Source organism: Nostoc sp. DedSLP03 (assembly GCF_034530815.1).
Lineage (GTDB): Bacteria > Cyanobacteriota > Cyanobacteriia > Cyanobacteriales > Nostocaceae > Nostoc.
This window is the reverse complement of sequence record NZ_JAVRCK010000067.1, coordinates 1-50101: the sequence shown is the minus strand read 5'-3', so window position 1 is coordinate 50101 and position 50101 is coordinate 1. Positions and strand designations below refer to the sequence as shown.

The following is a 50101-nucleotide window of genomic DNA, read 5'->3' as shown; positions in this document are numbered from 1 at the left end:
TGGGCTGCTGATTTTATCACCCAGTCAGTTTAAAAGATGTTGGTAATGACAAGCCCTTGAAAGAGGGGGTTAGGGGGGTATTAGATACTTTGGGTAACAAATATGGGTAACTTTTTTGAGACTTAACGAGAAAAGTCAGTTACCGAATGTTTTACCAGCCAGCAATGTAAGCCCACCATTAACAGCGCCAATGGCAGCATCAACATTGGGATGATTTCTAAAGTTGTCCAACTTGCAACCCAACCGGCTCCAGTGGGTACGATCGCTGCGCCCAAACTGGCGGCACTAGTGGCAATGCTAACAGCCGCAGGAACATGGGGATCTGGTAATCGTTGAGGAATTAACCAAATGGTTGCAGGAAAGATGGCTGCCAACCCAAAGCCAATCAACGGTAAGCTAATCCATTGATCTGGCAATTGCCACCAAGCCAGCAATCCAATGATTACAAGACTGAGCGACATACTGATTGTGCGCACCGCCCCAAGCGATCGCAAGAAATAACCTAAGATGAAACGTCCTAATGTTAATCCCACCCAGTAAGCACTAACGCTGTAACCAGCAATCAGCGTGGGGGTGTGACGAGCGACAGACTGCACAGTGTATGCCCAGTTACCAATGCAGGCTTCAGTGCCAACATAAACCAGCAAAAGCAGCCCAGTTAGCAGTACTATCGGAGTTTGCAACGCTCTGCCTAGATTTTCTAAGGCAGTTGTCTTTGATGGCAATATCCGTACTGTCATTGGTTTGTAGTTGAAGATGATAACACCCAGCACGCTCACAATTAATAAGCTGACAATCCCGGCTAATACCCCATAAACTTGTCGCCAGTTCATGCCAACTGCTAACAAAGTAGTAGCGATCGCCGGGCCTGAAAGAGCGCCAATACCATAGAAAGCATGGAGCAAACCAATCAAACTGGCACTGCGGGAATCTTGCACAATGTAGGTGTTAATACCTGCATCAATCAACCCAATGCCCAATCCCAACGCCGAGCCAGCTGCAACCATGAGAAACCAAGATGGCGAGATGGCATAAATTATCAGTGCCATCGTCAGCGCACCCGCAGCAATCAACAGCATTCGCGCTAACCCCAAGCGACTACTCACAAGACTGCTGGTGAATGCTGCCAGAATGTAGCCGCTAATTTGACTGAGAAACAGCAGGGTGACGGTTGCGGGAGTCAGGTTATAGGTAGACAGAATCGAGGGCAGAAGAACTCCTAATCCTGCTTCAGCAATGCCAATGGCAATAAAGGCATAGAAAGCGATCGCCGAACCTATCCACAGAGGCGGTAAGGTGCGTTGATAGTCTGTCATTGGCTGGAATGCTCCTGGATCGGAAAATTTGACTGCTGAGATTTACTCTAATTACAAGAAACTTATGGTTGTGCAAACTATGAATAGTTAAAAAGATTTTTATAATTACTAAATAGCATTATTAGTAATTATCTCGAAATCTCATCACTATGTTGCTAAAAAGTTTGCAATGATTTCTCTCAAACCCTTGTAAAAACTGGATTGCAAATTTTCCGAAAAGTTTATTTATCCTTAATCTTTGAATACTTGAGTTGCTAAAAACGCTAATGCTGCTGTACCAGCGATCGCACCCCACTGAAGAAGCGGATTTTTTTCTAGCCAGTCGGAAATGCTAGGTATAACTAAGTTACTAAAATCACCCTTAACTCTGTCATCTTCAGGAACAGATTGGTAAAAATTATTTGGTGCATCTTCAGATTTCGCCTCAGAAGAACGTAGTAAATCGAAGCCGACGAGCAGTAACAGTGAATCTACTAATGATGGTGAGACGCGCTGTACCACATCTAATATTTTAGCTACATCCCCAACTAAGTAGTCACGAGTTGGATGTTCGGCTACGTAGAGAATAGCATCAGCTACAAGTTTAGGATCGTAGTAAGGTGGTATCCCGGAAGGCTTTACACCTAATTTCGTCAGACCATTATTCCAAAAGGGAGTATTAATCACCGCTGGTTTCACACTCGTGACGCTAATCGGCCATTTTTCATGTTGCAACTCCAGGCGCATGGCTTCGATAAAGCCCTCAACTCCGTGCTTGGCTGCCGAGTAAGCACTTTGGTAAGGGAGCGATCGCCTACCTTCCATTGAAGAGACATGGATCAGCGCCCCCCGTCCCTCACGCTTCAAATGGGGTAGGGCTGCCATTGCACCATACACTTGTCCCATGAGATCGACATCAATGACATGCTTAAACTCTTCTGGTGTTATGTTGTCGAAAGTGGCAAAGATGCCGATTGCAGAGACATGTACCCATGTATCGAGTCGCCCGTACACTTCTACAGCTTTATCTGCGATCGCTTTAACTTGGTCAAATACTTCTACATCAGCTACGTAAAAAGTTGCTTCACCGCCAAAGCCGCGAATCTCCTCCACTAAAGACTTTAGCTTCAACTCACTCCGAGCCGAGACTACGACTTTTGCGCCGCGTCTAGCAAACTCAAGAGCTGTGACACGTCCGATCCCACTGGAGGCTCCGACGACAGAAACGACTTGCTGATTGATTGGCTTTAATTGCATGAGTGTTACGTTTTAAAATAAATTAGGAATTGGGAATTGGCTTCGAGAATGTTAGAGACTTTAGCTTCAATAGGTAATTCAGCCGCTTTGTTACTATCAGTTGTTATTAACAATATTTCTTAATAACTCTCATAGTACATATATATGTTAATTATTATTACGGTTGCATTTCTCTGTCTATTGGGGAATCTGAAAGCGCCACAGGTAGTAGATGTAAGCATTTTCTAGACTTTTAAGACTTTCGACTAATAAACATCAAGAACTTGGTCAACAAATCTCACAAAATTTCATCTGTCGCCTTTTACTTACTTCAGAGGATGTTTGAAAAGTCTGTAGTAGTGTATCGAATATTTGTTTACCCCACCCTAATCCTCACCTTGTAAAGGGGCTACGGTGTACACACAAGTGTTGGTGCAGTGTATCTATCCCGCCTCGGAATTTATTCCGAGTCTCATAACGAAAGTCCTCTAAAAGAGGACTTTCGCTTATCAGCCTGGAACTTTAGTTCTGGGCGGGATATTTGCTCAGTGTGAGACTTTCACTTGAACAGAAATATTGGGTGGGTAGGATTTTTAGAGATGTATGTACACCGTAGCCAATGCATCGGGGGGATTAAGGGGGGTGAAAATGCGATTAAACACAGCCAAACAGTTTTCAAACAACCTCTCAGACTCAACTTTCAAATGACACAATCTCCTGATGCTATTTACTTTTTTTACAAATAGTTTTTTAGTCTACTTTACTCCTCAAGATAGATGCGAAAGCAGAGTTAATTAAACCTCCCGCTTCCTTGAATTTCTGGCTTTTTTAGAAAATAGTTGTTCATCTTAATAAACCAATAATCATGAAGGTATAAAAGTGAAACGAAGCAATCCCAAAATCTCCAACTAAGAAAGAGATTGCTTGTTTGCGACACGCTACGCGAATGTCGTTCCTCCTTTCTACGAGACGCTGCGCGAACGCAATGATAGTTATTCTCTCAGTGCAAAAGAAAAACTGGGATGCACTTAGGTAGACTGAAGTTGTGTTAAGTAATTAGAGGTTAAACTATGGTTTGGAAAATAACTCCCGAAGAATTGTTGGAGCGGTACGCTGACGGGGAACGTAACTTTGCTGGAATTGAATTGGTTTATTCTGGCTGGCCTTCCTCCAGTTCCAAGTATAGTAGTCCAGGGATTGATCTTGACGGTGTGGTTTTGCGAGATATCAACTTGCGAGGAGCTTACTTCCCTTATGTCTACCTGACTGGAGTCGATCTGACTGGAGCCGATTTGGGAGGAATTTTCATGCGTGGTTGTAATTTGGTTGAAGGGATAATTCGTGATGCCAATTTGCGTGCTGCTAATTTGAAGCAAAGTGGCTTCTTCGATGCTGATTTGCGGGGAACTGACTTGGATTACATGAACGCCTGTGGTGCTGGATTTCGTGGAGTTCAAATCGGTTCTTTCGAGCGTGCTATTCTCGCTTATACTGACTTTGAAGGTGCCCATATCAGTAGCAATTTGATCTGTCGAGGTCAGAATTTGATTTGGCACACCACTATGCCCGATGGAAATGTTGTTGAAGGTCCACAGTGGGGGAATGGTCGTGATGCCAGATAAGGATAATTCTTCATCTGTTGCAGTCATTAGAGAAGCCGATAGGGTATCAAGAGTATTAAGTTTTGCTTTGATATTCCCAACTTTGCAAGCTATATGAAAATGTATCTCACAACTTAACAATAAAACTGTCTCGCAGATGAAAGTCAGCTTCCTCACTTCTATGAGTTAACGCCCAGTAAGTCACCTCACCATCTTTGTGTTTAATAACGGTAGTAATACTAATTTCGATGGCTTGGTTTGCCGAGACGATTTGATCCAAATCGACATCTAACGCAAGTACCAAAGCATCGGTTTGATTCTGAACACTAAACGGTAGCTTTTCAAAAGCAGTTTCCTCTTGCATCCCTTGACGATATCCATCAAAGCGATAGACATTCCAGTGTCCGGCGGGGGAGAGGTTAAATTCCCAATATCGTGCAGAATTTTTAATGCCAAGAAAAAACTCGAAGCAGGTATCTTCCCAAAGTTTATGCTTGCGTGATGGTGCATTTGATGTTGGAGCAATTGCAATTTCTTTTAAGTCACCTCCAAGGTTGTAGCTGATGGTAAGTTGATTAACATTTCGGGAGATATTGCCTGTAATTTTCAAATGAGGAAAAGACTCGCTGGAAGAAAAGGATTGCAAGGAAAAAGTCTGCTCGTTCATTTCATATCTTCGATAATTTTGCGAATCTGCGTTTCTTGAGATTCAATACTTTCAGTCAGCTTAAACTGGACGATCGCTCTTGCTAAGTTATGTTCTGGGTGCTTAACTTTGAAGTAGACATTCCCGGCTAAATAATCAGCAAAAAATCTCAGTCCTAGTTCAAAAGTAATTAGACGAATGGCATCATAGATGTATGCATAATCATTTTCGGTCAGAAATGCCTTAGCCACAGCAAGATAACCTTGGAGGATTTCTTGACACAAATCGGTATCGAAATAAATACTTTCCCAATTCTCGGTTTCTTCGCCAGCCGGATTGCAACCCGATCGCAGGCAATCACCAATATCGTAATGTACCAGACCGGGTTTCACGGTGTCCAGGTCGATGACGCTGACGGCTTGCTGGGTAACAATGTCAAACATCACGTTATTGATTTTGGGATCGCCGTGCATCAGACGCAGAGGTAGCTTGCCTTCAGCTTTGGCATTTTCTAAGATATGTGCAAAGGCTTGGCGATCGCTAACAAACTGTAAGCAATAATTAACTTCTGAAGATTGAGGCGCACTAGTTTTTGGCAAAACTTCCTCGTAATGCTGGAGATAAAACGGTGTAATATGGAAGCCTTCAAGGGTGTCAGCAAGTTTTTCTGCTGGCAAATCGCTGATTAGATTGTGAAACATCCCCAAGGCATAACCGATTTCTTTGGCGTGGGAGCGATCGCCCATACTATCAAAGGACTGGGAGCCTGGAATAAAGCTGATTGCCCGCCAAAATGAGCCATCTGCATCTTTCCAGTGGTCTTGAGCGTTTTTGGTCAATAGTACGCGTGGCACTTCCCAGCGACGATTCAGGGGTGTATCCTGCAACCTTTTTTGAACGTGTTCAGTTAAGGTACGCATATTCTGCATAATCAGTTGTGGCTGACGAAACACCTGTGTGTTAATGCGTTGCAGGACAAAATATTGTTCCTTTGAGGAATCGAGAGTTGCTAAAAAAGTGTCATTTATATTACCACTACCAAATGCTTTAACGCTTGTAACCTTTCCCTGTTGGGCGAATTGGTTAGCGATCGCCACTAGATTTCGGGTATCCTGTGTATTGAATTGTTCTATCATCTGTTTCATCTCTACTACTCCTCACGTACATTGCACGAAAGCAATAGGGGATATCGTAGCGCAAGTATCAAGATAATTTGTAATTCGTAATTCGTAATTCGTAATTCGTAATTGATTAACGAGATGTCAATTATGAGTTTTTAAAAGTACTACAGCAATTCTGAATCTATCCGTGAAAAACCAGATCCCCAACTTTTTAAAAAAGTCGGGAATCTGCGGGTTGCAATTTCTGTCAACCCCGTGCTAATTCAACAATTAGGAAATCTCATCGCTATCAACCCACTCATCATAAGATGAGTCATAACCAACGTAGTGAAGATAGTATTGTTGACCTTGGATTTGCTGAATCGTTGCGGAATACCAAGCCTCTTGGTCATCATCCCAACATTTTACCTTTTGACCTACTGCATATCCATTTTCATCAGTGGAGCGAAGATCGCGAGTCCGAATGTCATCTTCGCCTACCCATTCGTCATAAGATGAACCGTAACCAAGGTAATGAATAAAGAACTGATCATCTTGGATTTTCTCAATGGTTCCCTGATACCAATCCTCTTCATCATCATCCCAGACTTCCACAGTTTTGCTGACTTCATACTGATTCCGATCTGATTTATCTGATTTAACGGCAGATGAAACATCTTGAATCGGCTTTTGTTCTTCTTGTTTGATTTCCTCTTTTACTAGAGTATATGCTTGCAAAATCAAACTGCGAGCGACAGTTTGAATTCCTGTATGCTCGTAGTAATTGGTAGTTTGATCTAAGAATGCTGCAACTAAATCTAAATTATCATCAGCAATCTGAATGAAATTACCCAAATTACTAGAAATTGATTGCGGAGTTATGCCTGTCTTGGATACTAAATTATTCATCCAGCCTTGCACGGAGTTAAAACCTTGACTGATAAAACCAACTTTATCAGAAGGATTGCTGCCTGGAAGAAAGTTATTAACGGCTAAGAAAACTGGGTTTTGAGTTATTGCACTAGCATCAGTACCACTAATAACTCCGTGAATTTTGCTGAGAAAGTCGGGGCCCAAGGGCAGAATTCCATCTAGACAAACTAAAGCTACCATCCGCATTAGGGATGCATTTTGATAGTTGTTAGTTAGGGAATTAGCAAATTCTTGGGGATTAGGTTGAGGAATACCATTTAGTTTGCAAAAGGCGATGATTTCGACGGCGATTTTTAGTACTAAGTCAATTGATTGAGTGACATCGGCTTTGGGAGTAATTTTGCCTAAAAAAGAGAGAAAGCCGATTTTTTCACTAGCTTTATTCGCTAAAGCCGCCGCCGCCATCGCTGTGTCTGCCTTATCAATTGTTTGATAAAGTTTGATGGCAAACTGGTAGCCTTGTTGAGGATCTATGTATAAACTAGCAGCGCGATCGCGGATTTTCTGAATTACCTTAGCATCAGTTTCTCCTGTAATGGCGCGGATATTATTGTCAAACCCCGTCAAATTGCTCCATTCACCTGGAGCTACATAATCAAGAGCCTTTAAAACTTTGACAGTAATATTGTCAGTCGGTAACTCGTCAACCAACTGAATAATTGATTTATCCATCAGCCGATCCTCAAAACTCCAGATATCGTTACAATACGGTTCAGAGCAGCCCACATTTAGCGCTGGGCAATTACTGAAGCGTATTTATAGAGTTCCCCAACCCAACCAAAAAATAACGATGTTAGTAACAGAGGTTACAGGGAAGTTGGTAGTCGCTACAGGGAAGTTGGTAGTCGCTACAGGGAAGACGGTAGTCACTACAGGGAAGACGGTAGTCACTACAGGGAAGACGGTAGTCACTACAGGGAAGACGGTAGTCACTACAGGGAAGGCGGTAGTCACTACAGGGAAGTCGGTAGTCGCTACAGGGAAGACGGTAGTCGCTACAGGGAAGGCGGTAGTCGCTACAGGGAAGCCGGAAGTCACTACAGGGAAGAATATTTTGATTTTTGCTCAGTAATATGTGGTTATTTAACAGAGCATTAAAAATACCCCACCCTAATCCTCCCCCCTTCGACAAGCTCAGGGCATCGTTTGCAAAGAAGAGGGAACTAGATTTCCGGCTTACCCCCAATGCATCGGGGGGATTGAGGGGGGTAATTTCACTTGTGTCTACACCGTAACTTTGCCAAGAGGAGGGAATTGTATTCCTAGTTTCTCCCCTTTGCAACAAGAGATTAGGGAACTCCAAAAAATAAATTATCCAATTTGTCTACTCAACTAAACTTCTTTCTTCCTTGTCCCCCTTGTCCCCCTTGTCTTCCTTGTCCCTCTGCTATGGAATATTTTTTTACTTGGAAGTCCCTTAAGGGGGGTAATTTGGAATTACCAAAAATCAAGATGTTATGACAGAGCTTTATAACAAAACCTCGGAGAAAGAAAAAAGACGATCGCTCCGTAATAATATGCCATCTGCTGAAAAGATTGTGTGGGAAAGGTTGAAAAATCGGCAAATTGATGGTTGCAAATTTCGTAGACAGTACAGTATTGATGTATTTGTTGTGGATTTTTATTGTCCTGAATTAAAACTTGCTATAGAAATTGATGGTGATAGCCATTTTCAAGAAGGAGCGCAGGTTTATGATTATGAACGACAATGTTTTCTTGAATCTAAAGGCACTTATTTTTTGAGGTTTACAAATCAACAGGTTTATCAAGAATTAGAAGGTGCGATCGCAATGATTGCACAAACGGTTTGTCAATTGCGGAAGATTACCCCACCCTAACCCTCCCCCCTTCGACAAGCTCAGGGCATCGCTTGCCAAGGGGAGGGAACTTTATTTTCCGGTTTCCCCCCTTTACAAGGGGGGATTAAGGGGGGTAATTATTCTATTAAAATCACAGCCAACCACTTTTAAAACATCCTCTAAGCATCACTATTTTCTAACCAACATTACCCGCAGCTAACACTTGTTCGACTGTAAGCGCAACTTCTGGGAAAATTGCAGACACAATTTGCTGACTTTCGTTATATGCATAATAGCGATCGCTTTCCTCCAATCTACTCACAGTCTATAAACTGTAGCATTTGGCTAATCTCTGTTCACTTGCAAGGTGAGTAATTTATACTGAATAGGCCTTAACAATATAGCAAACGCTTAAGTAATCTATGATCGCACTGGAAGGGTATAAAGTCCTGACAGAACTGCACGCAAGCCCTAATTCTCAGGTTTATCGAGGATATCGAGAGTTAGATCGACAACCAGTAGTACTGAAAGTTCTGTGGCAAGAATACCCATCCCCAGAAGCGATCGCTCGGTTTAAACTTGAATACGATCTCACGCGCCGCGCTCAAGCGCCGGGAATTATCCAAGCTTATGACTTGAAAAAGTATGAAAATACCTTAGTCTTAGTTTTAGAGGATTTTGGGGGACAACCTCTGCGTGAGTTACTCAATCAATCACCTCTACCGCTAGAGAATTTTTTGCAATTGGCTATACAAGTAGCGGCAGCTTTAGAAGAAATTCATCAGCAACAAATTATTCATAAAGACATTAATCCTGCGAATATTCTTCTCAATCCCACGACTCAACAAACGAAAATAATTGACTTTGGTATTGCTACTTTGCTGTCGCGGGAAAATCCCACGTTGCGAAATCTGAATGTTTTAGAAGGGACTCTCGCTTATATTTCTCCCGAACAAACAGGACGAATGAATCGCTCGATTGATTATCGCACCGATTTTTACTCTTTGGGAGTGACTTTCTACGAACTATTAACCCAGCATTTACCTTTTATTAGTGACGATCCTGTAGAACTGGTTCACAGCCATATTGCCAAACAACCGATTCCGCCCGATCGCATTAATCCCCGAATTCCGCCAGCGCTTTCGCAAATTGTGATGAAGTTACTGGAAAAAACCGCCGAAGCGCGTTATCAAAGTGCTTTTGGATTGCAGGCAGATTTAGAGCAATGCCTGGAGATGTTGCACGCTACAGGGCAAATTTCCTTATTTGAATTAGGACAGCAAGATTGCTCCGGTAGATTTCAAATTCCTCAAAAACTCTACGGACGCGAGGCGGAAGTGGCAAACTTGTTGGCAGCTTTTGAGCGAGCTAGTCACGGTGAAAGCGAAGTGATGCTGATTGCAGGTTATTCTGGAATTGGCAAATCAGCCTTGGTTCAAGAAATTTATAAACCGATTACCCAACAACGGGGATATTTTATTTCTGGGAAATTTGACCAGTTCCAACGCAACATTCCCTACAGTTCTTTAATTCAAGCCTTTCAAGCTTTAATTCGCCAACTATTAACTACAAGTGAAGCCGAAATTGCTATTTGGCGCCAAAAATTATTAAATGCTCTTGGTGTGAATGGCCAAGTGATTATTGAAGTGATTGCAGAGGTGGAACTGATTATTGGTCAGCAGCCACCTGTTGTAGAACTATCACCCAAGGAAGCGCAAACTCGGTTTAATTTAGTCTTGCAAAACTTCATTAAGGTCTTTACCCAAAAGGAACATCCTTTAGTGATGTTCTTGGACGATTTGCAATGGGCGGATAGTGCATCACTCCAGTTGATTCAGTTGTTAATTAGTCAAGCAGACAGTCGATATCTGTTGCTGATTGGTGCTTATCGCGATAATGAAGTAAATAAAAGCCATCCCCTGCGGACAACGATCGCATCCTTAGAACAAGCAGGAGTGGCTATTCAGGAACTCACCTTAACGCCCTTAGCATTGCCCGAAATTCAACAACTCCTCAGCGATACCCTCAACAATGCCGATTCAGCAGAAATTACTCCTCTAGCAGAACTGCTGCAACAGAAGACTAATGGCAATCCCTTCTTCATGAATGAATTTTTGAAGTCGCTGTATGCAGAAGAATTACTCCAGTTTAATTTCACTCAGCGACAATGGCAGTGGCAACTGGCGAAAATCCAGGCGGCCCAGATTACCGATAACGTAGTTGAGTTGATGGCGCTGAAAATTCAAAAGCTGCCAGCCGCTACCCAGGAAGCTTTAAAATTAGCAGCTTGTATTGGCAATTCCTTTGATTTGCATACCTTAGCGATCGCTAGCTCAAAATCCCTTGCAGAAGTCGCCGCCCAACTCTGGGAAGCCGTGCAAACCGGACTAATTTTACCCCAAGGCAATGACTACCAACTCTTGCAAGTTGCCGACCTAGAAGTAACAGCGTTGACAAATTTGGATGTAGTCTACAAATTCCTGCACGATCGCGTCCAGCAAGCAGCCTATTCACTGATTTCTACTGACCAAAAACAGGCAGTACACTTGCAGATTGGGCAACTATTATTACAAGGCATTACTCCCCAAAAGCAAGAAGAAAGAATTTTTGACATTGTTAACCAACTGAATTTCGGCATCAACCTGATTACAGACCCTCAACAGCGACAAAAACTAGCTCAGTTAAATTTAACAGCAGGTAACAAAGCCAAAGCCTCAGCAGCCTATCAGCCAGCCTTAGATTATCTGACAATGGGGATTAACAGCTTAGCAGCTAGTTGTTGGCGACAGCAGTATCAGCTAGCTTTGGCATTGCACACCGCCGCCGCCGAAGCTGCTTATCTGGATGGGAACTTTGAGCGCATGGATGCACTCACAGATGAAGTGCTGCAAAAGACTCGCCGCACAGTCGATCGAGTGCAGGTTTATGCCATCCAAATCCAAGCTGCGATCGCCCGCGATCGACTCTTAGCTGCTTCTCAACTTGGTCTGCAAGTTCTGCAACTGTTGGGCATTCCCTTAGCTAGCAACCCCGGTCAACCGCAAATTATGCTGGGATTGCTAAAAACTAAACTTGCTTTGGCAGGTAAGCCGGTACACACCTTAGTTGACTTACCAAAACTCACCCATCCCAGAAAATTAGCGGCAATTCGCATCCTGGCAAGTATTGCCTCGGCGACCTATCTAGCAGCCCCGAATGTTTTTCCTTTGACGGTCTTTAAACAGGTGGAAATATCAGCAAAATCCGGCAATGCGGCGGAATCAGCTTTTGCCTACGCTACCTATGGTTTGATTCTCTGTGGCGTTGTTGGGGATTTGCAAGGGGGATATAAATTTGGTGAATTAGCATTGAAAGTACTAGACCGCTTCAATGCCAAGCACCTGCAAGCGAGAACTTTATTTGTAGTTAATTCCTTTGTCCGCCACTGGCAAGAACCACTCCAAAATACTATTCCTTCACTGCAAGCAGGATTTCAAGTTGGGCGCGATACGGGTGATACCGAATACGCTGCATTTTGTGCCAATACATCCTCTATGCATTGCTATTTTACTGGTCAAAATCTGGCTGAATTAGATGAATGTTTAGCTATTTACGCAGATGCAATTCTGCTGTTTAAGAAAAAACCGATATTTGTTCTCATTCAACTTTATCGCCAAGTAGTTGCTAATTTACAGGGCAAAAATGCTAATCCCTGTCAGTTGATGGGGGAATTTTATGATGCAACGGCGATGTTAGCCCAGCATATCGAGAGTAACTATCGCACAGCTATTTTTTATAGCTATACTAATCAATTAACGCTGAATTATTGGTTTGAAGATTATCCTACAGCCGTCCAGAAAGCTGATTTAGCAATTCCTTATTTAGATGCAGTTGTGGCTTTATATATTGTCGGATGGTTCCACTTTTATGACTCATTAGGACGGCTAGCTTTAGCTGCTGTTGTCAGTGCGGCGGAACGTCAAAAGTTACTTCAGCGAGTGGCTGCAAACCGGAAAAAATTGCAAGTCTGGGCAAAATTTTCTCCTGTCAACTATAGCCATAAATTAGCGCTGGTAGAAGCAGAATGGCATCGGGTGCATGGAGAATCTAGTCAGGCGATCGCTTGTTATGATCGCGCCATTGCCTTAGCCCAAGAAAACCAATATTTGAATGAAGCGGCTCTCGCCAATGAATTAACTGCCAAATTCTACCTCGCTCAGAACAAATCCAAGATTGCCCAAGTTTATCTGCAAGAAGCCCGTTATCTTTATTTGCAGTGGGGAGCGATCGCTAAGGTAAAAGATTTAGAAGCCAAGTATCCCCAAATCTTAACGCGCATTCTCGAAAAAGCTGTTAACTCAACTTTATCAACTATTAGTCCTAACTCAACCGGTCTCACAAGTACCAGCCGCTCAGAATCATTGGATTTGGTGACAGTCATCAAAGCTTCTCAAACCCTTTCCGAAGAAATTCAGCTAGATAAACTTTTATCTAATTTAATGCAGATTTTAATGGAAAACGCCGGGGCGCAACGGGGATTTTTGCTGTTGTCAACCAAAGGCAAGTTTCTGATTGAAGCTCAGGGAACCGTTGGTGAGAATACGATTCAGGTGTTGGAATCACTCAGTATTGAAGATAGCCAAATCTCGACTGCGATCGTTAACTATGTGATTCGCACTAAAACTAATGTAGTCCTAAACGATGCCATCAACGAAGCAGTGGGAATTGGGGAATTTATTAAAGACCCTTACATTCACCAATACCAACCGCGATCGATTTTGTGTACTCCTTTGATTAACCAAGGAAAGTTAGCAGGAATTGTCTATTTAGAAAATAACTTGACAACCGGAGCATTTACCCCAGATCGCTTGGAATTGCTCAATCTGCTTTCAGCACAAGCAGCTATTTCCATTGAAAATGCCCGTTTGTATACCGATTTAGCCGCACTCAATAAAGCTTATGAGCGCTTTGTCCCGCGTCAATTTCTGCAATTCCTCAACAAGCAAAGCATTATAGATGTGCAATTAGGCGATCAGGTGCAGCGGGAAATGTCAGTCTTATTTACCGACATTCGCGCCTTCACCACCCTTTCAGAAAGCATGACTCCCGCCGAGAATTTCCGATTTATCAACTCCTATCTCAGTCGTATGGAGCCGATCATTCTGGAAAACAATGGCTTTATCGACAAATATATTGGTGATGCGATCATGGCCTTGTTTGCCGGAGATGCCGATGATGCCGTACAGGCGGGAATTGTCATGTTGCAGACATTAACAACCTACAACGAAAAACGCCAAACCAAGGGCTACTCACCAATTCAAATTGGCATTGGGATTAATACTGGTTCGCTAATTTTGGGGACAGTCGGCGGGTTAAATCGCATGGATAGCACAGTGATTAGTGATGCGGTTAATCTAGCAGCGCGAATCGAAGGATTGACCAAAACATTCAACGCTCCACTTTTAATTACCGACCAAACTTTTGAGCGCTTACAAAATCGCGATCGCTATGGTATTCGTGTAGTAGGTCAGGTAAAGGTGAAGGGTAAGACGAATGCTGTAACTGTTCATGAAGTATTTGCAGCCGATCCCGCAAAAGTTAGTGCAGGTAAAACAGCGACTTTAGAGTTATTTGCCTCAGCATTAGCGTGTTACGAACAACAACAATTTGCAACAGCAGCCGAGTATTTTCAAGATTGTTTGCAGCAAAACCCGTGGGATCAAATCGCGCAGATGTATCTTGAGCGCTGTCAGCCAGGAAAAGAAATAGCATCAATTTCTACCGAGGCAGTTAAATTTTAAAGCTGGGGCACACAAGAACCAATACGCTTGGGTTAAGCAAATTTATCTGTTAAGGCAGGCTGTTCTTGAGCAGGGGAGGCAGGGGGAGAGAAAAAAGGGGAAAGATATTGAATACATCCTTTACCCCTTCCCGTTTCCCCTTTTCCCTAAGATTGCATTAGGCTACAGTGACTTCTAGCGTATAAGAACCAGGATTAAAATAGCCAGAACTGAAAGTTCCGCCATTTTGAGGGAAGTAATCATAATCACTTACTGCAATGGAGTAAGTACCTGCCCCCAGTGAAGCGGTGATTGATTGAGAAGTACTGGAAGTCTGTAAGTTCCCAGCACTATTAAATAGACCGAGAACTGGATAGTTATCCCTGTAATTCGGCGTGTTGATAGTCACAGTTCCTGGGTTGGCTAAAGAAAATGTGAAAAAGTCGAAATCAGGCTTGTTCCCTGGAAGCGTTGCCAGTTGAGCAGAGGTATTAACTTCTGAACCTGATGTTAAAGTACCTAGCTTCTCAGCAGTAGCTAGTGTGTTGTTTGTCCCTTGTCCAGCATCTTCTTTCTCATAGAACAGGAAGTCGTCACTATCAAGCCTCAGAGGCGATGCTTGCACAACACCAACGAGTTCATCTAGCTCTCCTGAGTTGTCCAGAAATACGTTTGTATTGGCTCCCACAGTCTGCAAGCGATAATCTGCCAGTGTTCCTTTGAGCTGGATTGTATCTTCGTTGGAGTTAAAGCCACTGATGGTAGCGTAGTCTGTCAAACCACTACTTCCAGTGTTGTTATCGTCATAGAAGACATTAGTAGCATCTCCAAGTAAGAACCGATCTTGCCCAGGCCCTCCAGTTAGGATATCAACCTCCCCTAATCCAGGAGAAGGAGAATCAGAACCGTTAGTATCAACGCCTATGAAGACATCATTTCCAGGGCCTCCAAGGAGAGTGTCATTGCCGACCCCGCCACGGAGGGTGTCATTGCCTTCTCCTCCATCGATTTGGTCATTACCAGCCCCGCCAAACAAGCTGTCATTCCCATTTTCGCCCAAAACGATGTCATTACCTTCCTGACCATCAAGAAAGTCATCGCCATCTCCACCAAGCAAGTTGTCATTGCCGCCTCTGCCAAGGAGGGTATCACTACTGCCTCCTCCAATCAGGGAGTCGCTAAAACTAGAACCAAAGACTTGTTGGATATTGAACAGAACATCATTCCCATCTCCCCCACTGGCAGTTCCAGCGCCAAGGTCAACGGTGACTCCGGCAGTGGCATTTAAATAATCAGCAGCATTAATGCCAGTCCCACCAAAGAGTTGGTCATCCCCGCCTCCACCTTGGAGTTGGTCATCGCCATCCCCACCAAGCAAGGCGTCATTGCCGCTGCCGCCTAGCAGGGTATCATTGCCTTCTCTACTAATGAGGTTGTCATTCCCGTCCTCACCATTAAGAAAGTCATCGCCAGCCCCACCCAGCAGGATGTCAATGCCGCTACCGCCAAGCAGGGAGTCATTGCCGTACCCGCCATTGATAAAGTCGTCATTAGCCCCGCCAAGGAGGGTGTCATTGCCGTTATCGCCAAAGAGGCGGTCATTACCAGCCTCACCATTGACAAAGTCATTCCCGTCCCCACCACTGATGAAGAAGTCATTGCCAGCTCCGCCAAGGATAGTGTCATTGAACCTAGAACCAACGAATCTTTCAATCTCCAACAGGACATCATTCCTGCCCTGCCCTGTAGCGGTTCCAGTGGCAAGGTTGATCGTGACTCCAGTAGTGGCACTGAAATAATCAGCAGTATCAACGCCAATTCCACCCAAGAGTTGGTTATTGCCAGTCCCACCACGCAAGGTGTCATCACCAGCCCCACCACGGACAGTATCGTTGCCTTCCTCGCCATCCAGCAGGTCATCGCCAGCCCCACCATCAAGCAAGTCATCGCCACCTCTACCAAAGAGGGTGTCATTACCGCGCCCGCCAATTAGAAAGTCTTTGAAACCAGAACCAATGACTTGTTCGATATTAAACAGGACATCATTCCCTGCCCCTCCAATGGCAGTTCCAGTCGCTAGGTTAACGGTGACACCGGCAGTGCTATTTGAATAGTCAGCAGTATCATTGCCAGTTCCACCAAAGATTTTATCATCCCCGTCCCCTCCTTCTAGTCGGTCATGGCCAGCCCCGCCAAGGAGGGTGTCATCGCCAGCCTGACCAGTCAAGTTGTCATTGCCATCCTCGCCATCAATCTGGTCATCGCCAGCCCCGCCATTGAGCGTATCAAACCCTTCCCCGCCAAAGAGTTGGTCTTTACCGTCTTCTCCAGAGAGTCGGTCATCTCCGTCCCCGCCTTCGAGAAGGTCATTGCCAGATCCAGCAAGGAAAACATCATTACCAAACCCACCAAGCAGGGTGTCGTCACCGCCTTTGCCAAGGAGTTGATCGTCCTCTTCCTGGCCATCGAGAAAGTCATTGCTAGGTCCACCAATAAGGACATCATCGCCTAATCCACCAAGCAGGGTGTTCTCGCCGTCTTCACCATTGAGAAGGTCATTGCCGTCCTCACCATTAAGCGAGTCATTGCCAGCCCCACCCAAGAGGTCATCATTGCCGCCCCGACCAAAGAGGTTATCATCACCACCCTGACCAAGGATAGCGTCATTGTCAAACGTGCCAATTAGAGTGTTATTGCTGTTATCTCCAATAATGTCTGCCATATCAATCCTTTCGGTTATAAGTTTGATTCAGAGATATTCGCTAGCAGAGGTGTCATCTATGAGTAGCCCTGCCAGCGCAAAGAAACCCTAGTAGTCTGCCAACCCAAATTGTTAGGTGAGAGCTAGGAAAAGAAGTTCATGTTAAAGGTTAAAAGAGTAAACATCTTTTCCCTTTCCCCTTGCTTTTTACCGAGCCAAGTTTCCTTGGCGAACCACTAAATAGGTAGTTCAAATAAATGCAGTATGCATCTACTTAGACTGGTTTCGTAACTGCTCAATAATTCGAGGTAAATCGTTCAGTGACAAGTCTCAAAAGGCGTAAACTCGTTCCTGAACTGGTAGTTCGCCCCGATTTATTGAGCGGATAGCTGGTTTATTGGTCTAGACACTGCCTAAATAGCTATCACTAGCATAGGGCAAACGGCTCTTATTTGCTACTAAAAACTAAGAGAGGAACATTGGTCACAAATTCAGATTGTGAGCTAGTTGTCAAGGGGATTTTAGAAGATGCTTGAAAGAAAAACTCTTTGGTTCTTCGTTGTTTCTCAGGCAAAGGTGCAACAATGAGCTTCATGTTTGGTTTTCGTTGTCGTTTAATGCCTAAGTCCTGATTTTCAGGAGCAGCAAAATACTTGATAGGGTCAGATGCTAGACTTTTTGGATGAGCAACGTAAAAATGATTTTCACCGCGATAAATCATTTCTCAAGAAATCTGGTCAAAGGATAAGAAAAGCTCATCAGTTACAGCATCGCCTAAATCTACGAATACAGCATAAAATAACTATCACCCCTCTCTTTGTAGCTGAATATCGTTAAGAGAACCAGTCGATAAATAACTTAAGCCCAAGAGACGTTTGACAGTATTAAAAGCATCTTCAATTCGCCATCTTTGCCGATATGAAAAGTTTTGAGGAGTTAAATTTTATGTTAATCGCCTCACCACGATCCGGATCGTGGCAAGATAAATAAAAGTCTCTGATGTTTGATATGATGTCTGGAAAATCACCCATAATATAAATAGAAATACATAGATAAAAATACATGAAATGGTGCGATCGCAACAGGACTTACGCAACTGGCACAGAGCGATCGCTATCAAAAAACTTTGGATAGTTGACTATCGTATTTATGACTCAATACAGTTCAGTTAAGCTTTTTTCTCTTCCCCTGCTCCCCCTGCCTGCCTTAACAGATAAATTTGCTTAACCCAAGCGTATTGCTCTATCCATCTCCTCTGCCCTTCTGCCCCCTCCTTCTGATTTTAAAAATCCTGAAAAAGTTGATATTTGGACATTTGAGGCTAAAAACTCAACTATTAAATTAAAACCTAGTGTTATACCTGAAGCAAAACAGCAAATCAAATTGCAATGCCAGGGTATGAATAATGAATAGTGAAATTACTGAACTCCGATTTCCAGAGGCAGCAATGACTGCCAGTCGTGAGGAACTATCGAATTTACCTTTGAATGTCATCTATGGAGATGTACCGGCAGATTTGTCTGGACATACGTTTATTATTGCTCCTGTAGGTAGTGTTGCCTCTGGGGGCTTACCCAATCCGAATGCAACCCACATTTTTAACGGTGATGGGATGATTTACCGCTTGGATTGGCAAGCCGGACAGGTTACTGTCAAAACGAAACTGGCACGCACACCTTGTTACTATGCAGATCGAGCAACTTTTAACAATCTTGCCTATCGCTCTTATCAATTTCGCGATCGCGGGTTGCTGCGCTTCTCTCCTTCCTTGGGCTTGCGAGATGAGGTAGATATTGCCTTTCTCGCCTTTAATACGGCTAAAGACAGCCAAGAGCGATTAATGATTACTTATGACGCTGGTCGTCCCTATGAAATTGATACCAGCAGCCTAGAGGTTGTAACCCCAGTGGGAGGTAATACTGAGTGGAAACCGTTTCTACCTTTTTCTTATCCTTTCCCCCCTGTGTTGAGTACGTCTCATCCAGCCTTTGATGGTTATACCAACGAAGTTTTCTTAGTTAACTATGGGCGATCGCTGAGTAATTTTCTTGAAAGTGCGCGTTTCATTTATGACCTCGAACAACTGCCCCAGGAACTACAGCAATTGCTAAGTGCGATCGTTCAACTTTTAGACAACAATCCTTTGCAGGTTCCCTTGGGAATGTTCTCGAAGTTTTCTCAAAGTTTCTCGCAACTATTGATTGGCTGGATTGAGAAATTGTTGGGAACTGCTATGCCAGATTTTGTTCGTTTGATGCGCTGGGATGGTGTCGGCAAACTCCAGCAGTGGGAGTTGATACTGCCGGATGGTTCCCCGGTGCGAATTGAACAAAGCATCCATCAATTGGCAATTACCAAAGATTACGTAGTGCTGATGGACACTTCCTTGAAGATTGGCCCAGAACAAATCCTGAATAATCCCATTCCCGATAGTTTGGAAACTGAACGCCTTCTGCGACGATTACTGACGCGATCGCAGCAACCCAATTCCCCCATTTACATCGTGCGTCGGGCTGACCTGAAAGCAGATGTGACTACTGTGGTAGTCCGCCCAGCTTTAATTCCTTTAGAAACAGTGCATTTTTTGACCGATTATGAAAACCCCGACGGTCAAATTACAATGCATACTGCCCATCTCTGCGCTACAGATATTGCCGAATGGGTTCGCAAGTATGATATCTCAAAATTTGACGCTCCCAAATCTGCGCCTCTGTGGTTGGGAGGAATGTTATCTAATGGGCAAATGGATGTGGGTCGTTTGGGTCGCTATCAAATAGATGGCGAGACAGGTCAGATTCGAGATGCCAAAGTAATTTACGATACCCGCCGTCATTGGGGTATAGGGTTCTATGCTTGCCAAGAAAAGCTGGCCTCTGGATTGCCTCCTCAACGAATTGATAATATTTATTGGCAATCTCTCGGTTTTTGGCCAGAATTGCTGACTGAGTTTATTTACAACTTGTACGAAGACTATCCCTACCGGGCTGTACCACTAAAAGAATTACTGGAACGACAAGAAGCATTCCACAATCGCCCTTCTTCTTTGTTTCGGGTAGATACAATCAAAATGGAGGTAGCAGATTTTTATGATGCGCCCCCCGGTTACTTCATCAGTTCGCCCCAGTTTGTACCGAGATTGAACAGCAATGGCAGTTCTACAGATGGCTATATTGTCTGTACGGTATTTGGGGGAAATAACAACGAAATTTGGATCTTCCAAGCCGATCGATTAGGGGCTGGCCCGATATGCAAATTGAGCCATCCCCAACTGGATTTTGGCTTCACAATGCACACTACTTGGTTATCTGCGATCGCACCTCGTACTGCTAGTTACGATATCCCCGTGCGACAGGATTATGAATCGTTACTTAAGCAGCCAGCCATTCAGCAATTATTCACAGAAGCAGTTTATCCGCATTTTCAGTAGAAGACATTGCGATCGCAAAGTTCTCATCAGGGCACATTACTACCAAAGAATCAACAGTGTATGGCTAAAATTTCTAAAGATGCACGAATTTGTATTATCGGGGCGGGAGCAGCCGGGTTATCTACGGCTTACTTTTTGAAAAAGCAAGGCTACCGCAACGTACTAGTCCTAGAAAAAGCTGGACGGGTAGGGGGATTGTGTTGTTCTATTACCTACAATTCCCGTTCCTTTGATTTGGGAGCAAATTATCTCACCCCTGCCTACAAACAAGTCCTCAAAATGGCTGAAGAAGTCGGCGCTCAACTTTATAGTGAAGGGCCAGGGCAAGTCTACAATCCTTTTAAATCTCAACCGGGACAACCTGCCTACACCTCAATTATGAATGCCGTTACCGAGGGAACCGATCGAGTAACGTTTTTAGCAGCCGTTGGGCGCTTTTGTTGGGAGCGTCTTTGCTTAGAGCCAATTATTTCCATTCCTGGGTTTGCCGGTATCAGTCAACATCCCGAACTGACTCAACCTTTTTCCCAGTGGTTAGCACAGAAAGATTTGTCATGTCTAGCAACTTTGTTTGAAATTCCGATTACCGCGATGGGCTATGGCTATTTAAACGAAATCCCCACCGCCTATGCTTTAAAATACATGACCCTAGAAACCTTTGGGACTTTAGTTACTTACGGTGCAGATTTGCGCTGCGGTTGGCCTAAACGGTTTATTGATGGTTTCCAACGCTTCTGGGAACGTGTTGCTTGGGGAATAAATGTGCGCTTGAATATTGACATCAAAGAAATCAAGCGTGGAGCAATTACACGGGTGCGGTTCACCGAACAGGAGCAAATTCTTGACAAGATTGTTACCCATGAAGAAGTTTTAGAATTTGACTATCTGGTTTTAGCTTGTCCGTTGACGTTGAACGTTCTCAACACTTTTCTCGATTTGTCGCCAGCAGAGAAAAACCTATTTGAGCAGATAATTCTCAATCCCTACAGTTTGATTACTTATCTAATTCCCGCTCTGGAAATGCCAACCCCAGTAACTAATGTCATTCCCTTAAATACAATGGGGAATCCCTGGTTTATCGCTCAACAGTTTGCTGACAATGACCTAATTGCCTTTTACACTCGCTTAGATCGTGAGGGAAAAATCACTAAAACGGATGTTCTCCAAGGTATTCAAAAGACATTAAAGAATTTGGGAGTGCAAGTAGATGATGATTACTACACCTACGATAAGTGGCCTTACTTTCCTCACGTTACTTCAGAGGTCATGCAAGCGGGATTTTACGATCGCTTAGAAGCGATGCAAGGTCAACGCAAGACCTTTTATGTGGGAGGCTTATTGAATTTTGAGTTGGTTGAGACTATTGTGGAGTATTCAAAAAGTTTAGTCGAGAAGAACTTTTAGTCTAGAAAACTTCTTTCTCGCTTGAAGTAAATAGACTTTTTGCATAAATCAATGAGCTTTCACCCTAAATCCTTCTTCCAAGGGAGCTGTGTACACACAAGTTATTATGACCCCCTCTAACGATTAACCAGCGTTTTACCCCACCCTAACTCTCCCCTTATAAATGGGAGGGAACTATATTTCTTTTTTCCCCCCAATATATCGGGGGGATTAAGGAGGGTAATTTGACTTGTGTGTACACCGTAGCTTTCCAAGGAGGGATTAATATTATGTCCGCCTAATTAGGAACTACATCTATTGTCAGGACACAGCATTGCTGATATGTGTCAACTTCAGCTGGAAATAGCTTATTTGTTGGCTTACATCCCCGCCCGGAAATAAATTTTCTAGCTTTTAGCTTAACTCTACTTCAGTAGACTGGAGATTTTTGGCGATATTTAGTCATCTTCAGATGACTTTAGCGATGAGACGGGAATTTCAATTCCCGGCAAGACAAGGGGTTTGCCGTTAAGTTGACACCTATGAGCGTTGCTGTGCCCTTACCGCGTGGTCTATTTATAGCACAAGCCTTCGTGGTTAGGACATTAACAGATGATAAAACTTAGACACAACAAGACTTTTCACCCAATCCCCAGTCACCAGTCCCCAGTCCCTTGCTATACTTGAAAATAGCTGCAAGCGATCGCCTATTTTAAAATACAAAAATCTTCAAATTCATTTCTTATTTGATGAAATATATTAAAGGTATTGCTGAGTAAAATACCTTTACTCAGCACTTCTATAACACCGAAAATCGGTTTAAACGGTGACTCTTGTACCGTCAAATTTGGTGAAGGTGAAGCCATTAAATATTTCGTTATAACCCAGTCTCTCATCTCTGAGCAGACTAATAGCAACCTCTTCTCCTAAAGCCAAACCAGCAGAACCATCCGAACGCCAATGGATACCACCGTGACCGCGACCAATAGCATAGTTAGTTGCCAGTTTATTTAACTCTCCACCCACAGTTAATGGCGGGCCACTGTAAGCAATTACTTTTGTCGGGTCATTGGGGTCGGGCACTACTGGATTGGGGATAACATAGTTTTCATCAAAGAATGCTTTCAACAGTGTGACATTGACACCAGCAGTAGCAGCCGCACCACCTGTATAGGAGGAATGGGTTGGCGATGCTTCTGGATATGCTTGGGGCAATAGATAAGTACCGAAGGTGCTAAAGGTCTGAGCCAAAGCTTGAGAATTAAACACCTCAGAATTAATTGGGTACTGAGTTTTATTCACAATGTTATTGTAGACTAGTCCACCATAGGCTTCTGGGCGCAGAATGCGGTGTACATAATACTTCTGCCAGTATGACGCTCTAATCACGCGCGAGCTACCCAAGTTAAGCAAGGCTTGGAAATGTCCCAGTGCAAACGTTGCATTAGAACCAATTTGCGTCTTTGAATTGACGTAGGGATTGCCCGAATTTAAAGGTGTACCGTTGCTATTAAGAATCAAGGAGGCTCCCAGGTATGTAGGGCCGCCAATATGGGCATACTCACCTAAATCCCGAACTGTGACTATGTAACGGTTTTTGGGGTCGTATTTAATAGATTTCCCAGAACTACCTCCATTCTGAACAGCCAACCATTCCTGAAAATTGAGTAAAAAATCATTACCAGGAAGAGCAGTACGAATCAATGGCGAAACAGACTGAGTTCCCCAAGGAATGATTTGCAACAAAAATTGTGAGATATAGGGCCCATCTAGCACCCCAGGCGGAGTAACATATCTTGTACTTGAACCGGAACCGACGTAGTTGACACTACCACGAAATAAAGTTTGAGGGGTGACGCGGCCATTTTGTTTTGGCCCTCGAAACGCCGAAAGCCTGTTGAGGTCTTCGACAGCTGCCAAGACTTTTGGGTTATCAGTATTGTTTTGAAACTTGGAAAAAGGTACATCTCGGAGTAAAGCTTGCCAGTAGAGTTCAACTGCTTCAGCAGCGCGCTCTGCACTAGCTAGAGCTGGTGGTGGCGGCACAGCTATTTGCGCTGCATTGATTCCTTCTAGGCTAATTGCTAAAGGCCCTTGAGGATTGACCAGCTTTCTAGCGCCACCCAAGATGATATTTTCATAATCATTCGGGTTTTGTGTTGTCAGTGCTTTGGTCAAAGAGTCGTAAGCTTCCAGCTTAACTTCGCCTAGTTGGTTATGCGGTAGTCCCCTACTATCAGAGCCGATTTTATTGGGATAACGCTCCTCATCGCCGTTGGTCGGATGGGGCGGAATCGGAATATTTCGTTCCAGCGTCGCTGCTTCAAGACGTACTCTATAGGCTTTATTAACAAACCTGCTGTAGTCGAAGGGTCGATTATTATACCGCCTGTTGATAGCTTGGGCTTGTACAACATCTCCAACATTTCCTCCGTTTTTTGAGGAGAAAGGTGAACCTAAAACTCCTGCAACAACGCTAGCAGCACTAAACAAACCAGCGCGACCAAGAAATGAGCGTCGGCTGGCGTGACTACCAAAGAAACGTTTGCTAGCTACACGGGGTTGTTTCAGTTTATCTATTTCGCTATTAGCCTGAGTAGTTTGCTCAGAACTTTGATGAGAATTTGGATCTACTTGCATGAGATGTTCTCCACTAGAAAAAATAATCCAAAAATTTAGTCATAAGTGAATAAGCTGTCCCACACTTAAATTGCATATCCTGGGTGGGCAAGATGCCCACCCCACAAAAGTTATATTTAATTCGATTATGCAAGTTAAATGTTTTTTAGCTTACATGAGCATCTGAAAACTAGAACAACTAGCCACACAGAAAATGCCCACTCCTAGAGAAACAGGGAAATCGAACCAGATTTGGGATGATATCTGGGATTACTTTACTGGTACTGGAAGGTAACTTGCATAAGAGTGATATCAGGTTCGGTTAAACACTTAATAATATCTGTAGGTTACGGTTAAAGAACCTAGAATCTAATGCGAATAGCATCTCCTAGAGAAAGGGCTTCTCGCAGTCAAACCCAACATTTGATCCTTGTTTAGGTTGGATTTTACTGCCGTTAAACCCAACCTAAATTGATAGATTTTATTACAAGTAATCATCCAAACTTGATATGATTCTCCTGACAGTAATATCGGCATTCAGTGCTGGTATGATGCCTCGATCGCATGGCTGTTATACTTTTGTACTTGTAATCAGTGCGATCGCATGTTGCCGACGGGATTAAAGCACAGCTAAAACCACCGATTGCTTCCACTCAATCTAAATAATACTGTAAATCCATCCATTTACCGTAGTTTTTGAATGTTAACTCAGACTTTCTCACAATCGGTGATAAAAATCAAGAGGTTTTTTACAATAAACAGATTTGCAGCATGAACTCAAATTTGCATTAAACGGCTGAAGATTTTCTCTTCCGTACACTGAAATGAGCGATAAACGCCACAGCCAACAAAAAGCATCCCAGAGTACAAACGCCTGATTATGTCTAGCTAGCTAATTATTTGGTTACACAAATAATTAGGTATGCATATTTTCATAAAGACTGTATAATTATCTATAGTACGTTAAAACGACCGATAAACTGTAGTATAGCGTTTAGCTCACGTAGATACCTACCAGTCAATTATTTAACTGCACTAATCAGAAAACAGAATGGTTTCTTTCATCCATAGTGGGCGATCGCTCATGAACAGCTTCTGTTTTATTGGTTTAGTTTGAGTTGTGCAATCTCAAATAGTCTGCATATCACGATTATTACAAGGAAAAGATTTTATGAGCAACATCCAACTGTACTTCGCCAAAGCCTCTACCTTTTCTCAACGTACTCATGTAGTCTTACTGGAAAAAGGTATTGACTTCACCCCGATAGAAATTGACTTACAAAATAAACCAGATGGGTACACGCAGATTTCGCGCTATGGTAAAGTTCCGGCTATCAAACATGGGGATGTTGAAATTTACGAGTCCGCCATTATCAATGAATATCTAGATGAAGTTTTTCCAGAGCCACCTTTGTTACCCCGCGATCCCGCAGCTAAAGCGATCGCTCGGATTTGGATAGACTACGCCAATACTCGCCTTGTCCCGGCTTTTAACAAATTTTTACGTGGTAAAGATAGCACCGAACAAGAACAAGGACGAAAAGAGTTCACAGAAGCACTTTTATATATTGAACAAGAAGGATTAGGCAAAGGTGATTACTTGTTAGGAGATCGGTTTAGCCTTGTTGATATCAGCTTCTATCCCTGGTTTGAACGTTTACCACTCTTAGAACACTTCCGCAAATTCACACTACCAGCAGAAACACCTCGTTTGCAGACATGGTGGAACAGGTTAAGCGATCGCTCCTCAATTCAAGCAGTAGCAAACCCTGTAGACTTCTATTTGCAAAGATTCGCCAAAGTTCTCGGTGAACCTGTTGCTGTTGGTGCATCTCAAAAATAGGACACAAATGTATGGTGGATAGGAGTGAATCATTAACTGTTAAGTATTGACCAAAAATTAACCAAAATCCAAAATGGGATGACCTATGAGCTTAAATAACCAAGTTCTAGATAGACCGATTTCCCAAGAACTGCCATCCGTAGAGGCTAACCTCACTTACCTGGTTCCAATGGCAGAAAAACCTGTTAACTATACTTACGAACCGCCAACCGGGATTCCTCGCACAAATGCAACTTATCAAACGCACAAACTGCCAATTTACAACGCTCGTTCCATCTCAGAGAACATCTCGTTAGATCGAGAAGGATTCGCCTTTACTGGACATAATACTAATGTCCGCAACTTTTACGATGAAGACGAAGTACGCCGCGTTTACTATCCAGAAGCCGAGCAATTGTTAAAAGAGGTGACAGGTGGAACTAAGGCAGTGATATTCGATTACACCTTGCGTAACGCCGGTCAGTCAAAGCCAGGTGAGAATGATATTAAAGAACCGGCCAAGCGCGTACACAACGACTTCACCGCCAAATCAGGCTATACTCGCGCCCGTTTAGAACTAGCAGCGCGAGGCATAGATGATGATATTGATACGTTACTAAAACAACGATTTGCCATCATCAATGTTTGGCGAGCGATCGCACAACCAATCCAAGAGTCACCCTTAGCACTGTGTGACGCGCAAAGTATTGCACCCACAGACCTTGTAGCTGGCGATCTTGTCTATCGCGATCGGGTTGGTGAGACATACGGTGTCACGTACAACTCCCAACATAAATGGTTCTACTTTCCGCAAATGCACAGAAACGAAGCAGTATTTATCAAATGCTTCGACTCCGCAGAAGACGGATACGCCCGTTTTGCCGCCCATACAGCCTTTGAAGACCCCACCAGCCCAGCCAACGCTCCCCCACGAGAAAGTATCGAACTCCGAACATTGGTTTTTTACCCCGCATAGATCGCAAAAACTTGTCTCATACTCCTACTCTTTGCGCCTCTGCGTAAAACAATTTACAGCAGTTTTCATATATTTGAAACCACACTGTTCGTAGGGGCGCAAGGCCTTTCGCCCCTACTAGCGATCGCCCACATAAACTCAAAATGAGCCAAATTGTAGAAGAAGTTCTAGCAGCTAATCTTAGTTACACTGATAAGTTTGGTGATAAAGGTAATCTCACCATACCCCCATCTCGTCGTTTTGCAATTCTCACGTGCATGGATGCTCGACTTGATCCAGCTAAATTTGCTGGATTAGCTGAAGGAGATGCCCATGTAATTCGTAATGCAGGTGGACGTGCTAGCGATGATGCGATTCGCTCTTTAGTGATTTCTTATAAATTACTTGGTACGCGTGAATGGTTTGTAATTCATCACACTAATTGCGGCATGGAAACCTTCACCAATGAAATCATCAGCAATTTACTTTCTAGTAGCCTCAAAACAGCCAAGCTAGATGAAATAGGTTGGTCAGATATTGGATCTGGGTCGGGATCGGGCGAAGGCAAGTTTATCAATTGGTTAACTATTGATGACCAAGCCAAAAGCGTCTATACAGATGTCCAACGGATTCGTTTGCATCCCTTAGTTCCGAATGAAATTCCTATATATGGCTATATCTACGATGTCAAAACAGGGCAATTGATTGAAGTTCCTGAAGCTACTAAGCTTGGTCAAGTTGCATAGTTTTATCGTGTAACGTAAAAGTAGTATTTAATGAAGTAGCTATTTGTGTAAAAACCTCCTTTGCTGGTGAAGCGTATTCGTTTATCGCAATCGGATTTCCCGTATCACTACCGCTACAAATGCGGGGATCGATGGGAATTTGTCCCAACAGAGGCGCTTGTAATTCTGCGGCTAATTCTTCGCCGCCACCACTACCAAAAATCGGTGTGTGCAAACCACAATCACCACAAATTAAATAACTCATATTTTCAATGATGCCAAGGACAGGGACACCCACTTGGCGAAACATATATATATTACGTCGTACATCTGCAACAGCCACCTGTTGAGGAGTTGTCACTAAAATGACTCCACAAATTGGGCTTTCTTGGATAATTGTAATTTGAGCATCACCTGTACCGGGAGGTAAATCTATCAATAAATAATCTAATTCTCCCCATTCCACATCTTGTAAAAATTGTGTGATAATTTTATGCAATACAGGCCCCCGCCATGCCAAAGGACGATTTGCTTCTGCAAGTAAACCCACTGACATTATTTTTATTCCTTGAGCTTCTAAAGGTAAAAACTTATCACCTGTGGGAGTATTAATCACTTGAATATCAGCTTGTCCTAAACCCAACATTTGGGGAACATTGGGGCCATAAACATCAGCATCTAATAATCCTACTTTTGCACCTTGTAAACTTAAAGCTGCGGCGATATTAACGGCTGTTGTAGATTTGCCCACACCACCTTTACCACTAGAAACTGCAAGGGTTGTTTTAACACCGGGAATTGTACAAATTTGAATATAAGTTTTTTTACACCAAGATAAAGATGATAATAAGAATTGAATTTCTGACTGTAACTGGTGCTGATGATAACCAATATATAAACGTAAGTAAATATAGTCATCAACTATGCGTAAATTTCGTACCATTCCCAAACTAACGATGTCATTTTTTAATGTAGGTTCGATAATTTGTTTGAGTAATTGGACGACTTCTTGCTGATGCACTGTAGTCATATATTTTGAATGTTAGAAGGGATATTTCTGTACCTCATGTTGGTGTAAGCTATCGTAGAGAAATTTATATTGCGAAATTAGCAAAGCTTAAATCGTGTTGGCATTTTCCCTAGTTTTTTAGTACTGCTCCCTTGAGACTTTTTTATCTGTTTGAATCTTTTGAATTGCACGTTGCGCTTGGATGGACACCTCTTTGTCAGGGTCATCTAAGGCTTGTTGCAGGGGGTTAATAACGTCGGAATGAGCTAAATTTCCAAGTGCGATCGCAGCTTCTTTTCTTACATCTGCGTATTCATCTGTTAATGCTTGAATTAATCTCGGTATAACTTGAATATCTGGAATTTTTTGCAAGGCTTGTGCTGCTGATTTCCGCACTTGCCAATGTTCATCATTTAAAGCTATTTCTAATGCTGAAATTGCTTGCTCATTTGCATGAATAGCCAGAGATTTAGCTGCATTCCGGCGAACTTGCCAGTCACTATCATTTGTAAGTGCTTGACAAAGTATTGCGATTGCTTCTGCATCTTGTAAATGTTCTAAAGTTAAAGCAGTAGCACGACGTACACTTGCTTCCTCATCAAAGATTAAATTTAAAGCTTGCGGGCATTTTTCTAGTTGATTGATATATCGCAGTGTCGTAACAGCTGCTTCTCTTAACTCAGGATTTTTTGATTCCAAAAATGGTAAAATGTCGGGTAAAGATTGAATATCATGTATCTTCCGCAAAAGCACCAAAATATTTAATTGAATATTTACATCATTATTTTGGAGCTTCTCTAGTAAAAGTAACAATTCATTTTGTGTAACTAACTCGTTTAATGCTGATGCAGCTTCAGAGCGAATATCTGAATCGGCTGAAGTTAAGCATTCAATTAAAGCAGGAATCGCCACAGGATTAGCAATCTCCCAAAGGGCAGATATTGCTATTTTTTGAACAGTAATATGTTCGTCTTTCAAAGCGATAATTAAAGCATCGATTGTTTCGTCATCACCTATATGTTGCAAGGTTTTGACAGCTACTATCCGCTCGTTTACGTCAGGCGATCGCAGCATTTCTAGCCAATAGTTGAGGTCATCATTCATTAATTTTACTATAGATAGTTAACGTAACAAAAAGGGAATTTGCACAGTAATTGCATTAGTTGGACATTCTTTTTCACAAGGTAGACAAAACCAACACTCATCATATTTCATATACGCTTTACCTGTTTCTGGATTTTTTGCCAATACATCTAAGGGACAAACTTCAATACAGGCTGTGCATTTTTCTAAACATTTTGATTCATCAACGATTACAGGAACATCTATTCTCTGATGGATTAAAGCCATAAAACTAACTCTATAATTTTGTACTGAGACTGCTAAACGGTAAAATAAAATAGGTTTAGCATTGATTTTATCCAATAAATTGAGAGATTATTATAGTGTGAATATTTTCTATTTTATCGGTATCATGTGTTGGGTTTCACTACGTTCCATCCAACCTATAGGAGAGAGCGATCGCACTAAAACAATTTTTTATAAAAAGTTAATGATTGCTTGATATTGGTATAACCAATTTTCTCATAAAACAAGTGAGCTTCTTTGCGTTTAGTATTAGAACGTAACAGAACACTATCACATCCAACCAGAGAAGCCCACTGTTCAATTTGCTGCATCAAAAAACGTCCAATTCCACTATGACGATAATCTTTATCTACAACTAATCCCAAAATAATCGCTGGAGTCGGAATAACTATTGATTCACAAATATGAGCGTGTGCCCAACCAATTACATATTTATCTTCTACAGTGGCAACATATACAATATGAGCATCATTATTTTTAATTTTAGTAAGGCGTTGCTCTATTTGTTGATTAGTCACAGAATATTCAAGTTGTTCGCAAAGAATAGCAATTCTCACTACATCTTTAATCCCAGCTTGTCTAATTTTAATTTTCTTACCTACACTAACTTTGTTTATCATAATTTAATTTGAAATTACAATTATTTAGTTATCCAGCGTTGCACGGATAAAACGATAGCCTATATCAATATCTGTCAAATTGTGAATATCACCATATTTTTTGCTCCATTCTCCACTACTTAAATCTGCTGCAAGTAACTTTACTCCTTGCTCTGCTAAATCTTGATTAGCTAAAGCAAAAGACGATATCCCTGCACGTACTTCTGGTTTAAGATATAACTCTGGTCGTCTCCAGCCTGCTGCTGCAAATAAATCAGATAAATCGTATGGTAACAAAAGGGGTATGGCTTCAACACGCCTTTTAGTATTACTCTGAATTAAATTAACCTGTTCGTTAAGTGGTAAAAATCGTAATGCATCTTCCCATAAAAACGGAAAGCCATATCTTTTGAGCTAATCTAATATCAAAAGTTAACAAACTTATTGCACCATCTCTAATTATTCTGTGCATTTCCTGAAAAGCTTTTTCGAGATGAGAAAAGTGATGAGTTACCAAGATACTTACAACAGCATCCACAGAGTTATCTAGTAGAGGTAAATTTTCTGCATAGCCAGTAAACCACTTAATTTGCTGATGTTCTACTGCTTGTTTTTGCATAACTACAGAAGGTTCAACAGCATTAACAATAAATCCTTGATTAGCTAGCGCTAGACTGTAACCACCACTACCAGCACCGATATCAGCAATAATGCTACCTTCGGATAAATTGAGTAAATCAATTAATTTATTGACAATACGGATATCAGGAACGCGAGTTTTTGAGTATTGTTGACCAATTGAATTATATATAGACATATTATAAAAATCTTCAAACTAGTTTACAATAAACCATTTAAAATCTAACTTTAGATAAATAAATAAAAAAAATTAGTTAAACAATTCCAGCAAATTTAATAGTTCACTTATCATAAACTTTGGTTTTGCTTCTTGTGGTAAATTTTGATTTTTTTTGTTGTAATAGCAAAAATCCATTTTGACTTGTGTTGCTCCCGCATAGTCGTGCTTTAGAGAATCTCCAACGTAAAGAACTTTTGCTGATGTTAAATTTAATCTCGACAAAGCATAATGAAATATTTCAGGAGATGGTTTAGCAAAACCAATTGCTTCAGAAATTACAACTGCTTCAAAAAAATGCTCTATTCCAGCAGCTTGCATTCTTGGTAGTTGCGCTGATACAAACTCATTCGTAATGACAGCCAAACGATAATTACCTGCGAGAACAGTTAATACTTCATTTACATCCGGTTCCATTACGCCCAAATGATTAAAAATTTGCCAAAAACTCTGGCTAAGATTGCTGATTTGATCTGTTTGTATATCTAATTGAGCAAGTGTACTTCGATAAGACATTTTGATTAATTCATTAGGAGAAAAAGTTTCTCGCTGTCTCCAATTTTGGAAATTATAAGTTTCAAATGCTTGTAGAAAAATTTTTTCACTTATTCCATTTAAATCTAAAGATATTCTACAATCTTCAAGCGCTCCTAAAATAGCTTGGCGTTCACATAGCTCAAAATTCAACAGTGTATTATCGAGATCGAAAATTATTGCCTCATAGAGCATTTTATAATGGTCATTTTACTTAACAGCAACACTATATACATCCTTGACTGCATCAATTTCCACAATGTAAGGATCTATAGGACGTTTAAACAATATCATTTCCCCTAACTCATCTTTCTTTAAGTTCACATGACAAAACCATTCATCATCATTTTTATCTGGATAATCTAAACGGTAATGATAAAGACCCCAACGAGTCTCTTGACGATATAATGATGCTCTGGCTGCCATTTCTGCACAATCGCGAATAAAGTGAACTTCTAGACTACGCATCAATTCATGAGGGTCACGAGCGCCCATTAAATCTAATGTTTCTTGATATTGCACAAAATGTTTTAAACCAATCTCGATTTTATTACCTGATTTTGGTGGTTGCAGATAATCATTAACTAAGCGTCTTAATTTATATTCTACTTGAGTATGAGGTACACCATTCGGACGAGTTAAAGGTGCATAAATTCTAGCTTTTTCAGCTTCTAAAAAATCTGTGTCTGGTTCGATAAAATTTAAATCTTCAATATATTCAATGGCATGAGTTCCGGCTATGCGACCAAAAACAAATGCCCCAATCATGTAATTATGGGGAACGCTGGCCATGTCTCCAGCTGCATATAAACCTGGGATGGTTGTTTGAGCATTTTCATTCACCCAGACACCAGAAGCACTATGACCGCTACATAAGCCTATTTCAGAAATGTGCATTTCTACGCCGTGAGTGCGATAATCTTCATTTCTACCTTGATGAAAACGTTCTCTACTCGGTCGTTCATTCGCCCACAGTATAGATTCAATTTCCGCGATTGTATCTTCATCGAGATGGGTCATTTTCAATTGGACTGGCCCTTTTCCAGAATTTAATTCTTTCCAGATTTCCAACATCATTTGACCACTCCAATAGTCACAGCTAATGAAGCGATTTCCTTCGGCGTTAGCTGTATGTGCGCCAAAAGGCCCGGCGACATAAGCACAGGCGGGGCCGTTGTAATCTTTGATTAAAGGATTAACTTGAAAGCATTCAATATTACTAAGTTCTGCACCTGCATGATAAGCCATTGAATAGCCATCTCCGGCATTGGTAGGATTTTCATAAGTGCCGTAGAGATAGCCGGAAGCAGGTAATCCTAATCTGCCACAAGCACCTGTACACAGGATGACTGCTTTAGCTTGAATGACAATATAATCACCGTTTCTGACATCAAATCCCACCGCACCAATAGCACGTCCTGCTTTGACTAAGACGCGGGTTGCCATGACACGATTTGTGACTTTGACTTTGTGGCGTTTAACTTGTCGGGTGAGAATTGTTTTGAGGTCTTTTCCTTCTGGCATAGGTAAGACATATTTACCTACACGATGCACTTGTTTTAAGTCATAGTTGCCTTGGGCATCTTTTTGAAATTTCACACCCCAACTTTCTAATTCTTGGATGACTTCGTAACCTAATTTGCCTGTTTGATAAACTGCTTTTTGGTTGACAATGCCATCGTTAGCAAGGGTGATTTCGCGCACGTATTGTTCTGGTGTGGAATGTCCGGGAATGACTGCGGTATTCACTCCATCCATACCCATTGCGATCGCACCACTCCGTCGAATGTTAGCCTTTTCTAAGATCAGCACCTCTGCATCGGGATTTGCTTGTTTAGCTTTAATTCCAGCCATTGTCCCGGCTGTACCGCCACCAATGACAAGTACATCCGTTTTTATCTGTTGGGTGTTGATGTCCATAAGCTTTTGCGAGTAGGGAGGAACTTCTAAGATTTATTACCGTTCCAAACAATATCTTTGACTTGGATTTGCTTGGGAACTAGCTTGATTTTGTGAAAAGTATCGGCAATGTTTTGTTGCTGAGTGATTACTTCATCTGTTAGCGGTAAAACACCATACTTTCGTCGTTTTTCGGCAATTTCTAATGCTGCTGCGGGAATACCTAACTCTGGTTCTAAAAACTTGGCAACTTCTTCTGGATTATTTGTTGCCCATTTATTTACAATGCTTACTTCATCTAACAGGGTTTTCAACAAATCTGGATGAGATTTAACAAACTCTTGACGCGCAAGATAGTAACCCCGATTCGGTGCTAAATTTGTTGCATCTGTTAATTTTCTAACCTTTGTGTCGTGTTCAACTGCTGCTAGGTAAGGGTCCCAAATTGCCCAAGCATCAACGTTACCACCAGTCAATGCTGCACGGGCATCTGCTGGTGTTAGATGTGCTGGTTGAATGTCACTATACTTTAATCCGGCAGCTTCTACAGCTTTGACAACAAGATAGTTAGTGTTCGAGCCTTTAGCAAAGGCTACTTTTTTCCCTTTAAGGTCAGCAACCGTTTTAATTGGTGAATCTTTCGGTACAATAATTGCTTCGGCTTTGGGACTCCAAGGATCGTAAGCAACATAAAGCAAAGGAGTACCTCCGGCTTGGGCAAATATTGGTGGTGATTCACCTGTATAGCCAAAGTCAATACTACCTGCGTTCATTGCTTCTAGCATGGGTGGGCCGGCGGGAAATTCTGCCCATGTCACCGAAGCACCAGCAGTCTTTAAAGTTTGCGCTAAATTGCCTCGGTTTTTAAGAGCGCTGAGGATAGTCGCCGCTTTTTGATAGCCGATACGAACTACCACACCTTGATTTGCTGTCTGTGTTGCTACAGAGTTACCTGTATTGGTGGCAGAACACGCAGATATCACAAGAGTCAAAGTTAACCCACAGGTAAAGAATAAGGCAAATATGCCAATTCGGGATATTTCATAATTTTGAAGAAAGCTGCTGACAATCCTCATCAGTCGATGTGGTAAATACTTACTGAACATACGTACATTAAACTACAAGCAATATAAATACTACGATAATTAGAGCAATTTACCGTATTTTGCTCATAGAATATTCACACAGATAAGCTGCAAATGCAAGATCCGAAAAAGTATGTCTACGGGTAAAACAATTAGTCAGAAATGGGAAAGGTAGCCACCATCAACAGCTAAAACCTGTCCAGTGATGTAAGATGCGGCTGGAGAAGCGAAGAACACAACAGCACCTGTAATTTCTTGTGGAGATCCCCAACGCGCGAGAGAAGTTCGATGTTCCAACCATTCCGTGACTGCTGGATCGGCAACTACATCAGCATTACTCTCTGTGGCAAAAAAGCCTGGAGCGACTGCATTGACTGTAATTCCAAAAGCCCCAAGTTCTGCCGCAAGTGTACGAGTTAGGGCTTCGAGTCCTCCTTTAGCTGTCGTATAAACTGCGTCACCTGCACCTGCAAGTTGTCCTGCAATTGACGTAATATTAATGATTCGACCTTCACCTCTGTGCATCATCAGTTTTGCCGCTTCTCGTGACAAATTGAATGGTGCAATTAAATCAGCATTGATTAACCGACGCACTGCATCCATTTCAAACTCGAACAATCCACGGCGATCGCGCATTCCCACATTATTAACTAGAATATCTAAACAGCCGTGCTTTTCTCGGATCTCAATAAACGCACTTTGAACCGCAACTTCGTCTGTCACATCAAACGGTAACGTAAAACCTAATCCGCCAATTGATTCAATGACTGCAACTGCTTGATTAAGCCGTTCCAAATTTCGCCCATTGACGATGACACGCGCACCAGCTTTGGCAAGTGATTTGGCAATTTCCAATCCCAAACCTTGTCCCGCTCCAGTTACTAAGGCAACTTTTCTAGCTAATGAAAACTCTGATAACGTCACAAAAATTACTTTTCAGGGTGCTATTGAGCCAATATCTGACCAAAAACTTGCTGCAAAGGCTTGATTCTTAGTTGTATCTCTCTTCTAAGAATCAAGCCTACTGAAATTAACTTTGATAAGGGCGCGGTAGTTGGCGTAGTTTATGAGCAGTATCTAATTCACTATTGTTTTTTCTGCCATATCCCCAACCCAAGATGCGACGATATTCACCCATGATGCCACTTTCAATCAAATCATCCTCATTGACTGCAACATTGGTGTGAGATTGGGGCGCAACATAAAGTGCATCCGCAGGACAATATGCCTCACACATGAAACAAGTTTGACAGTCTTCTTGTCGGGCGATCGCAGGTGGTTGGTTCGGTACTGAGTCAAAAACATTAGTAGGACATACTTGGACGCACAGATTGCAATTGATACAGAGTTTATGGCTGACAAGCTCGATCATGATTCTGCTCCTACTACAACTTTGATACAGAGGGTGTGGTTTGAGAGGTTTGTACTGGTGGTGTAGCGATAGCATCCTTAATCCAATCGCGCCTCACCCAAAGTTTATCTAAACCGCCAGTTGCTTGGTAATAACCCTGATTTGGATCGGTTTCGGGATAGTCCATACGAATATGTTCGCTGCGTGTTTCCGTGCGATGTAAAGCACTAAAGTATGCCCATCGCGCTACAGCCGTCAGAGCAGCCGCCCGACGAGAAAATTCCACATCGCGCACTGTATCTTGTTTTGGGTTCCCTTGTACTTGCTGCCACAGGGTTTCTAATTTGGCGAGGGAATCCAGAAGTCCCTGCTCAGAACGCAAGTAGTTCTTCTCCAACGGGAACATCTGGTCTTGTACGCCACGCACGATCGCCTCACTATCAAATGTTTCAGAAGATGGTGAAGGCGATGGACTACGCCTTGCCATCGGCGATCGCAATCCCACTTGACCAGTAGGACGCGCAACCCGTTCATTTGCTTGAGCGCCCAAACTTTTCGCAAAGGTAGCTGCCCCAACTCCAGCCCATTGCCCTGTGGAGATTGCCCAAGCGGCATTGGGGCCACCACCTCCAGAAGCTAACCCGGCTAGAAACTCCCGCGATGCTGCATCACCGGCGGCGTAGAGGCCAGGAACCTTTGTACCACAACTATCATCGGTCAAACGGATTCCACCTGTACCACGGACTGTACCTTCTAAAATTAGTGTTACAGGCACTCGTTCTGTATAGGGATCAATGTCAGCTTTTTTATACGGTAGAAAAGCGATGAAATGAGACTTTTCAATTACTGCTTTGACTTCAGGTGTGGCTTTATCTAAACGAGCATAAACGGAGCCTTTCAAGAGGGCATTGGGAAGGAACGATGGATCGCGACGACCATCAACATAGCCACCAAGATCGTTACCTGCTTCATCGCTGTAACTAGCCCAGCCAAAGGGAACACCCCGCGTCACTGTGGCATTAAAAGCAGTCGAAATTGCATAGTGATTGGAAGCTTCCATACTAGAGAGTTCGCCACCAGCTTCTACTGCCATCAGCAGCCCATCACCGGTATTAGTATTGCACCCTAATGCTTTACTCAAGAATGCACAACCGCCATTTGCTAAGACTACTGCACCAGCACGAACCGTATAGCTACGATGATGTTGCCTCTGCACACCTCTTGCCCCAGCTACTGAGCCATCGTCAGCCAATAAAAGTTCTAGAGCCGGACTTTGGTCGAAAATTTGTACGCCAACACGCAAAAGGTTTTTGCGAAGTACCCGCATATATTCAGGCCCATAATAGCTCTGACGCACAGATTCACCATCTTCTTTGGGGAAACGATAGCCCCAACTTTCCACTAAAGGCAAACTCAGCCAAGTTTTTTCGATAACACGCTCGATCCAACGTGAGTTAGCGAGGTTTTTTCCTATGCGATAACGCTCCGATAAAACTTTGTCCCAATTCTCTGGAGAAGGAGCCATGATGCCGTTACCACTAGCAGCAGCTGCACCGCTCGTACCCAAAAAACCTTTATCAACAATGATGACTTTGACTCCTTGGGATGCGGCTGCCCATGCTGCCCATGCTGCGGCAGGACCACCACCAATTACCAGCACATCAGCAGATAGGTGTAGTTCATTTTCGGTTAGCAATTCCTTTCCTCCTTATTTGGCAGTCAACATATTTCTTTGCCACTGTGAGCGGCTTCTACAGGCAAAAATCCACCCACCTGCATTTTTCACAACCTTTAAGCACCACTTTTTGCTAGTAATTTGTCATCGGTGCAGTCTTCGACAATGAGCTTCTATACTGGCGTGTTTTGCTCATCGGCTTTTTTGTCTATAAACTTGCGTTAGCGATCGCTATACCGGAGGTATCGCTGATTTGTCTGACTAAACTATGTAGTAGATAGAGTTTGCACAATATATACAAAGAGTGTGTACGGCAAATTATATTTAGCATGATACTCTAATTATTAGTTTTTCAAACATTAAGTGTTGCAAGTTAATTTCCGATCCGATTAGAACTGGTGTACTTGAAACCGAATGACAGAGTGAAAATAAATTCTTTCCTCCTGCCCCCTGCCTCTTTTCAGTCAACAACTAAGCAACTTTTTGCAAGTGCTGCACGCGAGGCATAACTTCTTGGGCAAAACGTGTCATCTCCCGCATAAAGGGATTAAATTGCAGCATGAAAGTGTCGATACCTGCATCAACGAAAGCTGCAACGCGAGTTGCCACTGTATCATAGCTGCCAACCAATCCTGCGGCTGTGCCACCATTGCCGCCAACAGCCGGATTTTTGGCGAAGAGTTTGAACATGGCGGCTTCTGGGTCAACTCCTTTAGCAACACTTAACTTATATTGTTCTTCCAATTTTTGCAGTGCCATGAGTCGTTCTAGTTCTGCTTGCGCTTCTTCGTCTGTAGTTCGAGCAATCACAAAGGCTGACAAACCAAAACGGACTGGTTGGGCTAGGAAACGTGGTCGGTTCAAAACTTGTTTAATTACTTGGCGGACATCTTCAATCGGCTGACCGTTGATGAAGTAAACATCAGCTTGTTGGGCTGCTAAAATTTGTGCTGGGTCTGATGCTCCTCCCAAGTAAATACGAGGATAGGGTTGAGCAACAGAAAAAGGTCGAAAACTCAAATCTTGGATTTTGAAATATTCACCCTTGAAGTTCACCCTCTCACCACTCCATAAAGCTCTAACAACCTGCAACCATTCACTAGAATAGCGATAACGTTCATCATGGGGAGGGAAAGGGATATTAGTACGCTCCATTTCTGGGCGAAACCAAGCACTAATTAAATTGATGGCAAAACGTCCGCGACTGATAGCATCAATACCCAAGGCCATTTTGGCTAGAACGGCTGGATGAAATAATAAAGGTTTAATCGCGGCGATAATTTCTATGCTTTCCGTAGCCTCAGCCAACGCCGCACAAGCTGTCCAAGTTTCCAACTGTTCTAAATCTAGACTACGGGGATTAGCAAGGTGCTGTGCGACTAAGGTTGTCACATATCCTAAACGTTCTGCTTCTAATACTAGCGATCGCGTGCGTTCATAACTAGCATCAATCGGTTCATCTGGTGTATTGAGAGGGCCAAAGTTACCCCCAACAGGAACCCAAATACCATAGCGTGGTTCTGACATTCTTGCCTCCAAATTAAATGGGGACTAGGGAAATATACCTTGTTTTTTATCCTCACTAGATGCAAATCTCATAGTATACTACTACAAATCTACCGATTTACAGTATAACTTTTAAGGTGCAAAAATAAAGTTTTAGTGCCGACTACAAAGGTTCTAGAAAGCTATGTCTGAACCACACTATGTCTCTAGGCTTTGCCTTCTAGGAAAAATTTTCCCGGCCACATCTTCTGCAAATATGCTCTCACTGTTTATTAGGCGAATATTGGTCAGCGGAAGATTCACGTTAACGTCCTAACATTTTATTCCGCAGGTGTTTAATGCGATCTCGGATGGAAAAGCTAACGTTTAGGCTGCTGGCACTACAATCAACGTAAATGGCATCTTATCCATTATCACTTCTTAGCAGCAAGTTGAGCGCTTTGTCACCTAAACGTTGACCTAATAACCTTTCTGTGCGGGTAATTGCTGATTCGTGACCGTAAGATTTAGGTTAATGTCCTAGCATTTTATCCCGCAGATGCTTAATGCGATCGCCTCAACAAGTCATTAACGGCTCAAATCATCAATGGTAGGTAACCTCGAACTCAACACCAGCTATTTGCAATTGTCTTCTGCAAGGGAGTTGTTGTGTAGTGATCGCACTGGATTGATAGAAATTGTAAGTAGGAAAGGAAGTTGGGTTTCTTTGGGTCTACCAAGCTACGAGAGGGAGCATACTGTAATCCCTTAATTTTATAAGATTAAACCCAAGAGCAGGAACAATTCTATCAAGCAAGAATTCGAAGTAAAACAAAAAAAGCAACTGATGTAATAATTGAAGTAATAGTAGTTAACAAAAACATTCCCCAGCTCACTTTACCCATGAGCGCCCCAACGCCCAAAATCAAAACTAACGTTAACCCAACCACAATTAAAGCACCCAAAAATTGGGAGCCAGTTATTGCAGTAGCTATCATTGCGGGAATTGTGACAAATACAAGAAAAATTGCTATCAACGCAGTAATATAGATAACTCGACTAATTAATAAATTTTTAGTATCCGAATTTCGAATTGATATCTGTTCAATTTTAATTATTTGAGGATTTGATCTAATATCTTCAACAAGATCCACAACTATGCCCAATTTATTTAGCAGATAAAATAAATCTTGTTGTTCAGCGTTCGATAAGTTTGATAGCAATAGTCTTTGAGATAATATTTTACTCATTATCTCTTGAAATCTAAGCTTTTCCGAAGGCTTCAGCAATCCATTAGTATTATTATCATTAGTCATTATTTAATATCCGATATGTAATAACTAAAAGAAACTGCAAGGATTGAGCAAGCTATAGAACCAATAGTGTAAATTTTTAGATTTAACTCAGTTTCCAGATCGCGTTTCATTAATTTAACATAACTAGCTAGGCTAAACAAAACACTAGAAAGTAAAATAATAAATACAAGTAAGCTAATACTAATCCTTTCTAAGGCGTTGAGATGTTGTTTTTTAAGAACTGGTAATACAATAGCCGAAGCAGATAAAGTGGCAGAAAATATGTATAATTCACCATCTTGAATAACTTCATACCATTTCAGTATTTTAACCCTAGATGAAATGATAATAGCCAATTTCAGAAATATTGGCGCAAGGGCTAGCAGTACATTAATAAAAAGCCATGAAATAAGAGGTTCCATCTGATATCACAAACAAGTTGATCGATTATCGTCAATTTCATACACAAAGATTTTTTTCTCTTCATCTACAAAAACAGATATCCAACTAGGTATAGGAAATTGAAATGATACGATTTTGCTCCCGCTACGAAGTTGAGACTCTAGCTTTGGTCGCAGACGCTGAATAGATTCTGGTAAAAGATAAAACATGACTACATCAGCATTATGCAAATCAAAATTATACAAATCACCCTTAATTACTGTAGCTTTACCTTTTAATCCGAGAAGTAATATCAAGAACTTAGCAAGTATGTACCGAATCGAGTCAATCTCAACACCTATAGATTTGGAACCGTATAACAGAGATGCCAAAATAATAACACGACCATCGCCCGCGCCCAAATCGACAACTACTTCATCTGACTTTAATTCTAGCCATTTAAGTACTCCATTAATTTTTCTAATGTCAGAAGGAATATATGGGGCACCCCAAGCCGTAGGTAGAAATATCCAAAGAAAGATTGTTAGGGAAATAAGAATTACAACATATAGAATCATTTATCATTTAAGACGGCAGGTTGGCAGTCTAACTATTTATTCTACAGAAACTTTAAATATTTAATACAATCGCCTCCTAGATTTTTCGCAATAATTCCCGAATAGTAATTGCACAATCAGGAAAAGCTAAAGGTGAAATTGTTACATCCTCTGCAAGTATGCTCTCGCTATGATAGCCATCTAGACTGGGAAGACGATACATATACAATTTACGTCCATTGACATCTAAAATCCAGTACTCAATAATCCCTGACTTAGAGTATGCGTTCGCTTTAACTTCGCGATCGTATTTGAGACTGGAACCAGCTATTTCAATCAGTAAAAATACTTCGGCAGCATCGGGATGATGATCCTCATAATCTAATGGATTCAGTTTCACCACTGAAATATCTGGCTCTGGTTCCGAATAATCATCAAGTTGCACTGGTGACTGGATTCTTAATAAAACTTTGTCACCCAAACGTTGACGTAATAACCTTTCTGTGCGGGTAATTGCTGATTCGTGAGCAGTTCCTTTTGCTGACATTCTGATGATTTGTCCTGCGATTAATTCTAAGCGTTCTTCAGGATGAAAAATCCCCATTTCCGCCATTTTGTGATATTCTCGAACACTAATTAGGCGAATATTGGTCAGCATAAGATTCACGTTAACGTCCTAACATTTTATCTGGCAGATGTTTTCCGGTGATCGCGGAAGCTTGTCATTAACGGCTCAAATCACCGACGACAAGCAACCTCGAACTCAGCACCAGCGCCTTGTTGTGTTGTTGTTTGTCAGCCTACGACAAATTGTTTGCATCGCTAATGAGTTTGGCTATCTCTTGCTCAATGACCGCTTGAGTTACACCATGTTTCTCACTCCACGCACGAACAGTTTTTGTTATTTGTGCATCAAGTTCGGCAAACTGATCTACAACTTCTTGTAGCTCTTTCATCATCAGCTGGCGACTTTTTTCAGTCATAAAATGCCCAGCCCTATCCCAAAAATAACGATGGGCAAGCCAATTACGCTTATTAAGTGCATCTGCTAACTTTTGGTCAAAGTCAGCAGGAACAACAGCAGCCTTGCGGAGAGTAGTGATAAGTCCACCAAACGTCTTTTTAAACTCGCCTTGCAGCATCGCATCGTAATCCGTGCGAGTCATTTTCTGGATACCGGGGCCATGCACTGTGGTTAGCAAAATACCAATTTCCCGTTCAACACATTGAGCTTGATAAACAGCAAGACCAAAAAGTGCGTAAACGTCTCGAATTTGTTCGTTTTCGTTTGAGTGTTCCATTCGCTTCTTTATATTAGCTTCCTGCCAAGTCCGCGCACAACAACACAACTATGTTAGGCTGCTGGCACTACAATCTCTGAAGCAACTCGTCATACTCTGTATGTGCGCCAATCCAGAACCAGTAAATGCGATCGTCCTGCAACAAGCCAAGAACGCGGTAGTCTAAACTAACACGAGCCGAATAGATTGGTTGGCGCTGGCTAACTCGTTTGAACTGAAGACTATTGTGGTAAGGATCTGAACGCCAAAGAGCATAGGCTTTGGCAGCTTGTTCTTGAACTGATGCAGGAAGCTCATCAAGTTTCTTGCGAAATACCTTCGTAACACTTGACTTCATTGCTCAGAGGGAAAAACGTCAGCTAGAGGAGTGATGTCGCCAGCAGCAATTTCTTGCCGTACCATATCAGCTAGACGATCCCACTGAGCATCTTTAGTAGATTCAAACTGAGCTTTCCATCTTTGCTCATCCTCTATCTCGGCAAGAAGACGAGTAGCGATCGCATCTTGTTCAGCAACAGGTAGAGTTTTTAGTTGGGCGATCGCACGCTCAAGTAACTCAGTCATAGCTACCACACTCTTAAAACGTAAATGGCATCTTATCCATTATCGCTTCTTGGCAGCAAGTTAAGCGCTTTGTCACCTAAACGTTGACCTAATAACCTTTCTGTGCGGGTAATTGCTGATTCGTGAACGTAATATTTAGGTTAACGTCCTAGCATTTTATCTCGCAGATGTTTAATGCGATCGCGCAATTTTGCCGCCTCTTCAAATTCTAGTTTCTTCGCCGCTTCTTTCATTTGCGTTTCTAATAGAGTAATCAATTGGGGAATCTGTTCTAATGGCAGTTCATCTAGATGTTCATCTACAACTTTTAAATCAGTTGCATTTAACCGCCGAGATACATCTAAAAAAGCCAAAATCGCATTACTTGATTTTTTCACAATCGGTTGTGGTGTAATCCCATGCAATCGATTATGTGCTGTTTGAATCCCGCGCCGCCTGTCTGTTTCATCAATAGCTTTAATCATGCTACCTGTCAGATTATCGGCATATAAAATCGCTTGTCCCTGAATGTGACGCGCGGCTCTACCAATAGTTTGAATTAAGGAACGCTCGGTTCTCAAGAAACCTTCTTTATCTGCATCCATAATTGCCACTAATGAAACTTCCGGTAAATCCAAACCTTCCCGCAGCAAATTCACACCAACCAATACATCAAAATTTCCCTCGCGCAAATTCTGCAAAATCTCGATGCGCTCAATAGAAGTAATCTCGGAATGTAAATATCGTACCCTGATACTGTGGTCTTGCAAATATTCGGTTAAATCTTCCGCCATCCGCTTAGTTAATGTGGTAATTAACACTCGTTCATGACGGTCGGCTCTATCTTTAATTTCGCCTAACAAATCATCAATTTGTCCTTCTGTGGGACGCACAGAAATTTCTGGATCGATCACCCCAGTTGGTCGAATTACTTGTTCAACTACATGGTCTTCAGAAACTTCTAATTCCCAATTTCCAGGAGTTGCTGAAACAAAAATACACTGATTTACCTTTTCCCAAAATTCTTCGGCTTTTAAAGGACGGTTATCAGCAGCACTAGGAAGCCGAAATCCATGTTCAATTAAAACTTTTTTTCTCGCTTGGTCGCCATTATACATACCGCGAATTTGAGGCACGGTAACGTGAGATTCATCAATAACTAACAGCCAATCTTTGGGAAAATAATCAATTAAACATTCTGGTGGTTCTCCAGCTTGTCTTCCTGCTAAATGACGGGAATAGTTCTCAACGCCGTTACAGTAACCTACTTCGCGCAGCATTTCTAAGTCATAGCGTGTCCGTTGATCTATGCGTTGCGCTTCTAATAGTTTCCCTGCCTGTTCTAAGTCTAGTTTTTGCTGTTTTAACTCGGCTGCAATGTCATCACAAGCGATTTCTAACCGTTCTTCTGGGGTGACAAAGTGACGTGCAGGGTAAACATTCACTGCTTCCAAACTTTTGAGAATTTCACCTGTTACCGGATCGATATAGCGAATCGCGTCAATTTCATCACCAAAGAATTCGACGCGAATAATTCGGTCTTCATAAGCTGGGCCAATTTCTAAAACATCACCCCGGACGCGAAATTTTCCCCGACCCATTTCGATGTCGTTGCGGCTGTATTGAACATTTGCCAAATCTCGTAAAATTTGACGCTGATTTACTTCCATACCTATCTGAAGGGGGATGGCAGCTTTCAGATATTCTGCTGGCATTCCTAAACCGTAGATGCAACTGATGGAAGCAACGACAATGACATCACGACGTTCAAAAAGCGATCGCGTCGCTGAATGCCGCAACATATCTATTTCATCATTAATCGCCGCCGTTTTTTCAATATAAGTATCGGTGACAGGAATATACGCTTCTGGCTGATAATAATCGTAGTAGCTGACAAAATACTCGACTGCGTTATTGGGGAAGAAATCCCGCAACTCGTTACAAAGTTGTGCAGCCAGGGTTTTGTTATGCGCCAGCACTAAAGTCGGCTTGCCAATTTTCTCAATAACTGCTGCTACCGAAAATGTTTTGCCAGTTCCAGTGGCTCCTAGTAAAGTTTGGTAACGATTGCCTGATTGGATACTAGCAGAAAGTTTAGCGATCGCTTGTGGTTGATCGCCTGTGGGACTAAAGGGAGCTTGAAGACAAAATTCTGTCATACAGTTTTGCTGTAAATACCCTATTTCATGGTGACAATTCCGCTCTGTATCTATTGTAGCTGGCTTATTAGAGCAAATAAATAGTAATAATTATTTACAAAAGTTATTGTTTTAAATTTACTTATGTATTAGTTTTAAAAATTCTTATATCTATATGAGGTTTTTTAAGGTTAAACTCTAAGGTATATGGGAAAAAATTTCATCTTTCCTTAATTATTGTAAAATTCAGTTAACAAACTAGAGGTGTTCGTTTATGACTAATAGCAACACTGGCAAAGCAACCAGTTCTCGGCAGAAGTATGCCAAGTCTACACAGGAAGTTGTAAATCAACAAGACCAGAGCTTGAATGCAGATAAAGCCGAGGAAGTTAATGAACTGCCAGTAGGAGCTTCTGGAACACTCGCCATTTCTGGAATTCGTCCCATAGGTGCTAGCGACATAGAAGTTGCTGAACACCTTTCAATTTCTGGGGTGCGTCCTGTTAGCACTAGTAATTTGGAAGTAGTTGAAACCTATAATGCAATGGGTATTCGTCCAATTGGTGCTAATAGATTCCAAATTGTTGAAAGTATGAATCTCTCTGGGATTCGTCCAATTGCCTCAAGTTCATTGGTAATTGATGAAAGCTATTCGACATTCGGTAATCGTCCGATAGCATCAAATGAGATTGACAATCCTGAAAATCTGATGGGTTTTCTAGATTAAACAAAAAACATCCCCATAACTTTATTAACCCATTTTCTATAGGAAACTGGGTTTTTTTTATTTAAAAAGTAAAAATTATCATCTGTGACATTTGTTCTATGTCTTTTAGCATAGGTAACTAAACTATTCTCAGTTTATTTTATATTCAACTAACAGCCAGAACGCTTATTGAAACTAACTTTCTTAATTATAAATTACCAATTACCAATTCCGAATTATTGAATCTGCCTTGTGGTAGAAGGCTTTAGTAAAAATTTTAAGTTACTGTGTAAAAGTAATAACAAAGAGTTTCAAAGTTAGTTTATAGCTTTGAAATTAATTTTTAATTGAATCAGGAGGATCAAAATGAGCATAGAAGATCGTGCAAAGGCTGCTGCTAAAAATGTTGAAGGTAAAGCCCAAGAAGCATTAGGAAACGTCACTGGAGATCCAGAAGATAAAGCTAAAGGTAAAGCAAAGCAAGCCGAAAGCGAAGTACGTCACGGAATTGAAGACGTAAAAGATAATGTAAAGAAAAACATTGATTAGTAATTCATGATTTTTTTTGCAGAAACTCTAGGGATATAAATGGGATTGATTCCATTTTTGCAAGAAAAAATTACGAAATGCTAAACATTCAGTGCTACGCACCTTTATTCTATTCTTAGCAAGCGTTGAAAGATAAAGGACTAGCTTGATTGACAGAAATTTTATAGAGACGTAATTAATTACGTCTCTATATTTATGTTTAATTTATTCTTATAATTATTAGAAAGCAATAATGGCAATGTCTACGACGAGCGTAGCTAAGAGGATGTTTGAAAAGTATTTTTCATAACATCAAAGCCTCGGAAACCTAACCCCCCTAGCCCCCTTCCCTACAAGGGAATGGGGGTTTCAAAGCTTGAATTCCCGACTGATAGCGCAGCTCCTTCGAGTCCGCAAACGTCTTGATTCTGACTCCTGTTAGCGGATAGCTAAGGTTTAGCCCATTCTGGCTTCTGAATTCTTCTTCAATTTAAATCTCAAAAATTGTAGTAATATACCACAGGCATTAACTATCTTCAGCTACATCTGATTGTTAGCGCTTTTAAATTCACAATCGATGAGAATATACGGTGAACCTAACTCTTTATTTCCTCCGTCACGGACAGACACAATGCAGCCGCAATAATTCCTTTTGCGGTTCTATAAATTCAGAACTTACTCCAGAAGGCTTGGAGATGGCAAAAGCTTTTGCAGACAGATATAGTTCTATGGATTGGACAGCAATATTTTGTAGTCCAATGCAGCGAACTGTGGAGACAGCAAAACCTTTGTATGAGGCAATAGGGATAGAACCACAACTTAGAGATGGTTTGAAAGAAATCAACTATGGCTTGTGGGAAGGAAAAACGCCAGAAGTAATTAGCCGTGAATATCACGATGATTATATTCGCTGGTCAGCAGATCCGGCTTGGAATGCTCCAACTGGCGGAGAAATGGCTGTGACAATTGCTTCTCGCGCCTTGCAGGTAATTGAAGAAATTAAACAAAATTACACTAGTGGAAATGTTTTAGTGGTTTCACACAAGGCAACCATTAGAATTCTTCTGTGTAGTTTACTAGGGGTTGATGTGGGACGCTTCCGTTTTCGTTTGGGATGCCCTGTGGCTTCGGTCAGTATTGTAGAATTTAGTTCGCATGGGCCGTTATTAAAGGTTTTGGCAGACCATAGTCATTTGGATGAGCGGTTGCGAAATTTACCAGGAACGTGAGAGAAGTTAAAAGTTAGGAGTTAGGAGTTAGGAGTTAAGAGTTATTATTTTTTCCTTGCTCGTTATTTGTTATCTGGCTCAGTGTATTTGCACAAAACGTTGATTCCGATTTTGAAAATATATAACACGACAATTGTAGCGATCGCACCATCAATCGGAATCCCATGTACTGCTGCAACGGCAACCAGTGAGCCAATGATACTATTGAGCAGAGAAGAACTACCAGGGTTATTGGTGTATTCTTTGATTTTGCCCCGTAAACCATCATCACCACAGATTTCCGCGCGGATTTCGTCGAGGGTGAGTTGTAAGAGAGATTTTTTGCCCTGACTATAATCTGTTTTGCCGACTTTCTCTTGCCAGAGTGCATCAAAACTGGTTTCTAGATTGCCGTTGTGTTGTTGCAGGGTAGTAAGCGCTTGTTGCGCTGGGGTGTCGTCTTGCAGAAGTTGCTGAAACTCTTGGATTTCGACAGGGGTTAATTGGGCATTCATATATATTTGACTTAAATATTTATTGAGTATTTGTTAATTCCTGAATCAATTCTTCAGGTGTAATAATTCTAGGAGTAGCAACTGGAAAATCTCTAGGATTGCGAGTAATAATAGCATCTAAATGATTAACTACTGCACTACTGTATTGAATAGCGTCTTCAAAATCTCTAAAGTTAAGGTTGAGTGCCATGTTGATTGTGGTACTGTCTACGGTGGCGACTTGGCAGAAGGTAACTATTTCCCTCAAAAATTCAAGGGCTAAATTTCGATCTTTATCTTTACGGATGATGTAATAAATGTCACTAAAGGAAGATGCACAGATGTAGCCTTCTATCTGCCCCGCTTCAACAAATGATACAACTGTCTCGCTATTGCCAAAAAAAGGTTGTCGTTCAAGAGCAACATCCAAAATAACATTGCTGTCTAAGAGGACTTTCACAAATTATGTTTCTCCTTTAAAGCTTCCCATCTGGCTTGATCTGGGTCAAAATCAGAAGGCGTGGGTTGTGTTTTTTCAAACCAGCTTTGCAATGCTTTGATTTTTGTTTGTCTCTTCGGCTTTTCTGGCTGTGATTCAGTAAAATTTTCCAAGGATGGAACTGGCTGCAAAATAATCACTTCCACTTTTCCAGGAGCAATATTTAGAGGTTCGTCAATAATTAAATGCCCGGATTCATCAATTGTGGCGTTGAGTTTGTAGGCTTGCATACTTTGATCGCAGTTATAAGTGAATGTCTTGTCGTCACCAACATTACAACATTAAGGCTTAACCTTATAACCTTAAGGCTTAATGCTATAACCTTAAGGCTTAACCTTATAACCTTAAGGCTTAACGCTATAACCTTAAGGCTTAACGTTACAACATTAATCACCAGCATTATAAGATTAAGGCTTAAGGTTACGACATTAAGGCTTAAGGTTACAACTTTTTGACAAAAGCTTATGCGATCGCTCTTTAGAGGATGTCTGAGAAGTATTAAAGATTTCGCTTGATCCCCCCTAGCCCCCCTTAAAAAGGCTTGTCATTACCAACATCTTTTAAACTGACTGGGTGATAAAATCAGCAG

The 50101-nt window shown here is 41.9% G+C and carries 44 protein-coding genes and 1 pseudogene; 12 read left to right on the top strand and 33 right to left on the bottom strand.

All coding sequences use genetic code 11. From position 1 onward, the window contains the following. Nucleotides 1-122: 122 nt before the first annotated feature. Both RM368_RS26640 and RM368_RS26635 read right to left on the bottom strand, forming a co-directional pair. A complete protein-coding gene (locus RM368_RS26640) occupies nucleotides 123-1316 on the bottom strand; it encodes an MFS transporter (RefSeq protein WP_322696830.1) in 1194 nt (397 codons plus the stop codon). A 231-nt stretch (nucleotides 1317-1547) separates the two neighbouring features. Further along, nucleotides 1548-2552: an SDR family oxidoreductase gene (locus RM368_RS26635; protein ID WP_322696829.1), complete on the bottom strand. Its 1005-nt coding sequence runs from the start codon at nucleotides 2550-2552 to the stop codon at nucleotides 1548-1550. A 1049-nt stretch (nucleotides 2553-3601) separates the two neighbouring features. On the opposite strand from RM368_RS26635, the gene RM368_RS26630 reads away from it, so the two are divergent. After that, on the top strand, nucleotides 3602-4153 hold the full coding sequence (locus RM368_RS26630) for a pentapeptide repeat-containing protein (RefSeq protein ID WP_322694831.1): 552 nt from the start codon (nucleotides 3602-3604) through the stop codon (nucleotides 4151-4153). 106 nt (nucleotides 4154-4259) lie between these two features. Here the strand turns inward: RM368_RS26630 and RM368_RS26625 are convergent, their stop codons facing one another. The 3 genes from RM368_RS26625 to RM368_RS26615 all read right to left on the bottom strand — a co-directional run bounded on the left by RM368_RS26625 (nucleotide 4260) and on the right by RM368_RS26615 (nucleotide 7483). Then, complete coding sequence (locus tag RM368_RS26625) at nucleotides 4260-4799, bottom strand: DOMON-like domain-containing protein (RefSeq protein ID WP_322696828.1); 540 nt, start codon at nucleotides 4797-4799, stop codon at nucleotides 4260-4262. Then, nucleotides 4796-5914, bottom strand: coding sequence for an aminoglycoside phosphotransferase family protein (locus RM368_RS26620; protein WP_322696831.1), 1119 nt, complete (start codon nucleotides 5912-5914; stop codon nucleotides 4796-4798). The genes RM368_RS26625 and RM368_RS26620 overlap by 4 nt, the downstream gene beginning before the upstream one ends. A 255-nt stretch (nucleotides 5915-6169) precedes the next feature. After that, on the bottom strand, nucleotides 6170-7483 hold the full coding sequence (locus tag RM368_RS26615; RefSeq protein WP_322696827.1) for a Tudor-knot domain-containing protein: 1314 nt from the start codon (nucleotides 7481-7483) through the stop codon (nucleotides 6170-6172). Between the two features lie 118 nt (nucleotides 7484-7601). On the opposite strand from RM368_RS26615, the gene RM368_RS26610 reads away from it, so the two are divergent. Together RM368_RS26610 and RM368_RS26605 are read left to right on the top strand one after the other, a co-directional pair. Then, a complete protein-coding gene (locus RM368_RS26610; protein WP_322696826.1) occupies nucleotides 7602-7883 on the top strand; it encodes a hypothetical protein in 282 nt (93 codons plus the stop codon). A 385-nt stretch (nucleotides 7884-8268) separates the two neighbouring features. Further along, on the top strand, nucleotides 8269-8649 hold the full coding sequence (locus tag RM368_RS26605; protein WP_322696825.1) for an endonuclease domain-containing protein: 381 nt from the start codon (nucleotides 8269-8271) through the stop codon (nucleotides 8647-8649). Nucleotides 8650-8806: 157 nt separating this feature from the next. On the opposite strand, the gene RM368_RS26600 is transcribed toward RM368_RS26605, so the two are convergent. Next, nucleotides 8807-8932: a hypothetical protein gene (locus RM368_RS26600; RefSeq protein ID WP_322696824.1), complete on the bottom strand. Its 126-nt coding sequence runs from the start codon at nucleotides 8930-8932 to the stop codon at nucleotides 8807-8809. A gap of 100 nt (nucleotides 8933-9032) precedes the next feature. Here RM368_RS26600 and RM368_RS26595 point away from each other — a divergent pair, with 100 nt between their 5' ends. Next, entirely contained in the window at nucleotides 9033-14390 is a 5358-nt protein-coding gene (locus RM368_RS26595; protein ID WP_322696823.1) for an AAA family ATPase, read from the top strand. A gap of 157 nt (nucleotides 14391-14547) precedes the next feature. On the opposite strand, the gene RM368_RS26590 is transcribed toward RM368_RS26595, so the two are convergent. Beyond that, a complete protein-coding gene (locus RM368_RS26590) occupies nucleotides 14548-17091 on the bottom strand; it encodes a calcium-binding protein (RefSeq protein WP_322696822.1) in 2544 nt (847 codons plus the stop codon). Nucleotides 17092-17518: 427 nt separating this feature from the next. Next, nucleotides 17519-17989: pseudogene (locus RM368_RS26585) on the bottom strand (IS4 family transposase); the annotation flags it as partial. 486 nt (nucleotides 17990-18475) lie between these two features. On the opposite strand from RM368_RS26585, the gene RM368_RS26580 reads away from it, so the two are divergent. Together RM368_RS26580 and RM368_RS26575 are read left to right on the top strand one after the other, a co-directional pair. Further along, nucleotides 18476-20497: a carotenoid oxygenase family protein gene (locus tag RM368_RS26580; RefSeq protein ID WP_322696821.1), complete on the top strand. Its 2022-nt coding sequence runs from the start codon at nucleotides 18476-18478 to the stop codon at nucleotides 20495-20497. A gap of 60 nt (nucleotides 20498-20557) precedes the next feature. Next, nucleotides 20558-21901 carry an FAD-dependent oxidoreductase gene (locus RM368_RS26575; RefSeq protein ID WP_322696820.1) on the top strand — a complete coding sequence of 448 codons (1344 nt, stop codon included), beginning with the start codon at nucleotides 20558-20560 and terminating at the stop codon, nucleotides 21899-21901. Between the two features lie 798 nt (nucleotides 21902-22699). Here the strand turns inward: RM368_RS26575 and RM368_RS26570 are convergent. Continuing rightward, nucleotides 22700-24520, bottom strand: a complete 1821-nt coding sequence (locus tag RM368_RS26570) for a vanadium-dependent haloperoxidase (RefSeq protein WP_322696819.1) — start codon at nucleotides 24518-24520, stop codon at nucleotides 22700-22702. 1150 nt (nucleotides 24521-25670) lie between these two features. On the opposite strand from RM368_RS26570, the gene RM368_RS26565 reads away from it, so the two are divergent. The 3 genes from RM368_RS26565 to RM368_RS26555 all read left to right on the top strand — a co-directional run bounded on the left by RM368_RS26565 (nucleotide 25671) and on the right by RM368_RS26555 (nucleotide 28022). Beyond that, nucleotides 25671-26342 carry a glutathione S-transferase family protein gene (locus RM368_RS26565; RefSeq protein ID WP_322696818.1) on the top strand — a complete coding sequence of 224 codons (672 nt, stop codon included), beginning with the start codon at nucleotides 25671-25673 and terminating at the stop codon, nucleotides 26340-26342. An 85-nt stretch (nucleotides 26343-26427) separates the two neighbouring features. After that, nucleotides 26428-27297 (top strand): CmcJ/NvfI family oxidoreductase, encoded by an 870-nt coding sequence (locus RM368_RS26560; protein ID WP_322696817.1) that lies wholly within the window; start codon nucleotides 26428-26430, stop codon nucleotides 27295-27297. A gap of 143 nt (nucleotides 27298-27440) precedes the next feature. Continuing rightward, nucleotides 27441-28022 carry a carbonic anhydrase gene (locus RM368_RS26555; protein WP_322696816.1) on the top strand — a complete coding sequence of 194 codons (582 nt, stop codon included), beginning with the start codon at nucleotides 27441-27443 and terminating at the stop codon, nucleotides 28020-28022. On the opposite strand, the gene RM368_RS26550 is transcribed toward RM368_RS26555, so the two are convergent. The 21 genes from RM368_RS26550 to uvrB form a co-directional block, all read right to left on the bottom strand. Beyond that, complete coding sequence (locus tag RM368_RS26550; RefSeq protein WP_322696815.1) at nucleotides 28000-29031, bottom strand: Mrp/NBP35 family ATP-binding protein; 1032 nt, start codon at nucleotides 29029-29031, stop codon at nucleotides 28000-28002. The genes RM368_RS26555 and RM368_RS26550 overlap by 23 nt on opposite strands. A 117-nt stretch (nucleotides 29032-29148) precedes the next feature. Next, nucleotides 29149-30114, bottom strand: coding sequence for a HEAT repeat domain-containing protein (locus RM368_RS26545; RefSeq protein ID WP_322696814.1), 966 nt, complete (start codon nucleotides 30112-30114; stop codon nucleotides 29149-29151). 18 nt (nucleotides 30115-30132) lie between these two features. Then, nucleotides 30133-30360, bottom strand: coding sequence for a ferredoxin family protein (locus tag RM368_RS26540; RefSeq protein WP_322696813.1), 228 nt, complete (start codon nucleotides 30358-30360; stop codon nucleotides 30133-30135). Between the two features lie 176 nt (nucleotides 30361-30536). Continuing rightward, nucleotides 30537-30998, bottom strand: coding sequence for a GNAT family N-acetyltransferase (locus RM368_RS26535; RefSeq protein ID WP_322696812.1), 462 nt, complete (start codon nucleotides 30996-30998; stop codon nucleotides 30537-30539). A 24-nt stretch (nucleotides 30999-31022) separates the two neighbouring features. Continuing rightward, nucleotides 31023-31274: a hypothetical protein gene (locus tag RM368_RS26530; RefSeq protein WP_322696811.1), complete on the bottom strand. Its 252-nt coding sequence runs from the start codon at nucleotides 31272-31274 to the stop codon at nucleotides 31023-31025. 58 nt (nucleotides 31275-31332) lie between these two features. Next, nucleotides 31333-31794, bottom strand: a complete 462-nt coding sequence (locus tag RM368_RS26525; protein ID WP_322696810.1) for a class I SAM-dependent methyltransferase — start codon at nucleotides 31792-31794, stop codon at nucleotides 31333-31335. Nucleotides 31795-31866: 72 nt separating this feature from the next. Then, a complete protein-coding gene (locus tag RM368_RS26520) occupies nucleotides 31867-32562 on the bottom strand; it encodes an HAD family hydrolase (RefSeq protein WP_322696809.1) in 696 nt (231 codons plus the stop codon). 15 nt (nucleotides 32563-32577) lie between these two features. Continuing rightward, complete coding sequence (locus tag RM368_RS26515) at nucleotides 32578-34287, bottom strand: fumarate reductase/succinate dehydrogenase flavoprotein subunit (RefSeq protein WP_322696808.1); 1710 nt, start codon at nucleotides 34285-34287, stop codon at nucleotides 32578-32580. A gap of 26 nt (nucleotides 34288-34313) precedes the next feature. Next, nucleotides 34314-35372 (bottom strand): sulfonate ABC transporter substrate-binding protein, encoded by a 1059-nt coding sequence (locus tag RM368_RS26510; RefSeq protein WP_322696807.1) that lies wholly within the window; start codon nucleotides 35370-35372, stop codon nucleotides 34314-34316. A 135-nt stretch (nucleotides 35373-35507) separates the two neighbouring features. Next, nucleotides 35508-36275, bottom strand: coding sequence for an SDR family oxidoreductase (locus RM368_RS26505; RefSeq protein WP_322696806.1), 768 nt, complete (start codon nucleotides 36273-36275; stop codon nucleotides 35508-35510). A 106-nt stretch (nucleotides 36276-36381) separates the two neighbouring features. Beyond that, on the bottom strand, nucleotides 36382-36723 hold the full coding sequence (locus RM368_RS26500) for a 4Fe-4S binding protein (RefSeq protein ID WP_322683781.1): 342 nt from the start codon (nucleotides 36721-36723) through the stop codon (nucleotides 36382-36384). Nucleotides 36724-36736: 13 nt separating this feature from the next. Beyond that, a complete protein-coding gene (locus RM368_RS26495) occupies nucleotides 36737-38398 on the bottom strand; it encodes an FAD-binding protein (protein WP_322696805.1) in 1662 nt (553 codons plus the stop codon). Between the two features lie 450 nt (nucleotides 38399-38848). After that, the gene (locus RM368_RS26490; protein WP_322696804.1) at nucleotides 38849-39904 is read right to left on the bottom strand and encodes an LLM class flavin-dependent oxidoreductase; all 1056 of its coding nucleotides are present in this window, start codon (nucleotides 39902-39904) and stop codon (nucleotides 38849-38851) included. A gap of 767 nt (nucleotides 39905-40671) precedes the next feature. Continuing rightward, the gene (locus RM368_RS26485) at nucleotides 40672-41178 is read right to left on the bottom strand and encodes a hypothetical protein (RefSeq protein ID WP_322696803.1); all 507 of its coding nucleotides are present in this window, start codon (nucleotides 41176-41178) and stop codon (nucleotides 40672-40674) included. After that, entirely contained in the window at nucleotides 41178-41579 is a 402-nt protein-coding gene (locus tag RM368_RS26480) for a hypothetical protein (RefSeq protein WP_322696802.1), read from the bottom strand. Before RM368_RS26480 ends, RM368_RS26485 begins: the two co-directional genes overlap by 1 nt. Nucleotides 41580-41585: 6 nt before the next feature. Next, nucleotides 41586-42116: a class I SAM-dependent methyltransferase gene (locus tag RM368_RS26475; RefSeq protein WP_322696801.1), complete on the bottom strand. Its 531-nt coding sequence runs from the start codon at nucleotides 42114-42116 to the stop codon at nucleotides 41586-41588. 76 nt (nucleotides 42117-42192) lie between these two features. Beyond that, the gene (locus RM368_RS26470) at nucleotides 42193-42753 is read right to left on the bottom strand and encodes a Uma2 family endonuclease (RefSeq protein ID WP_322696800.1); all 561 of its coding nucleotides are present in this window, start codon (nucleotides 42751-42753) and stop codon (nucleotides 42193-42195) included. Nucleotides 42754-42895: 142 nt separating this feature from the next. Beyond that, the gene (locus tag RM368_RS26465; RefSeq protein ID WP_322696799.1) at nucleotides 42896-43396 is read right to left on the bottom strand and encodes a hypothetical protein; all 501 of its coding nucleotides are present in this window, start codon (nucleotides 43394-43396) and stop codon (nucleotides 42896-42898) included. Nucleotides 43397-43463: 67 nt separating this feature from the next. Continuing rightward, entirely contained in the window at nucleotides 43464-43733 is a 270-nt protein-coding gene (locus RM368_RS26460; RefSeq protein ID WP_322696798.1) for a hypothetical protein, read from the bottom strand. Beyond that, on the bottom strand, nucleotides 43730-43960 hold the full coding sequence (locus RM368_RS26455; protein WP_322696797.1) for a hypothetical protein: 231 nt from the start codon (nucleotides 43958-43960) through the stop codon (nucleotides 43730-43732). The genes RM368_RS26460 and RM368_RS26455 overlap by 4 nt, the downstream gene beginning before the upstream one ends. Before the next feature lie 140 nt (nucleotides 43961-44100). Beyond that, on the bottom strand, nucleotides 44101-46098 hold the full coding sequence (uvrB, locus tag RM368_RS26450; RefSeq protein ID WP_322696796.1) for an excinuclease ABC subunit UvrB: 1998 nt from the start codon (nucleotides 46096-46098) through the stop codon (nucleotides 44101-44103). Nucleotides 46099-46351: 253 nt separating this feature from the next. Between uvrB and RM368_RS26445 the strand changes: the two genes are divergently transcribed. From RM368_RS26445 to RM368_RS26435, 3 genes are all read left to right on the top strand, one after another. Continuing rightward, nucleotides 46352-46804 (top strand): hypothetical protein, encoded by a 453-nt coding sequence (locus RM368_RS26445; RefSeq protein ID WP_322696795.1) that lies wholly within the window; start codon nucleotides 46352-46354, stop codon nucleotides 46802-46804. A 345-nt stretch (nucleotides 46805-47149) separates the two neighbouring features. Further along, the gene (locus RM368_RS26440) at nucleotides 47150-47332 is read left to right on the top strand and encodes a CsbD family protein (protein WP_099103871.1); all 183 of its coding nucleotides are present in this window, start codon (nucleotides 47150-47152) and stop codon (nucleotides 47330-47332) included. Nucleotides 47333-47901: 569 nt separating this feature from the next. After that, nucleotides 47902-48540 carry a histidine phosphatase family protein gene (locus RM368_RS26435; protein WP_322696794.1) on the top strand — a complete coding sequence of 213 codons (639 nt, stop codon included), beginning with the start codon at nucleotides 47902-47904 and terminating at the stop codon, nucleotides 48538-48540. 62 nt (nucleotides 48541-48602) lie between these two features. Here the strand turns inward: RM368_RS26435 and RM368_RS26430 are convergent, their stop codons facing one another. From RM368_RS26430 to RM368_RS26420, 3 genes are read right to left on the bottom strand one after another with little or no spacing between them, the layout of a single operon-like run. Further along, nucleotides 48603-49034 (bottom strand): hypothetical protein, encoded by a 432-nt coding sequence (locus RM368_RS26430; RefSeq protein ID WP_322696793.1) that lies wholly within the window; start codon nucleotides 49032-49034, stop codon nucleotides 48603-48605. A 19-nt stretch (nucleotides 49035-49053) separates the two neighbouring features. Further along, nucleotides 49054-49473 (bottom strand): PIN domain-containing protein, encoded by a 420-nt coding sequence (locus RM368_RS26425; protein WP_322696792.1) that lies wholly within the window; start codon nucleotides 49471-49473, stop codon nucleotides 49054-49056. Further along, complete coding sequence (locus tag RM368_RS26420) at nucleotides 49470-49742, bottom strand: hypothetical protein (protein WP_322696791.1); 273 nt, start codon at nucleotides 49740-49742, stop codon at nucleotides 49470-49472. The genes RM368_RS26425 and RM368_RS26420 overlap by 4 nt, the downstream gene beginning before the upstream one ends. Between the last annotated feature and the right edge of the window lie 359 nt (nucleotides 49743-50101).

Coding starts and splice junctions, on each gene's coding strand:
- RM368_RS26460 (WP_322696798.1), bottom strand. CDS start 43,733: ATGAAGTCAAGTGTTACGAAGGTATTTCGCAAGAAACTTGATGAGCTT.
- RM368_RS26540 (WP_322696813.1), bottom strand. CDS start 30,360: ATGGCTTTAATCCATCAGAGAATAGATGTTCCTGTAATCGTTGATGAA.
- RM368_RS26635 (WP_322696829.1), bottom strand. CDS start 2,552: ATGCAATTAAAGCCAATCAATCAGCAAGTCGTTTCTGTCGTCGGAGCC.
- RM368_RS26445 (WP_322696795.1), top strand. CDS start 46,352: ATGACTAATAGCAACACTGGCAAAGCAACCAGTTCTCGGCAGAAGTAT.
- RM368_RS26595 (WP_322696823.1), top strand. CDS start 9,033: ATGATCGCACTGGAAGGGTATAAAGTCCTGACAGAACTGCACGCAAGC.
- RM368_RS26555 (WP_322696816.1), top strand. CDS start 27,441: ATGAGCCAAATTGTAGAAGAAGTTCTAGCAGCTAATCTTAGTTACACT.
- RM368_RS26570 (WP_322696819.1), bottom strand. CDS start 24,520: ATGCAAGTAGATCCAAATTCTCATCAAAGTTCTGAGCAAACTACTCAG.
- RM368_RS26615 (WP_322696827.1), bottom strand. CDS start 7,483: ATGGATAAATCAATTATTCAGTTGGTTGACGAGTTACCGACTGACAAT.
- RM368_RS26630 (WP_322694831.1), top strand. CDS start 3,602: ATGGTTTGGAAAATAACTCCCGAAGAATTGTTGGAGCGGTACGCTGAC.
- RM368_RS26465 (WP_322696799.1), bottom strand. CDS start 43,396: ATGGAACACTCAAACGAAAACGAACAAATTCGAGACGTTTACGCACTT.
- RM368_RS26625 (WP_322696828.1), bottom strand. CDS start 4,799: ATGAACGAGCAGACTTTTTCCTTGCAATCCTTTTCTTCCAGCGAGTCT.
- RM368_RS26430 (WP_322696793.1), bottom strand. CDS start 49,034: ATGAATGCCCAATTAACCCCTGTCGAAATCCAAGAGTTTCAGCAACTT.
- RM368_RS26500 (WP_322683781.1), bottom strand. CDS start 36,723: ATGATCGAGCTTGTCAGCCATAAACTCTGTATCAATTGCAATCTGTGC.
- RM368_RS26520 (WP_322696809.1), bottom strand. CDS start 32,562: ATGCTCTATGAGGCAATAATTTTCGATCTCGATAATACACTGTTGAAT.
- RM368_RS26470 (WP_322696800.1), bottom strand. CDS start 42,753: ATGCTGACCAATATTCGCCTAATTAGTGTTCGAGAATATCACAAAATG.
- RM368_RS26610 (WP_322696826.1), top strand. CDS start 7,602: ATGTTAGTAACAGAGGTTACAGGGAAGTTGGTAGTCGCTACAGGGAAG.
- RM368_RS26545 (WP_322696814.1), bottom strand. CDS start 30,114: ATGAATGATGACCTCAACTATTGGCTAGAAATGCTGCGATCGCCTGAC.
- RM368_RS26640 (WP_322696830.1), bottom strand. CDS start 1,316: ATGACAGACTATCAACGCACCTTACCGCCTCTGTGGATAGGTTCGGCG.
- RM368_RS26455 (WP_322696797.1), bottom strand. CDS start 43,960: ATGACTGAGTTACTTGAGCGTGCGATCGCCCAACTAAAAACTCTACCT.
- uvrB (WP_322696796.1), bottom strand. CDS start 46,098: ATGACAGAATTTTGTCTTCAAGCTCCCTTTAGTCCCACAGGCGATCAA.
- RM368_RS26480 (WP_322696802.1), bottom strand. CDS start 41,579: ATGGAACCTCTTATTTCATGGCTTTTTATTAATGTACTGCTAGCCCTT.
- RM368_RS26535 (WP_322696812.1), bottom strand. CDS start 30,998: ATGATAAACAAAGTTAGTGTAGGTAAGAAAATTAAAATTAGACAAGCT.
- RM368_RS26440 (WP_099103871.1), top strand. CDS start 47,150: ATGAGCATAGAAGATCGTGCAAAGGCTGCTGCTAAAAATGTTGAAGGT.
- RM368_RS26510 (WP_322696807.1), bottom strand. CDS start 35,372: ATGTTCAGTAAGTATTTACCACATCGACTGATGAGGATTGTCAGCAGC.
- RM368_RS26485 (WP_322696803.1), bottom strand. CDS start 41,178: ATGACTAATGATAATAATACTAATGGATTGCTGAAGCCTTCGGAAAAG.
- RM368_RS26490 (WP_322696804.1), bottom strand. CDS start 39,904: ATGTCAGAACCACGCTATGGTATTTGGGTTCCTGTTGGGGGTAACTTT.
- RM368_RS26590 (WP_322696822.1), bottom strand. CDS start 17,091: ATGGCAGACATTATTGGAGATAACAGCAATAACACTCTAATTGGCACG.
- RM368_RS26575 (WP_322696820.1), top strand. CDS start 20,558: ATGGCTAAAATTTCTAAAGATGCACGAATTTGTATTATCGGGGCGGGA.
- RM368_RS26605 (WP_322696825.1), top strand. CDS start 8,269: ATGACAGAGCTTTATAACAAAACCTCGGAGAAAGAAAAAAGACGATCG.
- RM368_RS26565 (WP_322696818.1), top strand. CDS start 25,671: ATGAGCAACATCCAACTGTACTTCGCCAAAGCCTCTACCTTTTCTCAA.
- RM368_RS26550 (WP_322696815.1), bottom strand. CDS start 29,031: ATGACTACAGTGCATCAGCAAGAAGTCGTCCAATTACTCAAACAAATT.
- RM368_RS26525 (WP_322696810.1), bottom strand. CDS start 31,794: ATGTCTATATATAATTCAATTGGTCAACAATACTCAAAAACTCGCGTT.
- RM368_RS26620 (WP_322696831.1), bottom strand. CDS start 5,914: ATGATAGAACAATTCAATACACAGGATACCCGAAATCTAGTGGCGATC.
- RM368_RS26475 (WP_322696801.1), bottom strand. CDS start 42,116: ATGATTCTATATGTTGTAATTCTTATTTCCCTAACAATCTTTCTTTGG.
- RM368_RS26515 (WP_322696808.1), bottom strand. CDS start 34,287: ATGGACATCAACACCCAACAGATAAAAACGGATGTACTTGTCATTGGT.
- RM368_RS26580 (WP_322696821.1), top strand. CDS start 18,476: ATGAATAGTGAAATTACTGAACTCCGATTTCCAGAGGCAGCAATGACT.
- RM368_RS26420 (WP_322696791.1), bottom strand. CDS start 49,742: ATGCAAGCCTACAAACTCAACGCCACAATTGATGAATCCGGGCATTTA.
- RM368_RS26560 (WP_322696817.1), top strand. CDS start 26,428: ATGAGCTTAAATAACCAAGTTCTAGATAGACCGATTTCCCAAGAACTG.